Below are 54,971 nucleotides of genomic sequence, written 5' to 3'. Positions count from 1 at the left end.
TTGTAGTTCGACACCCAGGCAACCGATTTCTCGACGAAAGCGTCGTAGAGCGATTCATGCACGTAGACGCGCTCGATGCCGCAGCAGCACTGGCCGGAATTATAGGTGGCGCCATCCATCAGCGTGTCGACGGCCGCATCGAGATCGGCGTCTTCCATGACGTAACCCGGATCCTTGCCGCCGAGCTCGAGGCCGAGGCCGGTGAAGGTGCCGGCGGCGGCCCGCTCCATCGAGCGACCGCCTTCGACCGATCCGGTGAAATTGACGAAGTTGAAGCTGCCGGCAGCAATTAGTGCCGACGTCGTTTCATGATCGAGAAAGACGTTCTGGAATACGTCGTCCGGAACACCCGCCTCGACGAAAGCCTGTACCAGCCGTTCGCCGACGAGCAACGTCTGCGAGGCGTGTTTCAGAACGACCGTATTGCCGGCCATCAGCGCCGGCGCGATCGTATTGATCGCCGTCATATAGGGATAGTTCCACGGCGCGACAACGAAGACGACGCCATGCGCTTCGCGCTCGATGCGGCGTTCGAAACGGTCGCTTTCTTCGACGACGAGCGGGGCGAGCGCGTCAGCCGCGATCGAGGCGACATAGTTGGAGCGCTCGTTGAAGCCCCTGTATTCGCCGCCGTACTTCACCGGCCGCCCCATCTGCCAGGCAAGCTCCGGCACGACGACGTCCGACATCTCGTTCAGCCGCGCAACTCCTTTCAGCACGAGCTGAACGCGCTCTTCAAGCGGCCGCCTCGCCCAGGCCTTCTGCGCCTTGCGGGCGCGCGCCACCACATCCTTGGCGGCATCGAGCGAAAGCGCCGGACGCTCCGCGTAAACCGATCCGTCGACCGGTGAAATGCATTGGATCATTGCCATGATCGATTTCCTGTCCTCGTATCATTTCAAAATTGGTGGGCGACAGCCCCTCATCCGCCTGCCGGCACCTTCTCCCCGCAAACGGGGCGAAGGGGATATGCCGCAACCTTTCGGTCCCCCCGCAACGTCTCGCATGGCAAGTCCCCTCTCCCCGTTTCTACGGGGAGAGGGTTAGGGTGAGGGGCAACCCCGCGAAATGCCTATTAAGCTCTTTCGAAACCGCGCGCCACTTCCCAATCGGTGATGCGGCGGTCGTATTCCTCTTGCTCCCATTCGGCAGCGCGGGTGTAGTGGTCGATCACCTCGTCGCCGAAGGCTTTGCGCAGCATTGCCGATTCCGTCATCGCAATCGCCGCCGAACGCAGCGTGCGCGGGATCTCCCGAATGTCCTTGCCGCCATAGGCGTCGCCGACGAAGGGGGCTTCGAGTTCCAGCTTGTTCTCGATCCCGTCGATGCCGGCGGCGAGCAGCGCTGCGAATGCGAGATAGGGATTGAGATCGGAGCCGCCGACGCGGCATTCGATGCGGATCCCCTTCGTCTCCTCGCCGCAAAGGCGATAGCCGGCGGTACGGTTGTCCTTGCTCCAGATCGCCTTGGTCGGAGCGAAGGTGCCGGCCATGAAGCGCTTGTAGGAATTGATGTAAGGCGCCAGGAAATAGGTGATCTCACTCGCATGGGCGAGAAGTCCGGCAACGTAATTGTGCATCAGCGGCGACATGCCGTATTTGCCGGTATGGTCGAAGAATAGCGGCTTTTCCTCAAGGCTCCACAGCGACTGGTGGATATGGGAGGAGCTACCGGCGGCATTGTAGTTCCACTTGGCAAGGAAAGTGATGGCTTTGCCCTTCGACCAGGCAATCTCCTTGCAGCCGTTCTTGATGATCGCATGGCGGTCGGCCATGGCGAGCGCATCGGCATAACGCACATTGATCTCCTCCTGGCCGGCCGAAGCCTCGCCCTTGGAGTTTTCGACCGGGATGCCGGCGCCCTGCAGCCCGGTGCGGATCGCCCGCATCACCTCTTCCTCCTTGGTGGTCTGGAAGATGTGATAATCCTCGTTATAAGCGCTGGCGAGCTTCAGATTGCGGTAGCCCGAGGCATGCGCCGCCTCGTAGCTCTGGTCGAACAGGAAGAATTCGAGTTCCGAGGCCATATAGGCCTTCATGCCCATGTCTTCGAGGCGCTTCACCTGTTTCTTCAGGATCGCGCGCGGTGAATGCGCGACTTCCTCGTGCGTGTGATGGTCGAGCACATCGCAGAGCACGAGCGCCGTGCCGTCGAGCCATGGAATGCGGCGCAGCGTCGAAAGATCGGGCTTCATCGTGTAGTCGCCGTAACCCTTCTCCCAGCTCGTCGCCTTGTAACCGGAGACCGTCTCCATCTCCATGTCGGTGGCGATCAGGTAATTGCAGCTGTGCGTCTCTTTCCAGGCGCTTTCGACGAAATATTCAGCCTGGAAGCGCTTGCCCATCAGCCGGCCCTGCATGTCCACCTGGCAGGCGAGAACCGTATCGATGCGCCCTTCGGCAACATCCTTCCTGAGATCGTCGATTGTATAGCTGCTGCTCATGATTGATCCGCCTGAAATAGGGATTGAAAAATCGGGGCAACGAAACTGCATACGCTCGGCCTGGTGTCGCGGCCTGATGCCTTTTCGTTGAACCGGTGGCGGGGCCGCAGGATGCGGCCCCGCCAATCGAGGGAAGTTCGTTTCTCAGGCCTCGCCGACAGCCGCCTCGGCGGCCGCGATCTCAGCCTGACGCTTGGCAATGGCGTCGCCGATCGGCGGACCTTTGAAGCGGCGGTTCTCGAATGCAAACCACACGATAGCGGTCAACACTAGGAAACCGACGGTAATTTCAAGCGCCCAGTCGTTCGGCGGCTGAATGCCGATGTAGAAGATCAGCGCCATTGAGAGGATAGCGAGGACGGCAACCACCCTGTACAGCCCCACTCCCATATTCCATGGCCCCATTGTCGGCCATTTCGCCGTTCCGATCGAAACGAGGCCGAGAGCGATGGGCACGACGAAGGACAGGAACAGGAAGATGACCGTGCACGACACCACGATCGAATAGGCCGGCGTCCCGGCAATGGTTATCGCCGAGGTAAACCAGACAAAGAGGACGGCGAGGATGGCGCCCGTCCAAATGGCCGCGACCGGCGTGCGGAAGCTCGGGCTGACCTTGGAGAGGGTCGAGGATGCCGGAAGACCCTTGTCACGCGAGAAAGCGAAGATCATCCGCGAAACCGAGGTGACGGTCGCAAGCCCGCACAGGAACTGAGCGACGAATATCAGCACGTAGAGAATGCTTTTGATCGTCGGGTTCACCTGCGACTCCATCGCCCAGAAGAACACGTTCCAGCCCTGCTTTGCAGCGTCGTCCATGTTCGGGATCATGAGCACGAAAGCACACAACATGAGATAGCCGAAGAGCGCCGACCAGAGGACTGAGGAAACCATGCCACGGGGCACGGAGACGGCTGCCTTCAGCGTCTCCTCCGACGTATGCGCCGAAGCGTCATAGCCGGTGATCGTATAGACTGGCAGCAGTAAGCCGAGCAGGAATGCCATGCCGGTGGTGACGGTCACTGGCCAGACCAGCGATGCACCTTCGGTGCCTGTATAGTTGGCGAAGGTGAAGAGCCGTGAAATATCCCAGCTCTGCGCAGCTGCCAGGCAGACGATCGTCAGGAGGATCGCCGTTGCAAAGATCAGATATCCCGAGAAATCTGTAAGCTTGGCGGTCAGGCCGATACCGAAATGATTGATGCCCGCCTGCAGGCCTGTGATGATCGCCACAAAGACGACTCGGTGAAGAAGCGTGTCCTCGATACCGAATTGCGGGCCGAAGGCACCGAAGAAGAAATAGAAGGTGCCGACGTTTATCGCGCCGAGCACGGTGACGAGCCCGAGCAGGTTGAGCCAGGCCGACAGCCAGCCGGTAAAGCGGTTGCCGAGAATTGAACCCCAGTGATAGAGGCCACCTGCTGTCGGATAGGCGGAGCCGATTTGTGCGAGGCCCAATGCGAAGATGAACGAGATTAGGCAGCCGAGCGGCCAGCCAATGCCGATCGCCGCTCCGCCTGCTCCCGCTGTTGCCTGCCCGAGCGAATTGATGCCGCCGGAAAGAATGCAGATGATCGAAAACGAGATTGCAAAATTCGAGAACGAGCTCATTCGCCGTTCGAGTTCCTGGGCATAGCCCATGGAATGCAGGATGTGAACATCCTGCTTCTTGTCCAATTCGGTATAATCCGACATGACTTCCCCCTGTTGACGATCGGCCGCGGGATTGCGACCGGTTCATTGCCAATAGTCCGCAGCATTTCGCCTTCGGACGTCCGCAGTTAGACTGCTCCCTCGGGTCTTCTTTTTATCAGGCGTCCAGGCTCTGCTGGAGCAGCCCTTTTATATAATCGGCCACGACCCCTTGGCCGACATCGTCTGCGATGAGGTCATTGCGGACCTCGATCATCACGTTGCGCAAGCCGTTCGAAAGCCCGTGCAGGATCAGCGTGTGGGTCACGCCGTCCTCAGGCCCGTAGGGCTGATTGCGTTCGGTTCTATAAAGCGGCGCTTTGGCCGCAGCATCAAGCATCCGATCGGCGAGCCAGCTATCCTCGTCATGCAATATGCCGAGTTCGACCAGCCGTTCACGTCCGTGATAGACCGGCGTGAAACTGTGCATCGTCACGACGACGCTGTCCCGTCCCTTTGCCCGGCGATCGCGGATCAGCCCGCGAATGGCGTCATGAAAGGGCACGTAGAGCGCGTCTGTGCGCGCAAGACGTTCTTCTGCAGTCAAATCCTTGTTGCCGGGAATGACATAGATCTCACTCGCTTCAGGCATGGCCCCCGGAGAGCTCGGCGGCCGGTTGCAGTCGTAGATCAGCCGGGAAAACCGCTGGTATACGAGTGTCGCATCGAGGCCTTCTGATATGCCGCGGGCGACCGAGAGAGCGCCGGGATCCCAGGCGATGTGGCTCGACAGCGCTTCTTTGGAAAGGCCGAGATCGCCGAACTTGGCAGGAAGCCTGTTTGATGCATGCTCACAGATGAGCATCACGGGGCTCCGGCCATCAACGCGCTCAATCCCGACGCAATCGCCGTCCGCTTCGCTGAGGATGTTCGGCCGGGCCAGCACCAAAGCCGCCACTCCTATCCCTTAATAAAATCTTTAAGAAAAGAATTCTTCAGGTTTTGCCGGGTGTCAAGCAGTCTCTGAAAATTTCTTTTCATGACAGTAGTTGACATTGATTGTGACAGCGTTGTTAACTTTGCGTGGGAAAGTGGCGCTAGACCATCCCGGGGAGCATAGCTAGGTGACAACTGCGTCGAAGACGGTTTCGGACGTCATACACTCGCATCTGAGCGTGTTGACACGTGCCGAAAAGCAGTTGGCGGAAAGCCTGCTCGACAATTATCCGGTTTCCGGCCTTGGCAGCATCACCACCATCGCGGAGAATGCTGGCGTCTCCACGCCGACTGTCGTGCGGATGGTGCAGAAGCTGGGCTTCAAGGGTTATCCGGATTTTCAGGCGCGCCTGCATCAGGAGGTCGAGGCAACGATCTCCAACCCGATCGCCAAGCATGACCGCTGGGCGCAAAATGCGCCGGGCACCCATATCCTCAACCGCTTTGCCGATGCCATCATGGGCAATCTACGCCAGACGCTGACCGATCTCGACACCGCCACTTTCGACAGCGTCGCCTCGCTGTTGTCCGACCGCAAGCGCGGCCTTTATTTCGTCGGCGGCCGCATAACCGGAGCGCTGGCCGAGTACTTCTTCACTCACATGCAGGTCATCCGGCCGGCAACGACGCTGCTGTCGTCCAATTCCAGCAGTTGGCCGCAATATGCCCTCAACATGAATGCCGGCGACATCCTTATCATCTTCGACATCCGACGTTACGAACAGGAAATGGTGAGCCTTGCCACCGCCGCCCGCAAGCGCGGAGCCGAAATCGTCCTATTCACCGACCAATGGGGCTCGCCTGCCGCCAAACTCGCGCGGCACGCTTTCCGGGTCCGCATCGAAGCGCCTTCGGCCTGGGATTCGTCGGTCGTCACCCTTTTCATCGTCGAGGCTCTGATCGAAGCCGTTCAGAACTCCACCTGGGACGAGACGAAGGAACGCATGAAGACGCTGGAAGGGCTATTCGAGCAGACCAAGCTTTTCCGCAAACTCGGTTAAGGGGCCAAGATTAAGGAGAGGAAAAACAAGCACGGATTGGCGGAAATGAGCAATGCAGTCGCAAATGAAACATCTGCCTCAAGCGCCTGCTATTCCGGCAAAATTAACGTCATCCAGCCGTCACACAAGCTTCATGTAAGCTCATTAACAGCATCGCCAGACACTGAAACCGAAGGAGAACAACAGTGATCTCTAACATTTCTCGACTTCTGTCGCTTTCTACTGCGATGATCGTGGCTTCGACCGCGATTGCCGCCGCAGAACCGAGCGCAGAACTTATCGCCGCCGCCAAGAAGGAAGGCACGTTGACCACCATCGCTCTTCCGCACAGCTGGTGCGGCTATGGCGATGTCATCGCCGGCTTCAAGGCGAAGTACGGTATCGAAGTCAACGAGTTGAATCCGGATGCCAGCTCGGGTGACGAAATCGAAGCCATCAAGGCCAACAAGGGCAACACCGGCCCGCAGGCCCCCGATGTCATCGACGTCGGCCTCTCCTTCGGCCCGTCCGCCAAGAAAGATGGCCTGATCCAGCCTTACAAGGTTTCTACCTGGGATTCGATCCCCGATAGCGCCAAGGATGCCGAAGGCTACTGGTACGGCGACTATTACGGCGTTCTCTCGTTCCTCGTGAACAAGGATCTGGTCAAGGAATCGCCGGCAGATTGGGCCGATCTCAAGAAGAGCGACTATGCGAACAGCGTAGCACTCGCAGGCGATCCGCGCAGCGCCAACCAGGCTGTTCAGGGCGTTTATGCGGCTGGTCTTTCCGCATCCGGCGGTGACGCTGCCAAGGCAGGCGAAGAGGGCCTGAAGTTCTTTGCCGAGCTGAACAAGACCGGCAACTTCGTGCCTGTCGTCGGCAAGGCTGCCCCCTTCGCACAAGGCTCCACGCCGATCATCATCGCCTGGGACTACAATGCGCTTTCCTGGGGTGAAAGCCTGAAGGGCAATCCTCCTTTCGAAGTCGTCGTTCCGAAGACGGGCGTCGTCGCCGGCGTCTACGTGCAGGCCATTTCGGCTTTCGCTCCGCACCCGAACGCCGCCAAGCTCTGGATGGAATATCTCTATTCCGACGAAGGTCAGCTCGGCTGGCTGAAGGGTTATTGCCACCCGATCCGCTTCAACGATCTTGCCAAAAACAACAAGATCCCGAAGGAACTGCTCGACAAGCTGCCGCCGGCAGAGGCCTATGAAAAGGCCGTCTTCCCGACGCTCGAAGAGCAGGCCGCCGGCAAGGAGACCATCACCAAGAACTGGGATAGCGTCGTCGGCGCCAACGTTCAGTAATATTCGATCCAGCCTCCCCGCTCACAAGGCGGGGAGGCTTTCTCTCTCCGACGCCCCAGGATGAGCTTTTCTATGAGTACCGTTTCAACGCCGATGGTGAGCAGCGCTCCCTTGATCAGCAAAGACCGCGTGATCGACTGGCTGGGCATTACACCCTTCATTATTTTTTCGCTGCTGTTCCTGATCATCCCCACGCTCTATCTCGTAGTGGGCGCATTCCTGACGCCGGACGGCAATTTTACGCTGAAGAATATCGGCGATCTCTTTACTCCATCGATCATGAGCGCTTACTGGATCAGTATCCGCGTCTCGGTGGCGTCGGCACTAGGCGGCGCGCTGATCGGTTTCTTCCTTGCCTGGGCTGTCGTGCTCGGCGGCCTGCCCGCCTCGGTGCGTTCTGCGCTTCTCACCTTCTCCGGCGTTGCCTCGAATTTTGCAGGCGTGCCGCTCGCTTTCGCGTTCCTCGCCACGCTTGGCCGCACGGGCCTCGTGACGGTTTTCCTGCGGGAATGGTTCGGCTTCAATCTCTACGGCACAGGCTTCAACCTGCTGTCCTTCTTCGGCCTTACGATCACTTACATGTATTTCCAGATCCCGCTGATGGTGCTGATCCTGACGCCGGCGCTTGATGGCATGAAGAAAGAATGGCGCGAAGCCTCTGAGATCCTCGGCGCTACCAATCGCCAATATTGGACGATGGTTGCCTTGCCCATCCTTTGGCCGAGCCTGCTCGGTACGACGCTGCTGCTCTTCGCCAACGCCTTCGGCGCTATCGCCACCGCCTTTGCGCTGACCGGCAGCTCGCTGAACATCGTACCGATCCTGCTCTACGCGCAGATCCGCGGCGACGTTTTGCACAATCCCAACCTCGGTTACGCCATCGCCCTCGGCATGATCGTCATCACAGGCGTGTCCAACATCCTTTACCTCATGCTGCGCATGCGCGCCGAGAGGTGGCAAAAATGAAAACGCAACGCTTGGGAGCCTGGATCGCCATCATTCTCGGCGCATCCTATTTCATCATCCCGCTGATCGGCACCGTCGAGTTTTCGCTGCGCATGCGCCGCGGTGAATACAGCCTGGATGCCTATACATCAGTCTTCTCGGACATTCAGTTCCGCGAAACCTTCGGCTACTCCATGCTGATGGCGCTTCTGACCATCGTCTTCGGCATGCTGCTCGTGGTGCCGACGGCCTATTGGGTGCGGCTGCGCCTGCCGCAGATGCGCCCGGTCGTCGAATTCATCACGCTGATGCCGCTCGTCATTCCGGCGATCGTCATCGTCTTCGGCTACCTCAGAATGTACAATTCCTCGTCGTATCTGCCGCTGACGGGTTCGACGACCGGCACCAACGCCCTGCTGGTCTTCTCCTATATCACGCTGTCGCTGCCCTATATGTACCGCGCCGTCGATACCGCCATGCGCGCCATCGATGTGCGAACGCTGACGGAGGCCGCCGAAAGTCTCGGTGCTCGCTGGACGACCATCATGTTCCGCTGCATCTTCCCGAACGTGATGAGCGGCGTACTCTCCGGCGCCTTCATCACGCTGGCGATCGTCATGGGCGAATTCACCTTCGCCGCTTTGCTCAACCGCCCGGCCTTCGGCCCCTACCTGCAGCTCGTCGGCGCCAACAAGGCCTATGAGCCTTCGGCGCTGGCCGTCATTGCTTTCTCGATCACCTGGCTCAGCATGGGCCTGCTCAACCTCGTTTCCCGCTTCGGCAAAGCCCGCCCGGCAAAGGCTTAAGGTAACCGGCTCATGTCTTTTCTCACACTGAACAACATCCAGAAGTCCTTCGGCCCGGTTCAGGTCGTCAAGAATTTCAACATGAACATCGAGAAGGGTGAGTTCATTTCCTTCCTCGGACCGTCGGGCTGCGGCAAGACGACTGTCCTGCGCATGATCGCCGGCTTCGAAACTCCGACCGGCGGCACGCTGATCATCAACGGCAAGGACCAGAGCGCGCTGAAACCGAACCAGCGCAATATCGGCATGGTGTTTCAGGCCTACGCCCTCTTTCCCAACATGTCCGTGCACGACAATGTCGCCTTCGGCCTCAAGGTCGCCGGCATGCCGAAACCCGAGATAGACGCCCGCGTCAAGGAAATGCTCGGTCTGATCAAGCTCGATCACCTCGCCGACCGCTACCCCTATCAGCTGTCGGGCGGCCAGCAGCAGCGCGTCGCGCTTGCCCGTGCGCTCGCCGTCAAGCCGCAGGTGCTGCTGCTCGACGAACCGCTCTCCGCTCTCGACGCCAAGATCCGCGTGTCGCTGCGCGAGGAAATCCGCCAGATCCAGCAGCAGCTCGGCATCACCACCGTCTTCGTCACCCACGACCAGGAAGAGGCTCTGTCGATCTCCGATCGCATCGTGGTGATGAATGCCGGCAAGGCCGATCAGATCGGTTCGCCCTTCGAGATCTACAACAAACCAGCCACGCGCTTCGTCGCCTCCTTCGTCGGCACGCTGAACCTGATCGAAGCCAAGGTCATCGATCCCGACACCAACCTCATCCAGATCGGCGATCAGAAGATCACACTGAAGCAGTCGGTCGCAGCCCACAAGGCCGGAGAAACCATCTCGCTGGCGCTGCGCCCGGAAGCAGGCTCTCTCTCCGACAACGCCAGAAGCGACACCGCTTTGACTGGTCAGGTCGTCTCCGCCCACTTCCTCGGCTCGGTCATCCGCACCCGCATGAATGTTGGCGGCAACGTCATCTCCTTCGACATGTTCAACAGCCCCGGCGTCACCCCGCCGCAGGCCGGAGAAACCGTGACGCTCCGTTTCATGGCAGCCGACCTGCTGATCATCCGCGATTGAACCGCTAGCGTGATCTTGCAGGAAGGCGCCGCCGTCGCGGCGCCATTTTCACGTCAGGCCGACCGACCTGTCAGAAAACGTGATGCAGCCATCACCACAAAGCACTTGAGCTTTCCGAGGTTCAGTGCCGGAACTTGTGCACAGCCGAACCAGCCCGGCAGCCCAGGCATCTACGCAATGGGGTATTTCAATGATTACCTGCCACCTACGCTATGTGATCGATCCGTACAAGCTCCCGGAATTCGAGGAATATGCTCGTCTCTGGATTCCGATCGTCAACAGGATGGGTGGTACCCATCATGGTTATTTTCTGCCGTCAGAGGGTGCCAACAACATTGCCGTTGCGTTGTTTTCCTTCCCAAGCTTTGCCGCTTACGAAGACTATCGCACGCGCATGGCCAGCGATCCGGAATGTGAGGCCGCTTTCGAACTCGACAAACGCAACCGCAGTATCATCAGCTATGAACGGAGCTTCATGCGGCCCGTGCTCGGTTGATTAAACCGCATACGACAGGAATGATAAGCCGCGCCAGGCCGGCTGGCGGGGCTCATCCCTCTGCCCATGCGTTCATCGGATCGCCTCGTCATCCACATCGAAGCGATGTACGTGCGCTTGGTCCGGCGTTGCATGGACGATCTCGTCCGGCTCGTATTGATGCTCGCCAAACAAACGCGCCGTCAGCAGACCGCACTGCTCGGATTCGAGATAGATGATCGTGTCGGCGCCGAGATGCTCGACATGCACGACCTTCGCGGCCCAGGTTCCCTGCTCGCGCGACAGCGTCATGTGTTCGGGACGCACGCCGATGGTCTTGGCACCGTGATCGCCGACTTTCTCTCCTGCGATGAAATTCATCTGCGGCGAGCCGATGAAGCCGGCGACGAAGACATTGGCCGGGCGGTTGTAGAGTTCCATCGGCGAACCGATCTGCTCGATAGTGCCGGCATTCAGCACCACGATCTTGTCGGCCAGCGTCATCGCCTCGACCTGGTCGTGGGTGACATAGATCATCGTCGCCTTCAGGCTGCGGTGCAGCCGGGCGATTTCGAGCCGGGTCTGGACACGCAGCGCCGCATCGAGGTTCGACAGCGGCTCGTCGAACAGGAAGAGTTCCGGTTCGCGCACGATCGCGCGGCCGATGGCGACGCGCTGACGCTGACCGCCGGAAAGCTCGGCCGGCCGCCTAGCGAGATAGGGCGCAAGCGACAACATGCCGGACGCCTTGCCGACGCGCTTGTCGATCTCGTTCTTGGGCATTCCCGCCTGCTTGAGGCCTAGCCCCATATTGTCCTTGACCGTCAGGTGCGGATAGAGCGCATAGGACTGGAACACCATCGCGATACCGCGCTTGGCCGGCGGCGTCAGCGTCTCGTCGCGGCCATTAATGACGACGGCGCCCGAGGTGACATCCTCCAGGCCTGCAATGCTGCGCAAGAGTGTCGATTTCCCGCAGCCGGACGGCCCCACGAAGATGACGAACTCGCCGTCCTCGACTTCAAGATCGATGCCTTTCAGCACCTCATGCGTACCATAGGTCTTGCGGATGGATTTAAGTTGAAGCGATCCCACTGTCTTTCCCTTACAATCTGACCGGCTGCCCGGTGCGCACGCTCTCATCGGCGGCAAGGCAGATGCGCAGCGACGCCACCGCATCCCCCATATGGCGGTCGAGGTTGAGATCCTCGCGGATCGCCCTCAGCATGAAGGCTTGTTCCAGGTCGCAAAGCGCCTGATGGCCGGGCTCGCCCGTCATCCTCATATCCTGGTCGGGCCGGATGAATTTGCCGTCGGGACCGGTTTCGGCGGTGTGCAGACGGATCACCGAGGTCTTGGTATGCGTGTCGATATCGTCGGACTTGGCGTTCGGATCCATGACGATCGACACCGCGCCCTTCGGCGACATCACATCCTTCACGAAAAAGGCGGTCTCCGAGATCATTGGCCCCCAGCCGGCCTCATACCAGCCGACCGAACCGTCCTCGAACAGCACCTGCAGGTGGCCGTAATTATACATGTCGGCGGCGATCTCGTCGGAGAGCCGCAGTCCCATGCCGCGCACCTCGACGGCTCTCGCATCGGTGATCTGGCACATGACGTCGACATAATGAACGCCGCAATCGACGATCGGCGAGGTCGTGCGCATCAACGACCTATGCGTCGCCCAGGTCGGGCCACTGGACTGCTGGTTGAGGTTCATGCGGAAGACGTAAGGCGGGCCAAGCTTGCGCGCCTCCTCGATCAGCTTCACCCAGGATGGGTGATGGCGAAGGATGTAACCGATCACCAGCTTTTTTCCGGCAGTCTTTGCTGCGGCCACGACCCGCTCAGCATCGGCGACAGTGGTCGCCAGCGGCTTCTCCACGAAGACATGGCAGCCGGCCTCCAAGGCGGCGACCGCGTAATCGGCATGGCTGTCGGAATAGGTGTTGATCGAACACAGGTCCGGCTTCAGCTCCGCAAGCGCCGTGGCGAAGTCCGGGTAAATAGTATAGCCCTGCAGTTCCGGCTCCAGCACCGGCGTCGAGCGATTGACGAGCCCGACGATCTCGAAGCCTGAATTGTTATGATAGGCGAGCGCATGGCTGCGGCCCATATTGCCGAGGCCGGCGACGAGGACGCGGATCAGTTTCTCCTGGCTCACTTGACCGCTCCCGAGGTGATGCCGCGGATCAGTTGCCGCGAGAAGATGACGTAGAGGATCAGAATCGGCAGGATCGCGAGGGACAGGGCCGCGAGCACCGCATTCCAATTGGTGACGAACTGGCCGATGAATATCTGCGAACCGAGCGTCACCGTTTTGGTAGCTTCGGCCGGCGCCAGGATCAACGGAAACCAGAGATCGTTCCAGATCGGGATCATCGTGAAGACGGCGACAGTCGCCATGGCCGGACGCACCAGCGGCAGCACCAGGCGAAAGAAAATCGCGTATTCGGAAAGCCCGTCGATACGCCCGGCATTCTTCAGATCGTCAGAAACCGTGCGCATGAATTCCGACAAGATGAAGATGGCGAGCGGTATGCCCTGCGCGGTGTAGACGAGGATCAGCGCCGTCAGCGTATTGACGAGGTCGGCCGCCACCATGCCCTGCAGGATCGCCACCGTGCCGAGACGGATCGGGATCATGATGCCGATCGCCATATAGAGCCCGAGCAGCATATTGCCGCGGAAGCGGTATTCCGACAGAGCGAAGGCCGCCATGGCGCCGAACAACAGCACGAGCAGGATCGAGACGATCGTCACGATGAAGCTGTTCTGGAAATAGGTTGCGAAATCGCCCTGCCCGAGCACCGTCTGATATCCGACGAGGCTGAAGGTCGACGGCGTCGGGATCATCAGCGGCTCGCGGAAGATTGAGGCGCGATCTTTGAACGAGTTGACGATGGTCAGGAACACAGGGAACAGCGCGACCAGCGTATAGGCGGAGAGCGCCAGATGCACGAGGCCGGTGCGGATTGGAGATGTGCGTGCCTTGGACATGCGCGCTCCTCAGAACTGGTAGCGACGCATGCGCCGCTGGATGACGAAGAGATAAAGCGAGACGCCGGCGAGGATGATGAGGAACATCACCGTGGCGATCGTGGCACCCATCGAGCGGTCGCCGAGCTGCAGCTGGAAACCGAAGAAGGTGCGGTAGAGCAGCGTGCCGAGAATGTCGGTCGACATATCGGGGCCGGCAAGCGCGCCCTGCACGGTGTAGATCAGATCGAAGGCGTTGAAATTGCCGACGAAGGTCAGGATCGAGATGATGCCGATCGCCGGCAGAATGAGCGGCAGCTTGATCTTCCAGAACTGCGCCCAGCCGGTGATGCCGTCGCATTCGGCCGCCTCGATCACCTCTTCGGGGATGCTGAGGAGCGCTGCATAGATCAGCATCATCGGAATGCCGATGTATTGCCAGTTGGAGATCAGCGACACTGCGATCAGCGCCGAACCGGGCTTGCCGAGCCAAGGCGCGAACAGGAACTTCAAGCCGATGAGATCGAGCATCCAGGGCGCGACACCCCATATCGGCGAAAGGATCAGCTTCCAGATGAAGCCGACGATGACGAAGGAAAGCAGCGTCGGCAGGAATATCGCCGTGCGGTAGAAGGCTACACCCCGCAATTTCGGCACGGAAAGCAGCGCGGCGAGCGCAATGCCGATCGGGTTCTGCACGCACATGTGGATGGCGAAGAAGATCACGTTGTTGACGAGGGCGTTCCAGAAATCATGCGCCCAGCGCGGATTGCCGAAAAGCACCTTGAAATTCGCAAGCCCGACGAAGGCCGGCTGCCCGTCTACCGTATTGTAGAGCGAAAGCCTGAGCGTTTCGATCAGCGGCAGCACCATGACGGCGGAATAGACGATCACCGCAGGCAGCATGAAGACGAAGATGTGCCAGCGCACCGGGCGCTTGATCGGGACGATATCGGCCGCGTTGTCGGTTCCGCTCATGGCTTTGCCTGTTCTTGTCGCCTGGCCGCAATCTTGCGGGCGCAGATGGAAAATGTTGCGCCTCACCCTAGCTCTCTGCCGCCTGGCAGGAGAGGGAACGCCCTGCTGGAATGCTATTACGGGCTGGGAGGTCGCTGCGAGTCTCCTTCTCCCCGCTCAAGCAGGGAGAAGGTGGCCGGCAGGCCGGATGAGGGGCTGCAAACGCCGCCCCTGATCACATCACTTGGCGGGCTTGTACCAGCTGTCGAGGCCCTTCTGCAGCTTTTCGGCAGCGACCTGCGGCGTATCCGTGCCGTTGATCACGTTAGCCGATTCCACCCAGGTCTCGTTTTCGAGGTTCGGCGTGCCGCGCGACAGGATCTGGTAGGTCGAACGCACGGTCGACTTATAAGGGCCGCGCCAGGAGACGAACTCCTGAGCGAGCGGATCGGACATCTTCACCGGGTTAGAGTTCAGGCTGAAGAAGCCCGGCAGCGCGTTGGCATAAATATCGGCGAATTCGGGCGAAGCCACCCAGCTCAGAAATTTCTTGGCTTCCTCGGGATGCGTGCTCTTCGCGTTCAAAGCGACGCCGATGTCAGGATGGTCGGAGATGTACCCCTGATCGCCGGCTTTCGGAATCGGCGGCGGGAAGGCGCCCATCTTGAACTGCGCCTGCGTGTTGAAGAGCGCGATCTCCCAGGAGCCGGCCGGATAGATCGCGGCGCGGCCGAGCGTGAAGAGGTTCTGGCTGTCCGAATAGGTCTGGGCTTCGAAACCGTCGCCGAGATAGGGTTTCCACTTGGCAAGCTCTTCAAAGGGCTTGACCCATTCGGGATCGGTCAGCTTCTGCTTGCCTGATATCAGGGCTTCGCGGCCTTCTTCACCCTTCCAGTAATTCGGCCCGATATTCTGGTAGCCCATGGTTGCGGCTTCCCAGAGATCCTTGGTGCCCATGGCGAGCGGGATATAGGTGCCATCAGCCTTGATCTTGTCGAGCGCCGCATAGAATTCGTCCTGCGTCTTCGGCACGGAGATGCCGAGCTTGTCGAAGGCATCCTTGTTGTAGATGAAACCATGAATGACCGAGGCCATCGGCACGCAGAAGGTCGACTTTCCGTCGTCGGTCGTCCAGGCGGCCTTCGCGACCGGCGAGAAATTTTCCATGCCCGGCAGGCTGGTGATGTCGACGAGCTGCTTCTTGTTGAAGAGTTCGAGCGAGGCGTCGAACGGACGGCAAGTGATGATGTCGCCTGCGGAGCCCGCGTCGAGCTTGGCGTTCAGCGAAGCGTTGTATTCGGTGGGCGCGGTCGGCGAGAAGACGATCTTGATGCCCGGGTTCTTGGCTTCGAACGCCGGGATGATCTTCTCCTGCCAGATCTGCAGGTCGTCGTTACGCCAGCTTTCGATCGTCAGCGTGACGTCGGCGGCATGGACGAGACCTGCCGAGCTCAGCAGGCTTGAGGCAAGCAGCAGACTTTTCAGAGCAGTGTTTTTCATTTCCCTCTCCTGTTTTTAGCACCGGAAGGCGCCGTTTTGATCTGAAACAAGCAATTGGCGCGTCTGAGGAAACACCCAATGCCCCTTGGAGGGCCGCCAGCGACTGCCGGCCCCGAAAGCTCGACGGACCGAAAGCGGGATCGCCTGCGGTCTGACTGCGCCCCTGGCGTGCTGGCCGGGCGCGGCGAATGAAGTGGGAAAGCCGATAGACCCCTGAATTCGCCATCGGCTTGGCAAGCCGACACGCCATTCCTTGATCATCCTCGAAGCGGCCCGGCTTAGCTTTACTGCCGGTTTTCGCGGGCTTCGAACTGCTGTTCCCTTTTACCGAATTAAGTCCAAAAAAATACCAATTGTCTAGCCGAATTTTAACCTTTTGGCTTTCAAAAACTCATTTAAAAATTTTATTCAACAAAATCAGCAGATTAAAAAGATCGATTTATGTCGTCATTCCTACTTGGTAAATGGTATTTTTTTGGTATTGTAAGAAAAACCAAGGGGAACGGCGTATCGGAGGCCCGATGACGGAGCTTGCAATCGGCATAGACGGCGGCGGAACGAGCTGCCGGGCAGCAGTCGCGGATAAAGACGGCAACATTCTCGGCCGCGGCAAGGCAGGTCCTGCCAACATCCTGTCCGACCTGGAGAACGCTCTTGTCAACATCGTCGAATCCGCCCGGCAAGCGCTCAGCGACGCCGGTCTTGACGCCGAAGTGGTGACCTCCGTCGTATCGGTCGTCGGCGTCGCGGGCGCCAATGTCATGGACTACGGCCAACGAATCGAAAGAGCCCTGCCCTTTGCCGAAGGCCGTGTCGTCACCGATGCCCTGATCTCCCTGCAGGGCGCGCTCGGCGATGCCGACGGCATCGTTGGCGCCTTCGGCACCGGCTCGGTTTATAATGCGCGTAGGGGCGGCAGTATGAACGGCATCGGCGGCTGGGGCTTCATCGTCGGCGACCAGGCAAGCGGCGCCCGCCTGGGCCGCGACCTCATGGAACGGTCGCTGCTCGCCCATGACAGAGTGCGCCCGGCATCGCCGGTCACAGAAGCGGTCATGGCCGAATACGGGGACGATCCGGAGCGGATCGTCAACTTCGCCCATACGGCACGGCCGACGGATTTCGCCCGTTACGCGCCTATGGTCTTCAGACATGCTGCCGAGGGCGATGCCGTTGCGGTCGACATCGTCAGGAATGCCGCAACGGCGATCGGCGAAAGCCTCGATGCTCTCCTCTGGCCGGAATGCCCGTCCATCTGCCTGCTCGGCGGCCTTGCGGAAGCTTATGAGCCCTGGCTTTCGGAACGCTACAAGCCGCTGCTCGCCAAGCCGAAGAACGATGCGTTGCAGGGCGCGGTGGAACTTGCTGTCAAGCTCCTGAATGATCAGCAGAGCGGTGCGGCATGACCGACGACCTCGCCACCCTCCTGTCCCTGCAGCGCCTGCAGGCGGCCGGCACGGGCCCCCTCTATGTGAAGCTGCGCCGCACACTCGAAGAAGCCGTGCGCACCGGCACGCTCGGCCACGGCGATGCGCTGCCGCCAGAGCGCGACATCGCCGAATTTGCCGCCGTCAGCCGCGTCACCGTCCGCAAGGCGATCGACGAGCTCGTCGCCGACGGTCTGCTGGTGCGTCGCCACGGCTCCGGCACCTTTGTCGCCAAGCCGGTCTCCAAAGTCGAGCAGCGGCTGTCGCAGCTCACCTCCTTCACCGAGGATATGGCGCGCCGAGGCATGTCCTCCCGCTCCGAATGGCTGCACAAGGGCATTCACACCCCCTCACCCGACGAAATGATGATCCTCGGCCTCGCCGCCGACGTAAAGGTTTCGCGCCTCTCGCGCCTGCGTATCGCCGACGACCAGCCACTAGCGATCGAGAACGCCAGCGTCTCCGGCGAATTCCTGCCGGATCCCTCCATCGTCACCACTTCGCTCTACGCCGAACTCGAACGCCGCCAGGTTCGTCCGGTGCGCGCCGTTCAGCGTATCTCCGCAACCAATATGAAAGAAGCCGACGCCCAGCTTCTCGGCGTCCCCTTGGGCGCGGCCGGCCTGTCGATCGAGCGTATCTCCTATCTCGGCTCCGGCCGCGCCGTGGAATTCACCCGCTCGCTCTATCGCGGTGACGCTTATGATTTTGTCGCGGAACTGACGATCGGGGCGGCGTAGGCCCAGCGCATAAAATATAGCAATATCAAAAGCATGAAGCCGGAGAGTGAATCTCTTTGCGGCTTCAATGTCTCTTGATTCGTTGCATTAAGGACGACAGCGACCCTAGGCGGCGTCCTCAATCTCCTCGTCCGCCTTTCGCGGCACGTAATTCAGCACCGGCCCGAGCCAGCGCTCGACCTCGGAAACCTCCATGCCCTTGCGCTTGGCATAGTCATCCACCTGATCGCGCTCCACCTTGGCCACGCCGAAATAATAGGAGTCGGGGTGGCCGATATAGAGGCCGGAAACGGATGAGCCGGGCCACATCGCATAGCTTTCCGTCAGCTTCACGCCCGCTGTGTGTTCCGCATCGAGCAGCTTGAACAGCGTCTTCTTCTCGGTGTGGTCAGGCTGAGCCGGGTAGCCGGGCGCCGGGCGGATGCCGGCATAGGCTTCGCCGATCAGATCTTCGTTGCTGAGCTGCTCATCCCTCGCATAGCCCCAATATTCACGTCGCACCTGCTCATGCATGCGTTCGGCGAACGCTTCGGCGAAGCGGTCGGCCAGCGCCTTGACGAGGATCGAGGAATAGTCGTCGTTCGACCGTTCGAAACGTTCGGCGATGGCGATTTCCTCGATGCCGGCCGTCACCACGAAGCCGCCGACATAGTCCTGCACGCCGCTTGTGACAGGTGCGACAAAGTCGGACAGCGCCACGTTCGCCCGCCCGTCCCGCTTCGACAGCTGCTGGCGAAGCGTGTAGAAAGTGGCAAGTTCCTTGCTGCGGCTTTCGTCCGTAAACAGGCGGATATCGTCGCCGACGGCGCCCGCCGGCCAGAAGCCGATAACGGCGCGCGGGCGGAACCACTTCTCGTCGATGATCTTCTTGAGCATCGCCTGGGCATCGGCCCAGAGCGCACGCGCCGCCTCGCCCTGCTTCTCGTCTTCGAGAATGGCGGGGAAACGGCCCCGCAGTTCCCAGGTCTGGAAGAACGGCGTCCAGTCGATGTATCTGGCAAGCTCCGCCAGATCGTAATCCTCGAACACCCGCGTGCCGAAGAACTCAGGCTTCGTCGGCTTGTAGGCCGGCCAGTCGATCTTGTGCGCATTCTCGCGTGCGCGCGACAACGGCAGGCGCACCTTCTCCGCCTCGCTGCGGGCATGCGCGGCCGCCACCTTGGCATATTCGGCTCTTATATCGTCGACATAGGACTGCCGCGTCTCCGGCGAGAGCAGCGCCGACACGACGCCGACGGCGCGGCTCGCATCGGTGACGTAGATGGCCTGCCCCTTGTTGTAGCCGGGATGGATCTTCACGGCCGTATGCACGCGGCTGGTGGTGGCGCCGCCGATCAGGAGCGGGATTTCGAAGCCCTGCCGCTCCATCTCGGCCGCGACATGCACCATCTCGTCGAGCGACGGCGTGATCAGGCCGGAGAGACCGATGATGTCGACCTTCTCGGCGATCGCCGTTTCAAGGATCTTCGTCGCCGGCACCATGACGCCGAGGTCGACGATCTCGTAATTGTTGCAGGCAAGCACGACGCCGACGATGTTCTTGCCGATATCGTGCACGTCGCCCTTGACGGTCGCCATCAGGATCTTGCCTGCGGACTGCCGGTCATCGCCGCCATTGAGGCGCTTTTCCTCTTCCATATAGGGCAGCAGGACGGCAACGGCCTGCTTCATGACGCGAGCGGATTTCACCACCTGCGGCAGGAACATCTTGCCCGAGCCGAACAGGTCGCCGACGACGTTCATGCCGGCCATCAGCGGCCCTTCGATCACGTGCAGCGGCCGGGCGGCCTGCTGGCGCGCCTCCTCGGTATCGGCTTCGATATATTCGGTGATGCCGTTAACCAGCGCGTGCTCGAGGCGCTTCTCGACGCTCCATTCGCGCCAGGAGAGATCCTGAACGCGGCCCTCCCTGGCGCCGGCGCTGCGGAAACGCTCGGCCACTTCGAGCAGCCGCTCGGTCGCGTCTGGACGGCGATTCAGCACCACGTCCTCGCAGGCCTCGCGAAGCTCGGGATCGATATTGTCGTAGACGGCGAGCTGGCCGGCATTGACGATGCCCATGTCCATGCCCGCCTGGATAGCGTGGTAGAGGAACACGGCATGCATCGCCTCGCGCACCGGCTCATTGCCGCGGAACGAGAAGGACAGGTTGGAGACGCCGCCGGAGATATGCACGAGCGGCATGCGCTCACGGATCGTCCGCGTCGCCTCGATGAAGTCGACGCCGTAATTATTGTGCTCTTCGATGCCGGTCGCGACCGCGAAGATGTTCGGGTCGAAGATGATGTCCTCGGGCGGGAAACCGATCTTTTCGGTCAACAGCTTGTAGGCGCGCGTGCAGATCTCGACCTTGCGGTCGTAATTATCCGCCTGCCCCGTCTCGTCGAAGGCCATGACGACGACGGCGGCGCCATAATTGCGCAGGAGCCGCGCCTGGGCGAGGAAATTCTCCTCGCCTTCCTTGAGCGAGATCGAGTTGACGATCGGCTTGCCCTGCACGCGCTTCAGGCCGGACTCGATGATCGAGAACTTCGACGAATCGATCATCACGGGCACGCGGGCGATGTCGGGCTCGGCGGCGATCAGGTTGAGAAATTCGACCATCGCCTTTTCGGAATCGATCAGACCCTCGTCCATGTTGATGTCGATCACCTGCGCGCCATTCTCGACCTGATCGCGGGCGACATCGAGTGCCGCCGTGTAGTCGGCGTTGGTGATCAGCTTGCGGAACTTCGCCGACCCGGTGACATTGGTGCGCTCGCCGACATTGACGAAGGGAATGTCCTTGGTGAGTTCGAAGGGTTCGAGGCCGGACAGCGACATGAAGGGGCGATGCTCGGGGATCGGCCGCGGCTTGTATTTCGCCACGGTCTCGGCGATCGCCCGGATATGCTCCGGCGTCGAGCCGCAGCAGCCGCCGACGATGTTGACCAAGCCTTCGCGGGCGAAGCTGTCGATCTGCGCGGCCATCAGTTCCGGTGTTTCGTCGTATTGGCCGAACTCGTTCGGCAGGCCGGCATTCGGATAGGCGCAGATGAAGGTATCGGCGACGCCCGAAAGCTCCTGCAGGTGCGGGCGCATCGCATTGGCGCCGAGCGCGCAGTTGAGGCCGATCGTGAAGGGGTTGGCGTGGCGCACCGAATTCCAGAAGGCCGAGGGCGTCTGGCCGGAGAGCGTGCGGCCGGAAAGGTCGGTGATCGTGCCGGAGATCATCACCGGCAGGCGCACACCCTTGGCAGCGAAGCGCTCCTCGCAGGCAAAGATCGCCGCCTTGGCGTTCAGCGTGTCAAAGATCGTCTCGATGAGGATGATGTCGGCGCCGCCGTCGATCAGCCCGTCGATCTGCTCGCCGTAGGCTTCCCTGAGATCGTCGAAGGTGACGGCGCGGAAACCGGGATTGTTGACGTCGGGCGAGATCGAGGCGGTGCGGTTGGTCGGCCCGATGGCGCCGGCGACGAAGCGGCGGCGGCCGTCCTCGCGTTCGGCGCGGATCGCCGCCCGCCGCACGATCTCCGCACCTTCCTTGTTCAGCGCATAGACCTCGCCTTCCATCTGGTAATCGGCCTGAGCGATGCGGGTCGAGGAGAAGGTGTTGGTCTCGAGGATATCGGCGCCGGCCTTGGCGTATTTGTAATGGATCTCCTCGAGCGCGTCCGGCTGGGTCAGGATCAGAAGGTCGTTATTGCCTTTCTGGTGGCAGGCGCACCCGATGAAGCGGGTTCCCCGGAACTGGTCTTCGTCATAGCCGAGGCCCTGGATCTGCGTGCCCATGGCGCCGTCGAGAATGAGGATGCGCTCGCTCGCGGCTTTTTTCAAAGCGGCGAAAACTTCACTGCCGTCACGCTTGCCCGTTTCCGGACCAAAGAGATTGTCAAACACGGGAGGGCTCCTTGACGTCGTAAGACCAGACTTCCAGATCACATAAAGATATCTTTATGTCAATATATGGCTATCGATTTCGTGCTTTGCAAAGCTTCGCCGATGACAGGCTCGCTGGAGCTCTATATAGGCCTTTGCGACGCTTGTGCACAAAATCGGAGGAGTATCATGGCACCCGCAACCGGCAATGCCGCGCTCGGAAACTGGGCAAGCCGCGCCTATCATCGCGGCTGGCTGCTGAACCAGGCAAACGGCCTCTTCGATTTCTTCCAGCACAATTCGATCAATCCCAGAGGCGGTTTCTACGATCTCGACGACACCGGCCGGCCGCTCGACGCCGATGGCCAAGTGCGCGGCATCCATATCGCGGCTCGCGCGGTCCATTGCTTCTCGATCGGTGCCCTGCTCGGCCGTCCCGGCGCCTTCGACGTCGTCGACCACGGCATGAACTATCTCTGGAACCACCATCGCGACCGCAAGAACGGCGGCTATTTCTGGTCGCTCGACAATAACGGCCCGGTCGATTCCAACAAGCAGGGCTATGGCCACGCTTTCGTCCTGCTCGCCGCCTCTTCGGCAAAGACGATCGGCCATCCGCTTGCCGACGGCATGCTGGCCGATATCACCGAAATCCTGAACACCAGGTTCTGGGAACCGCGTCACGGCGCGATCGCCGAGGAATTCACCGCTGACTGGCAGCCGCTCGACGGCGGCGCCTATCGCGGCCAGAATTCCAACATGCACCTGACAGAGGCGCTAATGGCGGCCTTCGAAGCCACCGGCGACAGGGATTACCTCACCAAGGCCGAAAGCATCGCCGATCTCGTCATCCGCCGTGCGGCCGGTTCGGTCGACTGGCGCGTCGCCGAGCACTTCGATGCAGAATGGAACCTCGATAAGGATTACTACCATCCGAATGAAATGTTCCGTCCGGCCGGCACGACACCCGGCCACTGGCTGGAATGGGCCCGCCTCATCCTGCAGCTCTGGGCGCTCGGCGGCAAGCGAATCGAATGGATGCCGGATGCGGCCAAGGCGCTTTTCGCCCAGTCGATGGCGCTCGGTTGGGACAATGACAAGGGCGGCTTCTTCTATACGCTCGATTGGGACGACAAGCCGGCCAAGCGCAACAAGCTGTGGTGGCCGGCCTGCGAGGGTGCGGCTGCCGCGCATTTCCTCAACGAGCATCTGCCGAGCGATTTCCACGAGGAAAGCTACCGCAAGATCTGGAACGTGATCGAACGCGCCTTCATCGACCATCGGAATGGCGGCTGGCATGAGGAACTGACGGAAGACCTCGTTCCCTCGCACTCGCTCTTCCCTGGCAAGGGCGACATTTATCATGCATTGCAGGCGTGTCTAATTCCACTCTTCCCGGCAACGGGCAGCCTGACGAAAGGCATCGCCGAGGCCGGCGGCAGGCTCTGACGGCTGTTTCAGGGGCCGGCAGATGCGGCCGCGTCACAGCGCAGAGAGACGCAGCGTATCGAGATCCTTCGCCAGCATCAGCGCGAGCGCCTCGACGACGAGATTGTGATCGTCGCGCTGCGGCAGGCCGGAGACGGTGACCGCGCCGATGCAGCCCGTGCCTTTGACGTTGATCGGAAAACTGCCGCCATGCGGCGCGTAATCGGCGCCGTCGAGGCCATTGTCCTCGACCGTCTTGCCGTCCCTCCTGAGTTTCAGCCCGGAAGCATAGCTGCTGCGGAAATAACGGAGCACCATGTTGCGCTTGCGCCTGACCCAATTGACGTTGTCGGGCGTGACGCCGGGAAGCGCGGCATAAAAGACCGGCATCGAATGCAGGGTTACGTCGATCGCAATGCCAAGGCCGCGCTCCGTGCCGAGTTCCTGCAGGAGCTTGCCGAGCTGCCATGCCGTGGTGAGATCGAAGGCGTCGAAGCTCAGCGCCTGTTCCTGCTCTGCGATCCGGCTGAGATCGTCTTCGATTGTCATGGATAGGCCTCCTCTGCCGCGTGATCCGCTGCAGACCATTCTCGCCGGATGCGGAAAAGTAAAGCAAAAACTTAGCGCTACCGCCGATCTCAGAGCTTCGGCGTCAGCATCTCGAAGCGGTCGCGGATGGTAGCGCAGATATCGCCGCCGAGCCTCGCAATGGCATCGACCGCCGCCGGATCGACATGCAGCCTCTCGGTATCGACGACGCCCTCGCGGTAATGCGCGTAGACGATCTCGCCCATGACGATCTGCCGTGAGCGGCCGAGCTCCAGCGTCACATGCCGCCTGCATTCGAAGGCGGCCGGCGCCTCGGCGATGAAGGGCGACGCCACCTTCGCGCCCGGGACCGCTGTCAGGCCCGCCTCCTTCAGTTCGTCGACGCCGCGCGGATATTTAGCGCCGCAGACATGCATTGCCTCGGCGATCGCCAGGGAGACGATGTTGACCGTGAAGACCTCGGTCATGCGGATATTGTGGCCGGTATCCTTAAACGACATGTCGGCATTGTTCTCGACGCCGATCGCCAGGATCGGCGGATCGGCCGACAGGCAATTGAAGAAGCTGAAGGGCGCCGCATTGATCCGGCCGTGTTCGTCGACCGTCGTCACCAGCGCGATCGGCCGCGGGATGATCGTGCCGATCATCAGCTTGTAGCGTTCGCGCTCCGAAAGCTGCTTGAAATCGAAGGAAACGGCCATGGTTCAGCCGATCCTCGACACCGGCGAAAAACCGCTCATCGCGCCGGTGAAGGGTTTTGGCAGCGGCGAGGCATAGGAGCCGCGCTTGCTGGTGGAAAGCCCAAGCGACACCAGCGCCTCGGCCTGCTTGACGGCCGCCGCCACACCGTCAATGACGGGCACGCCGTAGATATCGTGCAGTTGGCGCGCAAGATCGGTCATGCCGGCGCAGCCGAGCACAATCGCCTCGGCGCCGTCTTCGGCAAGCGCCCGCTCGACCTCGGCCCTGAGCTTGCCGATTGCGCCCGAGGCCGCATCCTCCAGCTCCAGCACCGGAATGTCGGAGGCGCGCACCTTCGCGCGCTCGCCCATACCGTAGCGGCGCACGAGATTGTCGATCAGCACCCGCGACCGCTCCAGCGTCGTCACCACGGTGAAACGCTGCGCGAGGAAGCCCGCTGTCGCGATTGCCGATTCACAAAGCCCGAGGATCGGCACATCGGCGAAGCTTCGCGCCGCCTCGAGGCCGGTATCGTCGAAACAGGCGATGACAGCCGCGTCATAACCCGCCGCCTGCCGCTGATTGAGTTCGAAAAGCAGGCCGGGGATCGCCAAGGCCCCGTCGTAATGTCCCTCGATGGAGACGGGCCCCATGCTTGAGGTAGCGGCGACAATCTCCGTGCCGGATGCAGCCACCGCGCGCGCGGCGGCGGCAGCCTTCTCGGTCATGGAGGCCGTCGTATTCGGATTAACGATGAGGATGCGCATGTCAGTCTATCTTTGCCTGCCGTCGCCCCAGCATCATCATGATGCCGAGCGCGATAAGAATGATGGTGAAGGAAAATAGCGTCGTCACCGTGCCGAGCGCGTAGAGCACCGGCGTCGTGACATTGGTCGTCATGCCGTAGATTTCCAGCGGCAACGTATTGTAGGTGCCCGAAGTCATTAGCGTGCGGGCGAATTCGTCATAGGAAAGCGTGAAGCCGAACAGACCGACGCCGATCAGGCTCGGCGCAATCATCGGCAGCACCACATGGCGGAACGTCTGCCAGGACGTGGCCCCAAGGTCGCGCGCCGCCTCTTCATACGCCGGGGAGAAGCGGTTGAAGACGGCAAACATAATCAGCACGCCGAAGGGCAGCGTCCAGGTCAGATGGGCGCCGAAGGCCGAGGAATACCAGGCGGGCTTCAGCCCGCCCTCCTGGAAGACGACGCCGATGCCGAGCGAGATGATGATCGAGGGCACGACGAGGCTGGCGACCGTGGCGTAAAACAAGGCGGTTGAGCCGCGGAACCGGCGGCGGAAGGAAAGGCCGGCAAGCAGCGATACGACGACGGTCACCACCATCACCATCAGCCCGAGGGTGAAGGAGCGCCTGAATGAGGCGCCGAAATCACCGACCGCCTGCTTCTCGAACAGGTTGAAGAACCAGTGGGTGGAAACGCCGTTCATCGGGAAGGTCAGGCCGCCGTCCGGCCCCTGGAAAGAGAGGATCAGGATCGCCGAGAGGGGGCCGTAGAGGAAGAGCACGAAGACGGCGAAGAAGATCGCCAGCAGGTAGAATTGGAGGCCGCGCTTTTCGTGGTTCATCTCAAAGCTCCTTGCGGATATCGACGACACGCAGTATGGCGGCGACCATCAGCAGCACGACGGCAAGCAGCACCACGGCATTGGCGGCGGCGGCCGGATATTGCAACAACGACATCTGGTTCTTCATCATCAGCGCCACCGAGGCGCTCTGGCCGCCGGACATCACCTGCACGGTTGAAAAGTCGGCCATCACGAGCGTGACGACGAAGATCGTGCCGATTGCCATGCCGGGCTTGGCAAGCGGAATGACCACGTTCCAGAGCACCTGCCAGCCGGATGCGCCGGCATCGCGGGCCGCCTCGAACAGCGACCGGTCGATGCGCATCAGCGTATTGAAGATCGGCGTCACCATGAACAGCGTGTACAGGTGCACCATGGCGAGCACGACGGCGAAATCGGAATAGAGCAGCCACTCGATCGGCTGCGGAATAACGCCCATCTCGATCAGCGCCGAATTGACCAGGCCGTTGCGTCCGAGCACCGGGATCCAGGAGATCATTCGAATGATGTTCGACGTCATGAAGGGCACGGTGCAAATGAGGAAGAGGATCATCTGCGTCGAGGTCCTGCGGATGTGGAAGGCCAGGAAATAGGCGACCCAGAATCCGATGACGAGCGTCAGCGCCCAGACGATGGCGGTGAATTTCAGCGTGTTGAGATAGGTCTTCCATGTCACCCATGAACCGAGCGTATCGGTGTAGTTCATGGTGAGGAAATCGGGATAGAGACCGGCGAAATCGTAATCCCAGAAACTGACGACAGCGATCATGGCGATCGGCAGCAGGAAGAAGAAGCCGAGGATGGCGATCAGCGGCGTCGCCTGGAGATAGGAGATGGCTGAGGGGGAGAGGCGCAAGACGCGGCCACGCCTAGGCTGCGAAGCCTGATCCGTCTGCTCTGAAACGATCGTCGCCATCATCTATTCTCCGTTATCTCGTTGACCGGGATAGTGACGGAGGGCGCGTACCGCCCCCCCTCTTCCGCCTGCCGGCACCCTTGCCTGGGCCGAGCCGCCGGTCTCGACCAGTCCCTTCGGACCCCGCTGGGAAGAAGAGATTCGCGGCAGCGCCTCGACCACCGCGAACCTTGCTCTTTGTTATCTGCCCAGCGGCAAGCTCTCCCTTCTCCCCAGCGGGGGTCGGAAGGACGGACGAGACCCGCGACTCGCCCCGGTAGATGCCCAAAGGGCAGATGAGGGGGCGGAGCGAGGCGACGTCTTGAGCATCAGCGAAAGACAGCTCGCACCGCCTCCGAACTCCGTCCCCCTTGTGGGAGGGTTGGGGAGGGAAAAGCGGCAGACGCCGGCCTGCGTTACGCCGCGATGAACTCGTTCCAGCGGCGGACCATGTAGCGGTCCTCGTCCATGACCGAGTTCCAGCAGGCGACGGCGCCCATGCGGGCTTCGAAGGAGCCGCCGTCGCGCACCGCACCGGCTTTCTCCATGACCTTGCCTTCCGGAGAGAGGATATCGCCCTGTGCCGGCTTGCCTTCGATCCAGTAACCCCATTCGTCTGCCGTCATGAAGTTCTTGGCGGTTTCCATGCAGGCGGAATAGTAGCCCTGGCGGTTGAGGTAGCCGCCGACCCAGCCAGACGTGTACCAGTTGATATATTCGTAGGCCGCGTCGAGCTGCGCGCCCTTGAGATGCGCGGCAAGGCCGAGGCCGCCACCCCATGCGCGATAGCCTTCCTTGAGCGGCTGATATTTGCAGGCGATGCCCTTGGAGCGGACGGCCGCGACAGCTGGCGACCACATCGACTGGATGACGACCTCGCCCGAAGCCATCAGATTGACCGACTCGTCGAAGCTCTTCCAGAAGGCGCGGAACTGGCCGTCGCCCTTGGCCTTGATGAGGAATTCGATCGTCTTGTCGATCTCTTCCTTGGTCATGTTGCCCTTGTCGGCATATTTGATGTTGCCCATGGCTTCCATGATCATGGCCGCGTCCATGATGCCGATCGACGGGATATTGAGGATCGAAGTCTTGCCCTTGAACTTCGGATCCATGATGTCGGCCCAGCTGGTAATGTCGCGGCCGACGAGATCGGGTCGAATGCCGAGCGTGTCGGCATTGTAGATGGTGGGAACCATTGTCATCCACTGCGTCGGCTCCTTGGCGAACTTCTTGGCGTCCTGCGCCTCGACGAAGCCGACAGTATGCGGCGCCGTGCCCTGAGCGATGACGCTGTCCGGCTTCATCTTGCCGTTGATGAAGAGCGGCACGATCTTGTCGTAATATTTGAGCTTCTTAACGTCCATCGGCTGCAGCACGCCAGTTGGATACACCTTCTTGGCGATCCAGTATTCGATATCGGCGATGTCGTAGCTGTCGGGCTGGGTGACGGCGCGCTGGGCGGCGGCGTCGGAATCGGTCGCCGTCATTTCCAGAGTGATGCCGAGGTCGGCCTTGCACTTCTCGGCAATGGCGTTGATGTTCGAAACACCGGTGCCGAACTGACGAAGCGTGATGTTCGTCTGCGCCCAGATCGTGGGAAAGCCGGTGATGGCGCCGGAGCCGGCGATGGCGCCGACGGCGGCAGCACCCGTCTTCAAGAGCGTGCGGCGGGAAAGACCCTTCGCAGCCTTGGTCGATGTCGTTTCAGTCGTCATGTGAGTTCCCCTTTTCTTGATGTGGAAGTTCATGGTTCTTGATTGATCATGCGGAGGCGCGGCCAAGAAGCACGGCATCCTCGAGCGCCCAGCTGAGCGAGACGGCGTCGCCGATCGACACCGGCCGGGCGAAATAGTCTTCGTCGTCTGAAATGACGGTGAAGTCGTCGCTGCCGGCGCCGAGAACGGTGATCTTCACCGAGGAGCCGCGATATTCAATGTTGGAGACGATGCCGTTGAAGCCGAGCGTCCACTCGGTTGCCACCTGCAGACGCACGCGGTCGGTGCGGACGCCGATGTCGACCGGCTCGCCGACTTCCCTGCCCGTCCCGCGCACCGAAAAGCTCTGCCCCTCCGGCACGGTCATGATGAGCACGCCGTCCGCGCTCGACGTCACCCTGCCTGTGAGCACATTGTGATCGCCCATGAACCGCGCGACGAAGGCGGTTGCCGGCTTCTCGAAAACCTCGCGCGGCGCCGCCGCCTGCTCGATCCGGCCATCGTTCATGATAACCATCACGTCGGCGAGCGCCATCGCCTCTTCCTGGCTGTGGGTGACGTGGACGAAGGTGATGCCGAGCGATTTCTGCAGCTTCTTGAGTTCGGCGCGCATGCGAATCTTCAGGAAGGGGTCGAGCGCGGACAGCGGCTCGTCGAGCAGCAGCGCCTCCGGATCGGTGATCAGCGCGCGGGCGAGCGCCACGCGCTGCTGCTGCCCGCCGGAAAGCTGGGCCGGACGCCTGTTGGCATACGGCTCCATCTGCATCAGCTTCAGCATCTCGAGCGCCTTGGCGCGGCGCTCCACCTTATCGACGCCCTTCATTTTCAGGCTGAAGGCGACATTGTCGACCAGGTCGAGATGCGGGAAGAGCGCATAGGACTGGAACATCATCGCCGTGCCGCGCCTGGCTGGCGGAAGATCGGTGACGACCGTTTTGCCGAGCCTGATGTCTCCTGAAGAAATGCTCTCGTGGCCAGCGATCATGCGCAGCGTCGATGTCTTGCCGCAGCCCGACGGGCCGAGGAAACAGCAATAGGAACCGGCCGGAATCTTCAGGCTGATCCCGTGCACGGCGGTGGTCGTTCCGTAGACCTTCGAAACGGATACTATATCGATCTCTGCCGCTTTCGACATCATGCCTTCCCCTGTTCGGGAAAGATGATGCATCTGCCGTGCCAATCGCCGCAGGAATAGGCTATACCATTGGCAAAGCACGGTTTTCTCGCCAGAACCCGTGCAGGCCATTTTTGTAGGCAAAACATCGTCTGCACATCATTTAGGCTATCGTCTGCAATTTGCGCAAAAAATCGTATACAATTCGACCGTGATTTCGATCACAAATTCCGTTTAACTTTTGCCGCGAAGCCGGGTATGGTTTGCTCGCCATCAGGGAATAGTTTTCATGAAATCCGCCGCAAAGGCCATGCAGGCCGAAGAAGTCGCCGAAACCGGCGCGCATCAGATCCGCGATGCCATTCGCGAGGCAATTGTCGAGCGCAGGCTTTCCCCAGGCACCAAGCTCTCCGAAAATGATGTCGGCAATCTTTTCAACGTCAGCCGGACGCTTGCCCGCGCGGCACTGCAGGCGCTCTCTTATGAAGGCCTGGTCAGGGTGGAGAAGAACCGCGGCGCCTTTGTCGCCTACCCCTCCCCTGATGAGGCCCGCCAGATCTTTTCCGCCCGGCGTCTCGTCGAGCCCGGCATATTGCGTGAGGCGGCGGCGCGGATCACGCCGGATGACATCAGGAATCTGCGAGAGCTTTTGCAGGAAGAAGGCCGCCTGATGAGCGAGCGTGGCCAGACAGCGCGGCGCGCCGAGATCAAGGCATCCGGCGATTTCCACCTGATGTTGGCAGAAATCTCGGGCAATGCCATCATGCAGCGTTTCATGGAGGAGCTCGTCGCCCGCTCATCCCTCGTCATCGCGCTCTACGGCCAATCGACGGCTTCGAGCTGCGGCCATTCCGAACATGGCGACATCATCTCGGCGATCGAAGACAGCGAACTCGACCGCGCCTGCCAGCTGATGCTGCATCACATCACGCACATCGAGTCCGATCTCGACCTACGCGAACGCAAGAGCCTCGGCCTCAAGGAAGCCTTCGAACTTTGAACGAGCGGGCGCACGTCGCCCGCAGCTATTCACGATGCCTTCTTCGGCAGCTTGTCCAGCGCGGCGAAAATTTCTTCCACCGTGCGCGGCTCGCTCGAGCGCAGCTTCACTGTGCCGTCACGTCCGATCAGGATCAGCTCGAACTCGCTGTGTGGCGGCCCCTGCAGCCGTTCGCGAATATCGTCCGCATCAAGTTCCCAGCCGTCGTCGAACAGCGAGAAAGCGCCGCCGCCGGCAATGATGAAGACTTCGACCTCTTCCTCGATGAGGCGCATATGTGCATTCCGCAACCATTCATCCTGGATTGCCGCGCGATCGTCCAGCGCATCGGCGAAAATGATCAGCACCCGTTTGCTGTCGCGAAACTGCTCGAGCGATTGTGGAAGTTCCGGCTCACGTCGCGGTGTGCCGATGATTTCATGAACGATGGATCTTAGCATGGCGTTATTCCTCGCCCGTCATCTCGCGGGCTGTGACTGCGGCATTCGAGCGTCAGCGCCTTTCATGCGCGCAAGCACGCTTTAACGCGCTGAATAACTGATAATTCCCAGTTCGGTGCGAACTCGGATCATTCAGTAAACGGCCGGAAATGAGGGAGGTTCCGAAGAAGCCGAAAAGGATCGCAGCCCCCAAAGTGCATCGCGATTCAGATCGCTTGCGCTTCAGGTCTTTGTCCCAAGCATGCCGTTATGAAAACCGCAGCACAGTTTGGTGCAACATGCTCTGGCCGCGATCCCTTTCCGGTTAGTCGCGGCTCTGGTCCTCGGCCGCATGCGCCGAGACGGCGACGAGGTCCGCGGTGCCATTGGCCAGGAGGCGTTTGCGTACGAGCACGCGCATGACGCGTGCCGCCGTCGAGAAGGTCATCTGATCGAGCGGACCTTCACCTTCCCACGGTTTGGTCAGCCGCTCGGTGACAGCGCCGACTATATTCATCGGCACGATATCGGTGCATTCGCGCATGGCTTCGAAAACGAAGCTGATCGGGATGACCCGTCCTTCATGGGTCACGATCGGTTCGGTCAATTCGCTGTCCCATTCCTCGAAGGCGTAAAGTGCTTCGCGAAACAGCTGCTGGAGGGTAAACGGCGCGTGGCCGTTGTGAAGTGGCGGCAGGGCATTCATCATGTCTGTCTCCTCTTGATGGATTAAGCCAAATTCCTCCTGGATCGGTCGGCATAAACGCGGGGAACTCAGCGCTTTTTGCCCCCTGCGGACCGAATAACACGATTGATTCTATAGAGTAACGTCCCGGGGATAAACCCCATTTCTCGACCGCGGCGGCATCCCGTTCCCTAAAGGCATGAAATTCCTGCATGTTTTAGGCGAAATTTTCTTTGCACCCGTTATTCTTGAAATTCCATGCCAGCGCGCGGGAGCGGCCGGAAAGGCTGAAAAAACCCTGAAAAATCACGGAACTTTTGCGGCTGTAATCTGTTTTGTTCGCATACTTCGAAAGTACAGATGGGGTTACCACCAATGACGCAGATCCGTGAACCGGAGCGGCGAAGCAAAGTGCTACGCGGCCGTCCTTACAGCCTTGATGAATTCGCTTCTAAATACGGCCTGCGCAGCGACCAGGCCGAAAGCTTGTTTACCCGTTTCGGGCCTTCCTCGATCGAACTCGACTTGCTGATGGCGGCCAAGCGCCGCGCGCCTGTTCTGCCGGACAGAATTGCGAATGACACCTTTCACGAACGGAACCGATAGATGAGCGACAGACGCCATGAATGGATCAGCAAGAGGGCCTATGCGATCTGGGAAGAACAGGGCCGCCCCGACGGCCGGGACGGTGAACATTGGCGTCAGGCGGTCGCCGAACGGGACGCGCTGGAACGCACGCAGGCCTCGGTCGACGGACGCGAGGTGCTGGTGAAGTTTCGCCCGAAGCCGCAGCGGCCGGAACTGCCGCGCGCTGGATGGGTCACTCCCCCCGCCAAGGCTGGCTGATCCGACTTCAGCGGCGACCGGGCTGCTCAACGCAACACATCCCTGGTACCTGGCCAGCCTCGTCCGTCGGGGCCCTTGCGGGGGTGTGGCTTGTGACCACACGACACACGATGGCCATTGCGACACCGCACCACGATCAGCCCTCATCCTGAGGCGCGCAGGGCCATTGGCCGGAGCCTCGAAGGACGGGGGCGGTGGCCGACCCTCGTCCTTCGAGCCCCTGCGGCTTGCCTCACGATGGCGGAGAGAAGGTGCGGCTTGCCCACGATGCCGGGGAGAAGGTGAGGCTTGCCCCACCGGCGGCAGGAGCACTCCGGCGCCACGCGATTGCTGTCCGCTCGCTCCCTATGCTAGCCTGCGCCATGGAAGTCACCGTCTATATCCTCCGCTGCAGCGACGGCTCCTATTATACCGGGCTGACCAAGCAGGAGATCGAGGCTCGTGTGTGGGAGCACAATGCCCGGACCTATGACGGCTACACTGCCAAGCGCCTCCCGGTCGAACTCGTCTTTACCGAAACTTATGACCGCATCGTCGACGCCATCGCCCGCGAGCGGCAGATCAAGGGCTGGTGCGCCGCAAGAAGGAGGCACTGATCGCCATGGACTACGAGGCCTTGCCGGATTTGTCCAAACGGGGGCCGGTCGGGGCCAAGTAAGAGCGGTGGCGATGGTGGCCGACCTCGTCCCGCTAGGCCCGCGGGGGGCGCCTCAGGATGAGTGCGGAGAGAGGGTGCGACTTGCGGCACCGGAGGGGTCTTGGGAGTGTCAACGCCCGATTGCGAGGTATCACTCTGCAACACCGAACATAGAGATCAGCCGCTAGCCAGGTGCTACACCGTCCAACCGACCGGCCACACGGCATACCCATCGCCCCATCAGCCACACAGCACACCGATCAGCCCCAATCCTGAGGCGCGTAGGCAAAAGGCCGAAGCCTCGAAGGACGGGGGCGGGTGATGGGCAGGACGGTGAAGCGTCAAGAATGGCACAGTCCAACCGCTTCCCCGAACGCTGCTGTTTCCGCTTGAAACACTTCGTCAAGCATATTGGCACAAATCCATGGAGGACCTGTTTTTGTTTCACCCTAGCGCGACATTGCCGCTCGACACTCTCCTCGCAAAATCCGAAACGGAATAGGAATGAAACCGTGCTCACGCGCGAAGCATGGTTTCATCCGGTCGCGCCGCTGATCGCTGCCCGGCCGGGCCTTTAGTGTCGGGGAAAGCCTCAAACCGCCCGCCGGGGCGGGCCATGTCAGAAAGCGTTGTTTTCCTGGCAAAGCGCCCGGTGGACCTCGGTCCAGAACAGTGCCAGCCGGGTGTCGCCGTTGCGTTCGGCAACAAGGGCGCGGATCAACGCTTCGGAACCTGCCATGTCCTGCCAGCTGGATTTCAGGCCTTTGGCGGCCTGTCGGCATTCGGCAATCTCGAACGGTCTCTTGCTGTCCATATGAGGTCTCCTCATGAAGGCGCTAGCAGGCGGCGGCCGGATTGTCATTCCCCGCATATGTGGGGATGCCTTGTATTTATGACGGTCCTCACGGTAGGATTGAGGGAATTGGGACGATGGAAATGATCGAGAATACCTACAGCGACAGGTTCGAACCCGCTTTCGAACAGATCAAAGCTGCGGCAAATGTGGATGGCGCCATCCGCATTCTGCAGGCGGAATATGGCCTCGATTTCGTTACCTACCATCTCGCCCAGACGATCGCGAGCAAGATCGATTCCCCCTTCGTGCGCACCACCTATCCGGATGCCTGGGTCTCCCGCTACCTCTTGAACAGCTATGTGAAGGTCGATCCGATCGTCAAGCAGGGCTTCGAGCGCCAGCTGCCCTTCGACTGGAGCGAGGTCGAGCCGACGCCGGAAGCCTATGCCATGCTGGTCGACGCCCAGAAGCACGGCATCGGCGGCAACGGCTATTCCATTCCCGTCGCCGACAAGGCGCAGCGCCGCGCGCTCTTGTCGCTGAACGCCCGCATCCCGGCCGACGCCTGGTCGGAGCTCGTGCGCCGCTGCCGCAACGAATGGATCGAGATCGCCCATCTAATCCACCGCAAGGCCGTCTATGAGCTGCATGGCGAGAATGATCCAGTGCCGACCTTGTCGCCGCGCGAGATCGAGTGCCTGCACTGGACGGCACTCGGCAAGGATTACAAGGATATCTCGGTCATATTGGGCATATCAGAGCACACGACACGGGATTATCTGAAAACCGCGCGCTTCAAGCTCGGCTGCGCCACGATTTCGGCGGCCGCCTCGCGCGCGGTGCAATTGCGCATCATCAATCCCTGAGGATCGGAACCACTTTTCTGAAAATACGCCGTGTCGGGTCAAAAGCCGAAGGATCGCGGTGCTTCCGGGCTGCGCCTTGTTTCCGCGTGTCGTGACCTAATCCTCATACTTTTGGGCTAATCCCCCCATCTGAGGGGGCCCATCTGAGGGAATTTCCGATCTGGCCCGGCTGAACCATTCTGCTCTCCACGAACTGCAAACGCTGGAGGGCAAAATGTTCGTTATCATTCAAGCACATGAGTATCAGAAATACGCCGCCGTACTCGACCAGATGTTCCGCCTGCGCAAAAAGGTCTTCGCCGACCAGCTCGGCTGGGACGTTCCGGTCATCGGTCCCTACGAACGTGACAGCTACGATTCGCTTTCTCCGGCCTACCTCGTCTGGTGCAACGACAGCCGCACGCGCCTCTATGGCGGCATGCGCCTGATGCCGACGACTGGTCCGACGCTTCTCTACGACGTCTTCCGTGAAACCTTTCCGGCTGCAGCCGATCTCGTCGCCCCTGGCATCTGGGAAGGCACGCGCATGTGCATCGACGAGGAGGCGATCGCCAGGGACTTCCCCAATGTCGACGCCGGCCGCGCCTTCTCGATGATGCTGCTTGCCCTATGCGAATGCGCGCTTGATCACGGCATCCATACGATGATTTCCAACTACGAACCCTATCTCAAGCGCGTCTACAAACGCGCAGGCGCCGAAGTGGAAGAACTCGGCCGCGCAGACGGCTACGGCAAGTATCCCGTCTGCTGCGGCGCCTTTGAAGTGTCGGACCGCGTGCTGCGCAAGATGCGCGCCGCCCTCGGCCTGACCCTACCCCTTTATGTCAGACATGTTCCGGCCCGCTCGGTCGTAACGCAATTCCTGGAGATGGCAGCATGAAACGCGTCGTTGAAACCGCAACACCGAAAGACATTGGCGCGCTGGAGCGCCATGTCCTCGCATCCCGCGACATCGCCACGCAGATAGGGGATCCCTTCCTCTCCTATCTCCTCTCGATGGCGCTGTTCACGATCTACGAAAAGAAGGCACACCACGAGAATGAGGCGCTGAAGAGCAGCTTCGGCTGAGGGCGCGGGCCCCTCCGCCGCGCCTGAAGAGGGGCACACCTCCCGGCGCCTCGCGCGTGGCCGCAAAACCTGTCCCCGTTTTGCGGCTGCGCGCCCCCGCTCACCTTGTCGGGGGCGTCACACCATGGGGGAAGTCACGCCATCAGGGAATCGATCGTCGTAATCAGCGTGTCGTGCAGATAGGGCTTGGGCAGGAAGGCGGTATTGGCGGGCAACGCCATCGGATCAAGCCGCACCATGCCCGAGGTGATGATGATGCCGATATTCGGCCGCATCGCCCTCACCCGCTTGGCAAGCTGGATCCCATCCATCGAACCGGCCATGTTGACGTCGGTGAACAGGATATCGACATCCGGCCGGCCCTTCAGCACCACCATTGCCTCATCGGCATTAGCCGCCTCCAGCGCCACATGGCCCACATCCTCCAGCACATCGAGGACATTGAACCGGATCAGCGGCTCATCCTCCACGATGAGCACCACGGCACTGTTCGAAGCCACCATCTGCGATCGCCCTTTTGATGCGGTATATGATTCGAATAAGTGTATTCCGCGCTGGAAGGTTCCAGTGCTTTTGCCCACGAATTATGCATCATCCACAGATGTTGCGCTGACGGCTTGTGGCTCCCTGCAATTTGGGCTAGAGCGAACCAATGCTGCGGGAACCATTGCCCCGGCATCAAGGTGCCGGCCTCCGGCACCCAGGCGTCGAACATCCGACGCCGAGGGCCTGTAGCTCAATGGTTAGAGCCGGCGGCTCATAACCGCTTGGTTGGGGGTTCGAGTCCCTCCGGGCCCACCATCGTTTTCTGTAAGCCGCTGTTTCCGTTGCAGATCTATGGCACCAATGTCCCAATTTTCAAAACTTGAACCGTCAGTTGGAACACTTTTGTCCTCGTTCCGATCAGGGAGAAGCAGCTTTGCATTCGCGCCGGCCAACTTCCTGCGACGAGCCGCGCGGTGTACAGGTCTGCCTGCTGACTCCGACAATGGCCTCGAGCTGGCCGCTCATCGCACCGTTTTCAGCGGGGATTGGAAGCGCCTGCCTTTCGAAGGCCATGCGCCGAGTAGTGAAACAGTCCTGCCTCATGGCACTACTGACGCATCTTGTTTCCGAGCCCCTGTCGGAGAATGGCTTGCCGTATTCAGTGACCAGGAATGTCATCTGTCCCGCAGGTACCCGATCGAGCTCCAAGGCGAGATCAGGAGGAAGCGGCGCAGGACTATCTGTCGCGAGAGGAGGCGCGCCAGGTGATGGGAGTTGGAACCTGAGCTGCCGCCACACATTATCTGCTTGCAGCCTGACTCGTTCCATTTTGAAGGAGATTTCACATGAATAACATAATCTGGCTCGTCGGCGCCGTAGTCATCGTGCTCGCTATCCTGAGCTTCTTCGGCTTCCGTTGAGTGAGAAGTGCGGCGGCTCAACTGCACCATCCATGAACGCAGGAGCACGCCGCTACGCCGGACGAAGAACGCAACCGGCGCAACGTGATATATGGGGAGAATTAGCAGTGACTTAAATGTCTGCTGTCGTACCCATTGTGGGATCGAGACTGTCCCGTCGAGCTCGCGAGTCTCAAACGTCCGCGGTTGACGGGCGCTTCACCTATGGGCTCTCGAAAGTTCTCTTCGAAGCTCTCCCAGTAGATAAAGTGCTCGTCTTCTCAAAGCCGATACGCTTCGGACAGTTCTGCAGGTCGGCAATGCCTTGATTAACGACTGGCCGGAACAGACGTCAGGTGGCAAAACGGCATAGGTCAAAACCTTGGCGCCTGACATGGAGCCCCTCGAGGCGCGAAGCAGCGCTGCCTGGCCCCGTTCAAATGTACTGCATCGCAGCCAGCCACGAAGGTCTTCTTGCCCGAGGTCAGCCAGCGGTGATTTCGGCTTCGTCGTCGCCGGTCCGCCAGGAATTGCGAGCCCTGTCGCGTGAAAGCGGAAATCTCCAGAGCCGGGTCGCCATCAGCGCTCTGGCGGCACCCTTTGAGCAAGGTGTGGCCTCATCCAGCCGGCAAAGCGCATTATGGCATCGTCGGCCTCAGGAGCAAAGCCGGCCATCATCTGGAACGAGTGCAGCATCTCAGGAAAGATGTCGATGCGAGTTTCCACGCCAGCCGCCTTTAACGCCTCGGCGAACCTGACGCTGTCGTCCAGCAATGCCTCGTGTTCCCCCACCTGCAGGTACGTGGGAGGCATGCCGGTGAGATCTGCGAAAGTGGGCTGGCTTCGCGGGCGTCCAGGCCGCCTAGCACCAATGAGGCAAGGAAATCGACCGTCGGCTTCTGGAAGAACGCATCCCGCTCCCGGTTTGTCTGATACGATCTGCCCGATTGTGTGAAATCGACCCAGCCGGAAATCGACAGCGCCGCAGCCGGCATGGGAAGGGCACTCTGCTTGGCGAGAAGCAGGCCACCAAAAAGAGCGCCCACGCCGGCGGAGTCTCCTCCCACAACGATGCCCTCGGCCCGACACCCCGTCTTCAGCAGCCACTTGTAGGCGTCTCTCACGTGCTGCTGTTGGGCTGGAAACTTCGCTGTTTGCGACATTGGGTACGAGACCAGCAGGCCCTTCGTGCCGGCTGCGCTCGCCAGATGGCCGACGAGCTTGCGGTGAGAGTAGATCGAGCCGCCGACGAATCCGCCACCGTGGACATAGAACAGCACCTGGTCGGCCCTCGATCCCTCGGGCACGATCCAAAGGGCTCGGCGGCCGGCAACCGTGACTTCGCTATAGTCCACGCTGCCCGGCTCCGCGGTGAGGCTCGACCAGTGGAGGTCGGCGCGGTGCTGGATCTGCTCGTTCGTCAGCTCGTCGCTACCCGCCTGGGGTGATGCAGCGAGGGCTTCGTAGTGCCGCCGATTGGCCGCGCTGGCTCTGCTTGCCACTTTCGTCTCCCGTTTGAACCTGTGACGAAAACAAAGACGAGCTTTCCGACGACAAGGATACGTCGATAGTGAAGTATCTTTCTGTCGCTGCCGAACGTCCTTGCATGTGCCCTGCTCACGCGGAGTTCAATTGAAGTACGCACATGCGCAAGTTAATTGTCGGAAGTTTTGTTTCGCTCGATGGCGTCATCGAGAGCCCAATGGCCTGGGCCAGTCGCTTCTTCACCGACGAGGCGGTCGAGGATGCCTATCAGAAGGCCGGCGAGGCCGACTACTTCCTCCTCGGGCGTAAGACATACGAGATGTTCGCCGCCAGGTGGCCGGCGCTGACGGGAAAGTACATGGATCGAATGAACGGCCTCAAAAAGCTTGTGGTGTCCAATACGTTGGCCGACGTTCGATGGAACGCATCGATTCTGAACGGCGACATCGTCGGCAAGCTTCGCGAGCTCAAAACGCAGGATGGCGGCAACCTGTTGAAGTATGGCATCAGTGAGCTTGACCGCACGCTGCTCGAGAATGGACTGATCGATGCCTATGAGCTCTCGATCATTCCAACGCGCGTCGGCGCGGGCAAACGGGCGTTCGAGGATGTGCCGCCGGAGCTGGTCGACTTCGACCTTGCCGGACTGCGCTCGTTTAGCAACGGGGTCGTGGTGATGACGTACACTCCTAAACCCAGGCAATGCAATGCCTGAGAACCAGCTTCCCAGGGGCCTCTTCGATCTTCGCTACGCGGCGTTTCTGGAAACGGTGAGAGGCCATCGCGCCATCTTGCATCGCTATTGTGCGCGCATGTGCGGCTCGGTGCTCGACGGCGAAGACGTGATGCAGGATGTCCTGCTGGAGGCCTATCGCAAGCTGGATTTGCTCAAGGAGCCAAGGGCGATGAAGGCGTGGTTGTTTCGCATCGCCCACAATCGATGCCTCGACCATATCCGCACGAAGCGTTCCTGGAATTTCGTTGAACTGGACGAAGCGAATGCGCCAGCCTTTTTGCCCCCCGAAATACCGGCATTCGGCACCACCAACGCGATCGATCGGCTCGTGAGAACGCTGCCGCCGATGGAACGCGCCTGCGTGCTTTTAAAGGACGTGCTCGACCTCTCTCTCGAAGAGGCGGCAGGTGTCGTCGGCAACAGCGTGGGCGGCGTGAAGTCTGCCCTGCATCGCGGCCGGGCGCGACTAGCGGCGCAGTCGGAAGTGTCCGCCAGACCCGCTTCCGACGATCCGGCACTCGTCGCACTTCTGGAGCGGTATGTCGCCTTGTTCAACCAACGGAACTGGGCTGGCGTTGTCGAGCTGACGAGTGCCGACGCACACCTGCACGTCGCCGATTGCTATGACGGCGAAATCGGCAACGCGCCGTATTTTTCAGAGTTCCAGAAGTCCAAGACCCCCTGGCATCTTGATCTCGCCCGATTCGACGGTGAGCTGCTCATGATGGTGTCCAACTGGGTCGAAGACTCTTGGCGTCCGACCTATCCGGTGCGCATTCAGATCGGCGTAGATGGAGGCCTGAGCATCTCGGATTACTATGCGTGTCCCTGGCTGATGGAGGGTTTGGTCGAGTGATCAGGGATCAAGCGCATTCCTCCATCTGCATCGGCTACGCCCATGGGTGTTCGATCGCGGCAAGCGACGCGATCGCCGCTTGTCGAAGCCCTCATGGTTCGTGCGACCACACCCATCCGCGCGAACGAACGTGAGCAGTCGCGCCTATCTCCTCCTCAGAAAAGAGGAGACGAGAACAAGCCCTCACCCTGGGCGTCGTCACGGAAATGGCTGGGCGGTTCGCCAATGACGCGCTTGAATGCGCGGCTGAAGGAAGCCTGCGAGTCATAGCCAAGCCGTGTGGCAACAACCGAGACCCGCAGTCGGTCGCGCGTCAGCCAATGCATGGCTTGGTGCATCCGAACCCGCGTGACATAGCGCGCCGGCGTCTCACCGACGATCGCGGTGAAGCGTTCCGCGAAACTCGAGCGAGACGCACCCATCAATTTTGCCAGCGATTCGACGGTCCAATCGTGATCCGGACTGCGATGAATTGCGGCAAGAACCTTCCCGATGTCGGAGTTCCTGATCGCCGCAACCCATCCGGTCGAGTCTCCGCAGCCGCGCTCGACCCACGCGCGTATGATCGTGGCGGCGAGGACGTCGGCCAGACGTGCGAGAATGCCTGCGGAGCCGACGCGCTTCATGTCGACTTCACGGGTCATCGCTTCGAGCAGATGTGGGATTGCGGGATCACGCCCAGCCAATTCGGTTGCCCGCATAGTTTCGGGCATCATCCTGAGCAACGGATGTACAACGCCAACATTGAAGTGCATGCTGCCACAGAACAGCGTTGTCGTTGCTTCCGCATTTCCGCCGCGCATCTCATAAATACCTTGGCTGACTTCTTCGAAGCTAAAGCTCCTGATCGCCAGAGATGGAACATCAGGCGCGCTCGCCAGCACATGTTCGCGACCACGCGGCAGAAGCACGGCGTCCCCAGCGCGCAGCTCCAGCCAATCACCTGCTGAAACCTTCAGCCAGCAACTGCTTCCATCGATGAAATGGAAGCGGGCTGCAGTCTGTGCGGGGAAAGAGATGCCCCAGGGCGCCCCCATTTCACAGCGGCCATAGTCGACGCCGTCGAGCCGCAGGCCGCGCAGCAGGTCGCTGACGGCATCGCTGCCTCCAAATAGTGAAGCGTTGGACGAACGATCAAGCATTCCATGAAAATAGCACCAAAACGACAGCGCCGCACCCCCGACTTGTCGAGGCCAGGCTGAGGTCGCGTCGCAGAGCGCACACTCTCGTATGTTGTCCAGCCCAACGGTACCGCCTTCGCGCTATCCACATCCAACGTTCTCGCGCGGCTTCCGCGTACTGATCGCGGGGGGCACCAGCCATTCCGCCAAGATCGCACATTTGGACGAAAGGCAACACCATTCGGCTTTTGCGGCATTCATCGTCCGCGCCGCTGCCACTATTTCAAGGAGGTCGGCATTCACGCTCGAAACATGGAGACAGACTATGAAAATAAGAATGATTGCATCAGCTTCGCTCATCTTGACGCTCTTTGCCGCCCCGGCTCTCGCGGACGTCCACCACTTCGTCGCGTTGCGCTACGAGCGGAACGTGGACGCCTCGGTCAAGGCCGAGATCGCCGAGCGATTCAAAGCCTTGAAAAATACTTCGATGCGCAATGGGAAGCCCTACATCATGTCCATTACCGGCGGCGATGGCATCAGCAAGGAAGGCTTCGACCAAGGCTTCGAACAAGGCTTTCTCGTAATATTCGCCAGCCGGGAGGATCGGGATTACTTCGTCGGCAAACCTTATTCGGAGGTTATGGATCCGAGCCATCAGGCTGTCGCCCAGTTTGCTGAGCCGCATTTTGAACGCGACGCAAACGGCAAGGTTACCGGCATATTTGTTTACGACTATATCGTGGACGGTGAGGCCACCTCGAAGTAACCGCCGCGCGGAGCCGACGTACATCGCCGGCACCACCATTTTCTGGAGAAATCCTTCCGGAAAGTGTCTTGGCTAACTGGCTGCGACGGCATCGCTCCGAGGATCGGCAGCTCCACGGTCGCAGCTCGGCACATGCGCCCACACCAACCTGGGCCGGGCAGATCGCCGGCATCGAGCATATACGGCGGCAGCGGCAGACGGGTCCTTGAGTTCTCGCGTGCCTGGCGCGGCATTCGCCGGTAGCTCTGATCCTGCGCCGACTGGGTCTGAACCGGCTGGATCGACTTGGCCTCCGGTCGCCGCCCATGGTCTACGCGAACCGAAGGAACGCGTCCGTGACCACCAGCTCACCTGCCCGCATGCGGATACTCTCAGTCAGCCAAGACTGAGTGCCCATCTCCATGCTTGCGTTCGCCTTTATCCTTCTCAGTACGGGCCTGGTGCTTCTTGCCCCATTCCGCCAGCGGAGCGAGCGCGTAGTCGAGGTCGGCGCCGGTCTCTGTGACCGAATATTCGACGCGGGGTGGTACTTGATGAAAAACCTCCCGGTGAATCACTCCGTCGGCTTCCATCTCTCGCAGGTGTTGGATCAGCATCTTTTCACTAATTTCCGGGACAAGCCGTTTCAGCTCACCGAAACGGCAGGGCTGGGCCTGATGGATCTGCCAGAGCAGCAGCGCCTTCCACTTGCCGCCGATAACTGCAAACGCCGAACCCAATCCACAACTGTCGGGCAAATTTCCTTGTTTTCTTGCCAATGAAATCTCCAATTCCGGCATTTTGGTAAGTACCTTACATTTTTGTCCGTACTTGCGCAAGAAGAAGCGCACGCCTAGTTCTGTCGTGGTGGCGGAGCGCGCGGCAAAAAGACCAGAGGCAAAGCTTCCACCGGGATAGTTTTCGCACCGCAAAGCGGCTGTTCCAGAGATTTTCAAACCACGGATCACAGCGCATTCGGCGCTGGGAAAGGAAGAGGCATGAGCAGATTTCACGGCAAAAAGGCCGCTATCATAGGTGGCACGCATGGGATGGGACTGGCGGTGGCGCAGGCGCTGATCGCCGGAAGCGCCGAAGTCCTGATCACAGGGCGCAATGAAAGGAACCTTGCGGATGCCCGCCAGGTGCTTGGCGGTAGCGTGCATGCGGTCCGGTCCGACATCGCCAGCATGGAGGATATCGCCGTGCTCGGCGCTGAGGTAGGGCAGAAGTTCGGCGACATCGATTTCTTGCATGTGAACGCCGGCGTGTCGGAACTGGAACCGTTCGGCCAGGTCACCGAAGCATCTTACGATCGCCAGTTCAACATCAATACCAGAGGTGCCTTCTTCACCACTCAGCGCCTGATTCCGTTCATTAAAAGAGGCGGAGCGATTGTTTTCACCACTTCGATCGCTGAGGATTCCGGGATCCCGGGCATGGCGGTGTACTCCGCCACCAAGGCCGCGCTGCAGGCCTTCGGCAAGGTGCTGGCGGCGGAACTCTTGCCGCGCGGCATCAGGGTCAACATGGTCAGCCCGGGTTTCATCGACACGCCGACTATGGGCGTCGCCGGCGCATCGGCGGAAGAACGCGCGGCATTCATGAAGATCGGTGACGCGGTGACGCCGATGAAGCGCCACGGTAGCCCGGATGAGGTGGCGCGCGCAGTTTTGTTTCTTGCCTTCGACGCTACCTTCACCACAGGAGAGCGCATCAAGGTAGACGGCGGCTTGGGACAAGGGCTGACGGAATCGATGGGGTGAGCCGCAGTGCTAGACTATTTGTCATCGCCATAAAGAGCTATCTCGTGCCCGCCTAGGCTGGCACGAGATAAGATGGAATATACCTTTGCCGGCCGGCTCTCGGGATAAAACGATCATGAGCTCTGATCGTGACAAGCGACGCAAGCCAGCCAGCATCGGCGATCTGCAAATAACGCATCCTTCATTTGAAAGCCCGACTTCGCGGCCGCTTGCAGCGTGGTCTGTTACGCGCGAGGCCAAGGTGTCTGGCGAACTCGCCGTCAGTCACGAAAAGGCAACTTGACTTTGCCATGTCGATCCTGGCGCCGGGAAAACGGTGGACCGCCCCGGCGATTTAAAGGCAGACGGACACAGCACTTCCGCCCCTCCGGCTAGATATCGCTCTCATGTCGACAGCGGCCCGTGAAGCGACCGGCGTGGGAGGTCGACCCCCACGCCACCATCGAGCCCGCCAAGCCAGAAAGGGAGATCGTCGGGCTTATCGCTGATCCACCGGACAATTCTTAGAACTTCACGCCGATTCCGAACTTGAGTTCGTGCTGGTCGGCGTCGACATCAATACCGAGAATGTCTTTCTCGCCGAAGTCGTTATATCGATACTCGCCACGGGCGAAGATGTTGTTGGTGATAGCAAAGTCGACGCCGGCGCCGACGGTGTAACCGTTGAAGGTCTCGGTTTCCTTGTCTAATCCCGGCAGGTCGACGTATCCACGCGTGGCGGTCCAACCAGCTGCGCCATAAAGCAGCGCTCTGTCGAAGGCGTAGCCGACACGACCACGAACTGCGCCGGCCCAATCGGTCCCGACGTCCGCCCCCAGCGCTTCCTCTTCGTTCCAATTGTATTCGAGGTTGCCCTCTATACCGACGACGATGTTGTTGTCGAACTGGAAATTGTAACCCGCAAATCCACCAAAGACGCCGCCGTTAAAATCCTGGGAATCGCTGGCGCCACCGAGGCTGAAGTCGCCGTTTAGCCAACTGGCGCCGCCATCGATGCCGAGATAAGGGCCTGACCAGGTGAAAGTTGGCGCAGCCGCAACAGGTGCGGCCGGGACATCCTGCACGGCATCGGCTGCAACCGCGGTCGTTGCGACAAGTGCTAGGAAGGTGGTGGCGATCGTGAGCTTCATGTTCGTGACCCCATGTCTTGCAACACAACTGGAGGGTACAGCCTAACTCAACAAATAGCTGTAACGCCAAAGACACACTCGCAGAACTGTACGGTAGAGAACATATCCGCCGAATCTGTCATGGCAAGTGTCGCGCCTTCTAATAACTGCAAGAGCGTCCATCGCTGGGCCTGAACCCATTCCCGCAAGCCGGATTAAGCGGCCGCCCTTCCTGATAATAGCCGCCGATCGACGACGCCTGATCGACATTTCCTGATGAGGTGCAGGCCGAAGTGACCGTGGCAAGGCTGATCAGCGTTCCGGTCGCGACAAATGCGAAAAAACGGTTCATCTGAACTTCTCCTTCGGAGGGGCGTAGCTTAGCCCGAGCCTGCAATCTACCACGCCGCGATGGACAAGGGAGGATTGATAACGGCCGGTTAACCCTCCACAGGCCGCTCTTAACGTCAATGTGATCGCTTTGCACACCTGTGCATAGCAGTCATGCCAAATTGCCCATTGTTATGGCAGCCTGGGCAAAATATATGCGGCCGGCTAACAAAAAAAAGAATGAGTGAACTGCCATGAGCATACAGAAACTTTTCAACCGCAACCTCCTGACCCGCTTCGTCGCCGGTCTCGGTGCGGTTCCCCAGCGCATCCGCGTAGCCCGCGAAGAGCGCAAGCCCGCGATCCATCCCTCCTTCATGGATGATTTCGGCGCCTGACGCGCCGCGAAGCCGCCGCCGACAGCTCCTATCAAGCGGCGGCGGACAATTCTTTTCGGAACCATCTCCGATCGACCGGCCGGCCTTCGGCCCGCCCGCCGATCCTGCCGAATTCGACATAGCCTAGTTTCGGATAAAAGGCCGGCGCCTGGGTCGAGAGCGTATCAACACAGGCCGTGCCGGCAGCACGGCGTCGCCCCTCCTCTTCCGCCGCCGCCATCAGCTTCGTGCCGATGCCGGTAAGCCTCCGCGATTTCTCAACCCACAGGTTGCCGATGAAGAGGATCGAGACGGAAACGGACGCGGTGATTCCGCCGAAAAGCCTCCCATCCTCGCGCCAGATGATGGCGAAGGCTTCGCGCCGGATGTTCGAGCTCTCGTTGAAGGCGCTGAGGCCATCGGAAATCGCAGCCACGATATCGGCCGGCACGGGATCCAGCATTTCGAACATTGTTTCCTCGCCATGATAGTTGCCGCATGATAACGGCCTGCAGGCTGCGGTCCAGACGGCCTTGGCTTTGCGGCAAGCCGGACGCTCTGACATTTTTCTGCCAATGCGGCCGCGCCCGTTCCTTCCGCCGCAATAGCTTCACAATCAACCGACAGAAAGCTGATCGGGAAACGACAACTAGGGAATGAAACATGGCGCCGATTCTCTCGAAGACACTTATGATGACTGCCCTTCTTGCCCTGCCGCTCGGCAGTGCAGCGCCTGCATTGGCGCAGGAGACAAAGCCGCGTGAGGCGGTGATTTCGGTGACGGGCGATGGCGAATCGTCGCTGGCGCCCGACATGGCCGTCGTCAACCTCGCCGTCGTCAAGCAGGCGAAGACCGCCCGTGAGGCGCTCGACGAGAACAACAAGGCGATGAACGACGTGCTAAAGTCGCTGAAGGACGGCGGTATCGCCGAGCGCGACCTGCAGACCTCGGGCTTTTCCATCCAGCCGCAGTATAATTATCCGCAGCCGGTCGACGGCCAGCAACAGCAGCCGCAGCTGATCGGCTATCAGACGATCAACTCGGTTACCGTCCGCCTGCGTGATCTTTCCAAGCTCGGCCAGGTGATTGACCAGTCGGTGACGCTCGGCATCAACCAGGGCGGCGACATCCAGTTCACCAATGACAAGCCGGACGCGGCGCTCGAAGAGGCGCGCAAGAACGCCGTCGCTGAAGCAGTCAAGAAGGCGAAGACGTTGAGCGAAGCCGCCGGCGTCAAGCTCGGCCGCATCCTCGAGATCAACGAGAATGTGCCTCGCCCGCTGCCGCAGCCGGTCTATCGCGCCACGATGATGAAGGAAGCTGACGTAGCGGCCGTCCCCGTCCAGGGCGGCGAGAACAATTACACTGTCAGCGTCACTGTGACCTTTGCCATCGAGCAGTAAATCGCACCTGGAAAGAGGTGCAATGGGCAGCAGATCCTCGACGAGAGGTTGATGGAGCCCGGTTTTGCGCTGCGGCCGTCCAACGGCCCCTCCCCATAAAAGGGAGGGGCTAAGATGCCGCACTGCTTCACATAAAACCCTATCGCACCAGTCGGCAAAAAGAGGAACAGCCAGCAAGGCTTCTCCTTTTGGTCGGCGGAGACCGCAGCTTAGCCCTTCCCCTTTTGGAGAGGGGTTGGCCTCGGGCACTGGTCGAACCGAGCGCAAAACAATCCCACAAAATAGAAAACCGCCTTGCCGATCGTGGAGACCGGCAAAGGCGGTTCTGGCGGCCGCATCGGGGAGACGCGGCCCGTATCTACAAAAATCAGCGGCGCAGAGGGGGGCAGCCGCGGACGTTGCCGAAGCTCATTTCATCGGGGCCGCGACGGGTCCAGCCCTGGACGATGACTCGGCGCGGGGTGATGTCGACGACGCGCGCGCGGCGGAAGCCGTAATCGCGGGCGAGATCTTCGGCCAGACGCGGATCGCAGCCGCGCGGACGCCGATTGAAGCCCGGCGGCGGAGGCGGACGGCGGTAATCGCGCGGCGGCTCGCGATCCGGATCACCGATAATGATACTAAACTGCGCGGCAGCCGGAACCACCGTGCCGGCAAGAGTGCCGGCGGTCAGCATGGCGGCAAGACCCGCCTTTGCCAGAAACTGCATCATCAAAAAAGCCTTTCGTTCTATAGTCGGTGCGGTCGAACCGCCCTCCCCACGCTCCGCATCAAAGCGTCAGTGGAATCACTTATACAAATCTGAGAAGAGACGGCTGGAAGTGCCGCCGTCAAGGCAAAAGGAGCGGCGAGCGCGTGTCGGCGCCTGCCGCTCGGAGGCTCAGCGCCGGATCAGCGGGCAGCCGCGGACATTGGCGAAGACCATCCTGTCCCAGCCGCGACGGTCGCGACCGGCCACGACGACGACACGCGGCGACATGCGGGTGACATGGGCTCTGCGCAGGCCGAAATCGCGCGCCTTGCGCACGGCGTGCATCGGTGAGCAGCCGCGGATCGGGCGGTGATATTGCGCCTCGACGATGAAGCTCGTCTGCGGCCCTGCGGCTGCCGCCGTGGAAACAGTGGCCGGTATTGATGAGAGGGCGAGCACTGCGGCAAGGCAAGCCTTGGTGAGGAAATGCGTCATGGAGTGTCTCCGTCGATTGGTCTTTTAAGCTCTCCCTTCAGGGATTGCCTCGACAGTAAACGCTGCAAGCTGAATGGTGTTCGAACCGGGCATTCAGTTTGCATTCACAAGAAGATGAGTGGTTTTCGATCGTCATCAACCCACCCACGCCCTTCGCAACCCGTTTATACACCAAAGGCAACGTACAAGGACGAGGGCTGATCGGGGTGTCAAGGCCCCGGAGAGGGAAGGACGCACGCTCAGGTCCCGAGATGCAGCACGATTTCGCGCCTGTGGGGCCGGTCGCGATGCTCGAAGAGATAGAGGCCCTGCCAGGTGCCGAGCGTCAGGCGCCCCCTGGCGACGGGAATGCCGATCGACACCTGTGTCAGCGCCGCTTTGATATGCGCCGGCATGTCGTCCGCCCCCTCGGCCCTGTGCACGACCCAGCCCATCGACGGATCGGAGGCAGGCGGCACGAGGCGGCGGAAAAAGGCGAGAAGGTCGGTGCGCACGTCGGGATCGGCATTTTCCTGGATCAGCAACGAACAGGATGTGTGGCGCACGAAGACGGTGAGAAGTCCCTCCTCCCGCCCCGAGGCGCTGACGAAGGCCGCCGCCTGATCGGTGAATTCGTAAAGTCCCTGGCCGCGCGTGGACAGGGTGAGGATTGTCTGGGGCACGGGCGCTCTCCATCTCGCAATGACACTCCCCGCGAGTTGGCGCGCCGTGACGGCCAAGTCAATGCCTGGCTGAAGCCGCGGCTGAGCGGGGTCAGAGCTTCAGCAGCATCTCGAAACCGCCATAGATCATCCGCTTGCCGTCGAACGGCATCTGCCATTGATCGCCCTGAAGCCTTGGATCGCCCATCACCTTGGCGTTGACGTCGTCGCGTTCCTGTCGCGACCGGTATGTAATCCAGGAGAACACCACGACCTCGTCCTCCTTGGCCTGCACCGCGCGGGGAAAGGAGGTCAGCTCGCCATAAGGCACGTCGTCGCCGACGCATTCGACATATTCGAGCGCGCCATATTCCTTCCAGATCGAGCCGGCGAAGGTCGAGAATTTTTTGTAGGCCTCGATGTTCTCCCTCGGCACCGCTACGACGAAACCATCGACATAGGACATAACACACCTCCTCGCTCATCCCGGTTAGCGGCAGAGATAGGAGGCCAGCGGGGCAGGTCCAGGTACGAAGCGGAAGGCAGGCTCTTCATGCACTCACGGCCCGTTCACCAGCTTGAGGATGAGCTGGTGGATATTGCCGCCGTCACCCATCTCGACCTTGTCGAAATCGCGCCCGCGCTGGCGCTGCCTTGCGGAAATCTCGCCGAGGCGGCGTGTCAGTTCGACCCGGATTTTCTTGCAGTCTGGGTCGTCGGCAACGGTGAGGCCGACGCTCATCGTCTCGATCTCCTTGACCATTTCCTTGATGGTTTCGCCATGCACCCGCTCATGCGCGGCAACGCCCGAGATGAAGCCCTCCCAGCTGCTCTTGACGGCTGGCGGCAGCGCGGCCGAGGGCTTCGGCAGCGTGTAGGTGATAATGAGCTTCGGCCGGTTTGTGACGATGACGCAGGCATTGCCCTGCGGCTCGTATTTGCGGGTCCAGGTGAGCTTGAACGTCGTATGGGCGATGACCCGCCCGGTGACGCCGGCCTTGGGCCCCTGTGCCCCGATCGATTCATAAAGCTCGGCACCCGTCCTGCCTGAAATCGAATAGGGCCGCACCTCCTCGATTGCCTGCCATTCGGTCTTCGCCGCCGCCGGCAATGCCGCGGCAACCGCCGCCAGCACACAAGGTAGAAAAATCGTCTTCACGCATCGCCCCGCCGAATGATTCCCGCCGCCGAACCTAACGATGCCGTTCCGTGCTTTCAACGCGCATGCGAGGCCGCTGATATCAGCGCGGCTCCCTGGAGATGCTGAGATAGACGGGGTCGAATTCGGCGATCTCCTGCAGGCGTTCCCAGTCGACGATGGTGATGGTGCGGTTTTCCCAGGTGAAGACGCCCTCGCGCCGGAGGGCCTGCAGCGTCTTGTTGAGGTGGACGACCGAAATGCCGAGCACGTCTGCCATCTCGATCTGCGTCAGCGGAAACTGAAAGCTTTCGCCCCGCGTCCGCCTGACGACCTGCAGCCGCATGAAGAGCTCGCAGACGAGATGGGCGATCTGGGCTCGTTTCGAGCGCCGGCCCATGGCGACGATCCATTCCCGATGAATTGCGCCATCGACCAGCGTGTCGAGCCAGAGCAGCCGCGTCAGATGCGGCATGCGCTCGGTGATCGCCCGCAAGTCGGCATGATCGGCCAAGGCGACGTGACAGGGCGAGAGCGCGACGATGCCATGATCCATCTTCTTGACCGGGAAGGCATGGAGGTCGACAAAATCGCCGGCGACATGCAGGGCGGTGATCTGCCGGCTGCCGTCCGCCATCACCTTGTAGCGCGCCGCAAAGCCATCGAGCAGCAGCGTGCTGTAGGGCGGCCGGCTTCCCTCCGGGACGAGATCCTCCCCGGCGGCAAAATGCCGGTCCTTGACGAGGATGGATCGGAGAAGGTTTTCCTCCTCGCTCGACAGCACGTCACGGCTTCCAAGGTTCAGCAACAAGGCTTCAATCACGGTCATGTCCCCCAATCTTGCGAGGGTTAGGGACCGCCTCGGTGCGATCCATATTTTCTATGAGAATCAATGCCTAGCCTCGGGAACAATTGTCTTCATCAGTTATTTCTCCTGTGACGCGCAGGAAAGAACATGGCTCGCTACTATTTCGATCTGCACAACGGGGAAGGTCCGACGCGCGACGAGCACGGCACCGAGCTCAAATCTCGTGAAGACATCCCCAAAGAGGTGACCCGCATCCTGTTGGACGTGGCCCGTGACGAATTGCCGGGAGGTGACCGCATGACGATTGCCGTCACCGTCCGCGACGAGCGCGGCGATCCGGTCACGGTCGCCAGCCTCGTCTTCAGCAATGAATGGCTCGACGTCATGCGATGACGGCCTCCATTGAGGCTGCCGCCGGGTCCCGTATTTGCATCAATCCGACTCGGTCGATGGACGCGACGCTAAGGCCCACTGTCAAAGGCGGCAATTAAATTTGACATAGTTTCGCCGCCCCAAGGCGACGCCTGCAGGCATTGTCCATGCGGATACCAATTACGGCTATTTCGCGATTTCTTCGAGAATGAGCCGGATCTCCGCAAGCGGTTTGCGGCTTTCGTCGAAGAGTTCGACCGAAAGCATGTTCAAAGGCGCAGTCGGCAGGCCTTCGGCTGCCATCTCCGCGAGCACCCTTCGCGCTTCGGCCTTGGCGGCCTCGACGGATTCGAATTCGTATCCGGTCTCGGTGCCGACACCATCACGATCGAAGAGCTGGAAGTGGAATTTCGGCACGGCATGCTCCTTCGATAATGCCCCTAACGATCCCGCAGGCGGCAGGTTCCGCCGGGAGAATTTTCAGCGGCCGCCACCGTGGCGTCAGAAGGCGCCGGGCTCGGGCGAAGCCATTTCCTCAATCGCGTCGACACGGTCGGGATAGAAGGCGAGATGGTCCTTGATGTTGCTGACAGCCGCATGCGGGGCTTCGTAAGTCCAGACGGCGTTCTCAGCGCGTTCGCCACCCAAAGCGATGCTGTAATAGGAGGCGTCGCCCTTATAGGGGCAATGCGTGCGGTGATCGGTGCGCTGAAGCAGGGTCATGTCGACATCCCGACGCGGAATATAATGGACCGGCGGATAGGAGGCCTCGCGCAGCGTCAGCGCGTTGCGGCTATCGGCTATCGTCCTGCCGCCGAAGGTGACGATGACGCGGCAGGGATTGTGCTCGACGGTGATCGGATGGTCCGGCCCCGGAATCTTGATCGACTTGTCCAACATGTTCGTCTCCGGAAGATAAGGATGCCCATGAGATAGGGCACCCATGCCGCCGGCCCAAGACCTCACATTCCCTCGCCTCACGCCTGGAACGCGAAACGCGGTGATGCCTGGCTGAGGGTAGCGCTCGATATTCTCACCGACCAGTGATGACGGAGCGCATCCGCCAGCGTCGCGACCAGTCTGCCGGTATCCTCGCCGGCGCCGGCATGAAGCGCCTCGGCGACGATCAGCACCGAGGCCGTCGTTTCCCGCACCGCCGAAAGCCCGCTCTGCCGGTTCGTCCAGCGGCGCGCATGCGCTCTGCCTTCTCCATCTGCAAAGATCACCTCGGCCGGTTCCGGATGCTCGCTTAGGCCGCCGAAGGTGAGATAGGTCTCATGCCCCGTTGCGTGCCGCACCTGGAGATCGCCGGCGATTTTTTCTGTGTCAAGGACGGCGACAGGAATGGCAAAGGCGAGTGAAATCGCATTGCAGAGATCGACGAGCGGATGAAGGCGCGGCAGTGTGCGCTCCTGGCGGAAGCGGCGCAGCAGCGCCTCGGAGGCGGAGCGATACTGCGTCGGCTTCAAGGCCATGCGGGAAAAGCCGCGCCGCCAGGCCTGGATCTCGGGGAATTCGCTTTCCTGGGCTTTGGCCAAGCGGGCCTCGGCAATCGCGCTGAAACTTGCGATCGCCTCCTCGACGTCTGCCGCCGAGTGAATGCCCTCGGCGTGAAGCACGCCGGCGCCAAGTTCCGGAAAAGCCTGCCATATCGCATCGGAATGGCTGAACTGCATGGTTATTTCCCCTCGATGAATTTCCTGTGGCTTCCTGCAAAGGCAAGCCCGGACATGGCCGCCAGCACGCAGACGATGCCGGCAATCTGATTGAAGTCGACCGGCTCGCCGAGAATGACGAAGGCGAGCATGACGGCCGAAACCGGAGCAAGCGCGGTGAAGAGCGCAGCTTCGGTGCCGCTTACCCTCTCTGCCCCGGCATACCAGAGCAGGAAGCCGCCGACGGTCGGCACCAGGGCATAATAGACGATGGCAGCGGCAGCGCTTGTGGAAAATCCATGCGCAAAGGGCGCCTCGAAAATGGCCGGAATGATAGAGACGGCGAAGCCGATGCCGGTCATCAGCGTCGACTGGGCAAGCGGCGCAATGTCAGCCGTCAGCCGCTTGTTCAGGAGAATGAACAAGCCTTCGCAGATCACCGCGAGGAAAATCAACGCATTGCCGGCAAGGGATCCACCGGTCGCCTCCGACGTGAAGGCGATCGAAAACACACCGGCGCTCGCCAGCGCCACCGCCAGAAGCAGGGCGCGCCCCGGCCGTTCGCGCAGCACGAGGATCGAAACCGCCGCCGAGACCACCGGCAGTGTGCCGATGATGACGCCGGCATCGGCCGCCGAGGTCAGGCTGAGGCCCGATATCAGCAGCGTCGTATACCCGACGCTGCCGGCGCCGGCCTGGATGAGGAGGATGAGACGGTCATGCCCTGAGAGCTTCGGCAACCGGGCGCCGCTTGCCCGCATCAGCAGGAAAAAGACGGGGAGAGCGAGGGCGAAACGCAAGGCGGTGGCGGTGAACGGCGGCAGTCCCGAAGCAATGATCTTGCTCGCAATGACAGTGCTACCGACCGTCAGCATGGCCAGCGTCAGATAGAAATAGCCTTGAACCTGTCTCGACATGCAGCGCTCCTGTTGGATGCGCCGAGGAAACAGCAGGGACCGGTCCGGGTCTTGAACGAAATTGCAGGGCGTCTTCCACGATCAGCCCTCCTCCCGAGGCGCGCAGGCCGGGGCCTCGAAGGTCGATGGCGGGTGGCTGGACCTCGGACCTCAGATAAACGCGCCGGCATAAAGCCGCGGCGACAGGCCGTATTTGCGCACGAAGACGCGCGTCATATGGCTCTGGTCGGCAAAGCCGCTGGCAAAGGCGGCGTCCGCAAGCGGCGTGCCCTGAGCGATCAGCCGCCGGGCGATATGGATGCGGGCCTGGACGAGATAGGCATGCGGCGTCAGGCCCGTCGCCCTGGCGAAGCCGCGCAGCACCTGGAAGCGGCTGAGGCCGCTTTCCCTGGAAAGATCGGCAAGCGAGACGGCGGCAAGAGGATCGTCATCGATCAGATCCAGCGCCGCGCGAATGGACGCCGGCACCGGCGGCCTCTCCTCACCGCCGCCGCTTTCCCGCATGACATCGGCTACGAGTTGCAGA

The 54,971-nt window shown here is 60.8% G+C and carries 60 protein-coding genes, 1 tRNA gene and 2 pseudogenes (2 of these 63 only partly in view); 25 read left to right on the top strand and 38 right to left on the bottom strand.

The genetic code is table 11. The annotated features are described in order from the left end of the window. From FFR93_RS10140 to FFR93_RS10125, 4 genes are all read right to left on the bottom strand, one after another. A protein-coding gene (locus FFR93_RS10140) for an aldehyde dehydrogenase family protein (protein ID WP_138393124.1) crosses the window boundary here: on the bottom strand, positions 1 to 872 show its 5' portion. The gene continues 514 nt to the left of window position 1, outside the view; the window shows 872 of its 1,386 coding nt (coding positions 1-872); the start codon lies at positions 870 to 872; its stop codon lies off the left edge, out of view. Between the two features lie 203 nt (positions 873 to 1,075). Continuing rightward, positions 1,076 to 2,443, bottom strand: a complete 1,368-nt coding sequence (locus FFR93_RS10135; RefSeq protein WP_138393123.1) for a glutamine synthetase family protein — start codon at positions 2,441 to 2,443, stop codon at positions 1,076 to 1,078. 144 nt (positions 2,444 to 2,587) lie between these two features. Then, complete coding sequence (locus tag FFR93_RS10130; RefSeq protein ID WP_064705631.1) at positions 2,588 to 4,138, bottom strand: amino acid permease; 1,551 nt, start codon at positions 4,136 to 4,138, stop codon at positions 2,588 to 2,590. A 115-nt stretch (positions 4,139 to 4,253) separates the two neighbouring features. Next, complete coding sequence (locus tag FFR93_RS10125) at positions 4,254 to 5,024, bottom strand: N-formylglutamate amidohydrolase (protein ID WP_138393483.1); 771 nt, start codon at positions 5,022 to 5,024, stop codon at positions 4,254 to 4,256. Between the two features lie 175 nt (positions 5,025 to 5,199). Between FFR93_RS10125 and FFR93_RS10120 the strand changes: the two genes are divergently transcribed. From FFR93_RS10120 to FFR93_RS10095, 7 genes are all read left to right on the top strand, one after another. Beyond that, positions 5,200 to 6,072 carry a MurR/RpiR family transcriptional regulator gene (locus FFR93_RS10120; protein ID WP_064705632.1) on the top strand — a complete coding sequence of 291 codons (873 nt, stop codon included), beginning with the start codon at positions 5,200 to 5,202 and terminating at the stop codon, positions 6,070 to 6,072. Positions 6,073 to 6,117: 45 nt separating this feature from the next. After that, positions 6,118 to 6,261: a hypothetical protein gene (locus tag FFR93_RS40785; protein WP_171049149.1), complete on the top strand. Its 144-nt coding sequence runs from the start codon at positions 6,118 to 6,120 to the stop codon at positions 6,259 to 6,261. After that, a complete protein-coding gene (locus tag FFR93_RS10115) occupies positions 6,258 to 7,361 on the top strand; it encodes an ABC transporter substrate-binding protein (protein WP_064705633.1) in 1,104 nt (367 codons plus the stop codon). Before FFR93_RS40785 ends, FFR93_RS10115 begins: the two co-directional genes overlap by 4 nt. Positions 7,362 to 7,433: 72 nt before the next feature. Next, the gene (locus tag FFR93_RS10110) at positions 7,434 to 8,327 is read left to right on the top strand and encodes an ABC transporter permease subunit (RefSeq protein ID WP_138393122.1); all 894 of its coding nucleotides are present in this window, start codon (positions 7,434 to 7,436) and stop codon (positions 8,325 to 8,327) included. Beyond that, positions 8,324 to 9,112 carry an ABC transporter permease gene (locus FFR93_RS10105; RefSeq protein ID WP_138393121.1) on the top strand — a complete coding sequence of 263 codons (789 nt, stop codon included), beginning with the start codon at positions 8,324 to 8,326 and terminating at the stop codon, positions 9,110 to 9,112. Before FFR93_RS10110 ends, FFR93_RS10105 begins: the two co-directional genes overlap by 4 nt. 12 nt (positions 9,113 to 9,124) lie before the next feature. Then, the gene (locus FFR93_RS10100) at positions 9,125 to 10,186 is read left to right on the top strand and encodes an ABC transporter ATP-binding protein (RefSeq protein WP_138393120.1); all 1,062 of its coding nucleotides are present in this window, start codon (positions 9,125 to 9,127) and stop codon (positions 10,184 to 10,186) included. A 190-nt stretch (positions 10,187 to 10,376) separates the two neighbouring features. Further along, positions 10,377 to 10,682 carry an NIPSNAP family protein gene (locus FFR93_RS10095; protein ID WP_138393119.1) on the top strand — a complete coding sequence of 102 codons (306 nt, stop codon included), beginning with the start codon at positions 10,377 to 10,379 and terminating at the stop codon, positions 10,680 to 10,682. A gap of 72 nt (positions 10,683 to 10,754) precedes the next feature. On the opposite strand, the gene FFR93_RS10090 is transcribed toward FFR93_RS10095, so the two are convergent. The 5 genes from FFR93_RS10090 to FFR93_RS10070 form a co-directional block, all read right to left on the bottom strand. Further along, the gene (locus FFR93_RS10090; RefSeq protein ID WP_171049148.1) at positions 10,755 to 11,756 is read right to left on the bottom strand and encodes an ABC transporter ATP-binding protein; all 1,002 of its coding nucleotides are present in this window, start codon (positions 11,754 to 11,756) and stop codon (positions 10,755 to 10,757) included. A gap of 10 nt (positions 11,757 to 11,766) precedes the next feature. Then, complete coding sequence (locus FFR93_RS10085) at positions 11,767 to 12,828, bottom strand: Gfo/Idh/MocA family oxidoreductase (RefSeq protein ID WP_138393117.1); 1,062 nt, start codon at positions 12,826 to 12,828, stop codon at positions 11,767 to 11,769. Next, a complete protein-coding gene (locus tag FFR93_RS10080) occupies positions 12,825 to 13,664 on the bottom strand; it encodes a carbohydrate ABC transporter permease (RefSeq protein ID WP_138393116.1) in 840 nt (279 codons plus the stop codon). The genes FFR93_RS10085 and FFR93_RS10080 overlap by 4 nt, the downstream gene beginning before the upstream one ends. A gap of 9 nt (positions 13,665 to 13,673) precedes the next feature. Further along, a complete protein-coding gene (locus tag FFR93_RS10075; RefSeq protein ID WP_138393115.1) occupies positions 13,674 to 14,621 on the bottom strand; it encodes a sugar ABC transporter permease in 948 nt (315 codons plus the stop codon). Positions 14,622 to 14,840: 219 nt separating this feature from the next. Next, positions 14,841 to 16,100: an ABC transporter substrate-binding protein gene (locus tag FFR93_RS10070; protein ID WP_138393114.1), complete on the bottom strand. Its 1,260-nt coding sequence runs from the start codon at positions 16,098 to 16,100 to the stop codon at positions 14,841 to 14,843. Positions 16,101 to 16,621: 521 nt separating this feature from the next. On the opposite strand from FFR93_RS10070, the gene FFR93_RS10065 reads away from it, so the two are divergent. Further along, positions 16,622 to 17,506, top strand: a complete 885-nt coding sequence (locus FFR93_RS10065; RefSeq protein ID WP_064705642.1) for an N-acetylglucosamine kinase — start codon at positions 16,622 to 16,624, stop codon at positions 17,504 to 17,506. Continuing rightward, the gene (locus FFR93_RS10060; RefSeq protein ID WP_064705643.1) at positions 17,503 to 18,267 is read left to right on the top strand and encodes a GntR family transcriptional regulator; all 765 of its coding nucleotides are present in this window, start codon (positions 17,503 to 17,505) and stop codon (positions 18,265 to 18,267) included. The genes FFR93_RS10065 and FFR93_RS10060 overlap by 4 nt, the downstream gene beginning before the upstream one ends. 105 nt (positions 18,268 to 18,372) lie before the next feature. Here FFR93_RS10060 and metH read toward each other — a convergent pair whose 3' ends face one another. Further along, positions 18,373 to 22,146, bottom strand: a complete 3,774-nt coding sequence (gene metH / locus FFR93_RS10055) for a methionine synthase (RefSeq protein WP_064711518.1) — start codon at positions 22,144 to 22,146, stop codon at positions 18,373 to 18,375. Between the two features lie 168 nt (positions 22,147 to 22,314). Between metH and FFR93_RS10050 the strand changes: the two genes are divergently transcribed. Beyond that, on the top strand, positions 22,315 to 23,574 hold the full coding sequence (locus FFR93_RS10050; RefSeq protein WP_138393113.1) for an AGE family epimerase/isomerase: 1,260 nt from the start codon (positions 22,315 to 22,317) through the stop codon (positions 23,572 to 23,574). A gap of 33 nt (positions 23,575 to 23,607) precedes the next feature. On the opposite strand, the gene FFR93_RS10045 is transcribed toward FFR93_RS10050, so the two are convergent. The 7 genes from FFR93_RS10045 to FFR93_RS10015 all read right to left on the bottom strand — a co-directional run bounded on the left by FFR93_RS10045 (position 23,608) and on the right by FFR93_RS10015 (position 30,118). Beyond that, entirely contained in the window at positions 23,608 to 24,102 is a 495-nt protein-coding gene (locus FFR93_RS10045; protein WP_138393112.1) for a heme-degrading domain-containing protein, read from the bottom strand. Positions 24,103 to 24,191: 89 nt separating this feature from the next. After that, on the bottom strand, positions 24,192 to 24,803 hold the full coding sequence (locus FFR93_RS10040; protein ID WP_064711515.1) for a flavin reductase family protein: 612 nt from the start codon (positions 24,801 to 24,803) through the stop codon (positions 24,192 to 24,194). A gap of 3 nt (positions 24,804 to 24,806) precedes the next feature. Beyond that, a complete protein-coding gene (locus tag FFR93_RS10035; RefSeq protein WP_138393111.1) occupies positions 24,807 to 25,550 on the bottom strand; it encodes an aspartate/glutamate racemase family protein in 744 nt (247 codons plus the stop codon). Position 25,551: 1 nt separating this feature from the next. Further along, the gene (locus FFR93_RS10030; protein ID WP_064711514.1) at positions 25,552 to 26,373 is read right to left on the bottom strand and encodes an ABC transporter permease; all 822 of its coding nucleotides are present in this window, start codon (positions 26,371 to 26,373) and stop codon (positions 25,552 to 25,554) included. A gap of 1 nt (position 26,374) precedes the next feature. Continuing rightward, a complete protein-coding gene (locus tag FFR93_RS10025) occupies positions 26,375 to 27,289 on the bottom strand; it encodes an ABC transporter permease (RefSeq protein WP_064711682.1) in 915 nt (304 codons plus the stop codon). Positions 27,290 to 27,684: 395 nt separating this feature from the next. Further along, positions 27,685 to 28,983, bottom strand: coding sequence for a PotD/PotF family extracellular solute-binding protein (locus FFR93_RS10020; protein ID WP_064705650.1), 1,299 nt, complete (start codon positions 28,981 to 28,983; stop codon positions 27,685 to 27,687). A gap of 46 nt (positions 28,984 to 29,029) precedes the next feature. Then, positions 29,030 to 30,118 carry an ABC transporter ATP-binding protein gene (locus tag FFR93_RS10015; protein ID WP_138393110.1) on the bottom strand — a complete coding sequence of 363 codons (1,089 nt, stop codon included), beginning with the start codon at positions 30,116 to 30,118 and terminating at the stop codon, positions 29,030 to 29,032. A 268-nt stretch (positions 30,119 to 30,386) separates the two neighbouring features. Here FFR93_RS10015 and FFR93_RS10010 point away from each other — a divergent pair, with 268 nt between their 5' ends. Then, on the top strand, positions 30,387 to 31,097 hold the full coding sequence (locus tag FFR93_RS10010; protein WP_138393109.1) for a GntR family transcriptional regulator: 711 nt from the start codon (positions 30,387 to 30,389) through the stop codon (positions 31,095 to 31,097). 29 nt (positions 31,098 to 31,126) lie between these two features. Here the strand turns inward: FFR93_RS10010 and FFR93_RS10005 are convergent, their stop codons facing one another. Together FFR93_RS10005 and FFR93_RS10000 are read right to left on the bottom strand one after the other, a co-directional pair. Next, the gene (locus FFR93_RS10005) at positions 31,127 to 31,537 is read right to left on the bottom strand and encodes a DUF4174 domain-containing protein (RefSeq protein WP_064705653.1); all 411 of its coding nucleotides are present in this window, start codon (positions 31,535 to 31,537) and stop codon (positions 31,127 to 31,129) included. 304 nt (positions 31,538 to 31,841) lie between these two features. Further along, positions 31,842 to 32,225, bottom strand: coding sequence for a hypothetical protein (locus FFR93_RS10000; protein WP_038690240.1), 384 nt, complete (start codon positions 32,223 to 32,225; stop codon positions 31,842 to 31,844). Between the two features lie 351 nt (positions 32,226 to 32,576). Between FFR93_RS10000 and FFR93_RS09995 the strand changes: the two genes are divergently transcribed. From FFR93_RS09995 to FFR93_RS09985, 3 genes and pseudogenes are all read left to right on the top strand, one after another. Further along, the gene (locus FFR93_RS09995) at positions 32,577 to 32,807 is read left to right on the top strand and encodes a hypothetical protein (protein ID WP_064711511.1); all 231 of its coding nucleotides are present in this window, start codon (positions 32,577 to 32,579) and stop codon (positions 32,805 to 32,807) included. Next, positions 32,808 to 33,047, top strand: coding sequence for a DUF2934 domain-containing protein (locus FFR93_RS09990; RefSeq protein ID WP_064705655.1), 240 nt, complete (start codon positions 32,808 to 32,810; stop codon positions 33,045 to 33,047). A gap of 362 nt (positions 33,048 to 33,409) precedes the next feature. Further along, positions 33,410 to 33,705, top strand: a pseudogene (locus FFR93_RS09985) (GIY-YIG nuclease family protein). 598 nt (positions 33,706 to 34,303) lie between these two features. On the opposite strand, the gene FFR93_RS09980 reads toward FFR93_RS09985, so the two are convergent. Further along, complete coding sequence (locus FFR93_RS09980) at positions 34,304 to 34,498, bottom strand: hypothetical protein (RefSeq protein ID WP_064705657.1); 195 nt, start codon at positions 34,496 to 34,498, stop codon at positions 34,304 to 34,306. Positions 34,499 to 34,620: 122 nt separating this feature from the next. On the opposite strand from FFR93_RS09980, the gene FFR93_RS09975 reads away from it, so the two are divergent. From FFR93_RS09975 to FFR93_RS09965, 3 genes are all read left to right on the top strand, one after another. Beyond that, positions 34,621 to 35,346: a LuxR family transcriptional regulator gene (locus FFR93_RS09975; RefSeq protein WP_064706131.1), complete on the top strand. Its 726-nt coding sequence runs from the start codon at positions 34,621 to 34,623 to the stop codon at positions 35,344 to 35,346. 214 nt (positions 35,347 to 35,560) lie between these two features. Continuing rightward, complete coding sequence (locus tag FFR93_RS09970) at positions 35,561 to 36,226, top strand: acyl-homoserine-lactone synthase (RefSeq protein WP_064705658.1); 666 nt, start codon at positions 35,561 to 35,563, stop codon at positions 36,224 to 36,226. Then, positions 36,223 to 36,414 carry a hypothetical protein gene (locus tag FFR93_RS09965; RefSeq protein ID WP_064705659.1) on the top strand — a complete coding sequence of 64 codons (192 nt, stop codon included), beginning with the start codon at positions 36,223 to 36,225 and terminating at the stop codon, positions 36,412 to 36,414. The genes FFR93_RS09970 and FFR93_RS09965 overlap by 4 nt, the downstream gene beginning before the upstream one ends. 134 nt (positions 36,415 to 36,548) lie before the next feature. Here the strand turns inward: FFR93_RS09965 and FFR93_RS09960 are convergent, their stop codons facing one another. Next, positions 36,549 to 36,917 (bottom strand): response regulator, encoded by a 369-nt coding sequence (locus FFR93_RS09960; RefSeq protein ID WP_064705660.1) that lies wholly within the window; start codon positions 36,915 to 36,917, stop codon positions 36,549 to 36,551. A gap of 222 nt (positions 36,918 to 37,139) precedes the next feature. Between FFR93_RS09960 and FFR93_RS09955 the strand changes: the two genes are divergently transcribed. Continuing rightward, positions 37,140 to 37,215: transfer RNA gene (locus FFR93_RS09955), tRNA-Ile, on the top strand. A 1,163-nt stretch (positions 37,216 to 38,378) separates the two neighbouring features. Here FFR93_RS09955 and FFR93_RS09950 read toward each other — a convergent pair. Next, a pseudogene (locus FFR93_RS09950) lies at positions 38,379 to 39,079 on the bottom strand (alpha/beta hydrolase). 365 nt (positions 39,080 to 39,444) lie between these two features. Here FFR93_RS09950 and FFR93_RS09945 point away from each other — a divergent pair. Both FFR93_RS09945 and FFR93_RS09940 read left to right on the top strand, forming a co-directional pair. Next, on the top strand, positions 39,445 to 39,999 hold the full coding sequence (locus FFR93_RS09945) for a dihydrofolate reductase family protein (RefSeq protein ID WP_138393108.1): 555 nt from the start codon (positions 39,445 to 39,447) through the stop codon (positions 39,997 to 39,999). After that, positions 39,992 to 40,876 carry an RNA polymerase sigma factor gene (locus FFR93_RS09940; RefSeq protein WP_138393107.1) on the top strand — a complete coding sequence of 295 codons (885 nt, stop codon included), beginning with the start codon at positions 39,992 to 39,994 and terminating at the stop codon, positions 40,874 to 40,876. The genes FFR93_RS09945 and FFR93_RS09940 overlap by 8 nt, the downstream gene beginning before the upstream one ends. Before the next feature lie 155 nt (positions 40,877 to 41,031). Here FFR93_RS09940 and FFR93_RS09935 read toward each other — a convergent pair whose 3' ends face one another. Beyond that, positions 41,032 to 42,018 (bottom strand): AraC family transcriptional regulator, encoded by a 987-nt coding sequence (locus FFR93_RS09935; RefSeq protein WP_138393106.1) that lies wholly within the window; start codon positions 42,016 to 42,018, stop codon positions 41,032 to 41,034. Positions 42,019 to 42,109: 91 nt separating this feature from the next. Between FFR93_RS09935 and FFR93_RS09930 the strand changes: the two genes are divergently transcribed. Further along, positions 42,110 to 42,766, top strand: coding sequence for a Dabb family protein (locus tag FFR93_RS09930; protein WP_171049147.1), 657 nt, complete (start codon positions 42,110 to 42,112; stop codon positions 42,764 to 42,766). Positions 42,767 to 43,137: 371 nt separating this feature from the next. Here the strand turns inward: FFR93_RS09930 and FFR93_RS09925 are convergent, their stop codons facing one another. Then, positions 43,138 to 43,545, bottom strand: coding sequence for a helix-turn-helix domain-containing protein (locus FFR93_RS09925; protein ID WP_138393482.1), 408 nt, complete (start codon positions 43,543 to 43,545; stop codon positions 43,138 to 43,140). Between the two features lie 198 nt (positions 43,546 to 43,743). Between FFR93_RS09925 and FFR93_RS09920 the strand changes: the two genes are divergently transcribed. Next, entirely contained in the window at positions 43,744 to 44,508 is a 765-nt protein-coding gene (locus FFR93_RS09920) for an SDR family oxidoreductase (protein WP_138393104.1), read from the top strand. Positions 44,509 to 45,011: 503 nt separating this feature from the next. Here the strand turns inward: FFR93_RS09920 and FFR93_RS09915 are convergent. Both FFR93_RS09915 and FFR93_RS09910 read right to left on the bottom strand, forming a co-directional pair. Next, positions 45,012 to 45,638: an outer membrane protein gene (locus tag FFR93_RS09915; protein WP_138393103.1), complete on the bottom strand. Its 627-nt coding sequence runs from the start codon at positions 45,636 to 45,638 to the stop codon at positions 45,012 to 45,014. A 139-nt stretch (positions 45,639 to 45,777) separates the two neighbouring features. Continuing rightward, positions 45,778 to 45,969 carry a hypothetical protein gene (locus tag FFR93_RS09910; RefSeq protein WP_138393102.1) on the bottom strand — a complete coding sequence of 64 codons (192 nt, stop codon included), beginning with the start codon at positions 45,967 to 45,969 and terminating at the stop codon, positions 45,778 to 45,780. 232 nt (positions 45,970 to 46,201) lie between these two features. Between FFR93_RS09910 and FFR93_RS40780 the strand changes: the two genes are divergently transcribed. Beyond that, on the top strand, positions 46,202 to 46,345 hold the full coding sequence (locus FFR93_RS40780) for a hypothetical protein (RefSeq protein ID WP_171049146.1): 144 nt from the start codon (positions 46,202 to 46,204) through the stop codon (positions 46,343 to 46,345). A 31-nt stretch (positions 46,346 to 46,376) separates the two neighbouring features. Here the strand turns inward: FFR93_RS40780 and FFR93_RS09905 are convergent, their stop codons facing one another. Then, a complete protein-coding gene (locus FFR93_RS09905; protein WP_138393101.1) occupies positions 46,377 to 46,796 on the bottom strand; it encodes a GNAT family N-acetyltransferase in 420 nt (139 codons plus the stop codon). Positions 46,797 to 46,987: 191 nt separating this feature from the next. Between FFR93_RS09905 and FFR93_RS09900 the strand changes: the two genes are divergently transcribed. Further along, positions 46,988 to 47,728, top strand: a complete 741-nt coding sequence (locus FFR93_RS09900; RefSeq protein ID WP_138393100.1) for an SIMPL domain-containing protein — start codon at positions 46,988 to 46,990, stop codon at positions 47,726 to 47,728. 367 nt (positions 47,729 to 48,095) lie between these two features. Here the strand turns inward: FFR93_RS09900 and FFR93_RS09895 are convergent, their stop codons facing one another. The 6 genes from FFR93_RS09895 to FFR93_RS09870 all read right to left on the bottom strand — a co-directional run bounded on the left by FFR93_RS09895 (position 48,096) and on the right by FFR93_RS09870 (position 51,516). After that, the gene (locus FFR93_RS09895; protein WP_064705672.1) at positions 48,096 to 48,440 is read right to left on the bottom strand and encodes a hypothetical protein; all 345 of its coding nucleotides are present in this window, start codon (positions 48,438 to 48,440) and stop codon (positions 48,096 to 48,098) included. Between the two features lie 168 nt (positions 48,441 to 48,608). Continuing rightward, positions 48,609 to 48,914, bottom strand: coding sequence for a hypothetical protein (locus FFR93_RS09890; RefSeq protein WP_064711502.1), 306 nt, complete (start codon positions 48,912 to 48,914; stop codon positions 48,609 to 48,611). A gap of 239 nt (positions 48,915 to 49,153) precedes the next feature. Then, positions 49,154 to 49,576, bottom strand: coding sequence for a secondary thiamine-phosphate synthase enzyme YjbQ (locus tag FFR93_RS09885; protein ID WP_064705674.1), 423 nt, complete (start codon positions 49,574 to 49,576; stop codon positions 49,154 to 49,156). A 91-nt stretch (positions 49,577 to 49,667) separates the two neighbouring features. Further along, the gene (locus FFR93_RS09880; RefSeq protein WP_138393099.1) at positions 49,668 to 50,021 is read right to left on the bottom strand and encodes a DUF1428 family protein; all 354 of its coding nucleotides are present in this window, start codon (positions 50,019 to 50,021) and stop codon (positions 49,668 to 49,670) included. A 93-nt stretch (positions 50,022 to 50,114) separates the two neighbouring features. After that, positions 50,115 to 50,756: a DUF922 domain-containing protein gene (locus FFR93_RS09875; protein WP_171049171.1), complete on the bottom strand. Its 642-nt coding sequence runs from the start codon at positions 50,754 to 50,756 to the stop codon at positions 50,115 to 50,117. A 40-nt stretch (positions 50,757 to 50,796) separates the two neighbouring features. Beyond that, positions 50,797 to 51,516, bottom strand: a complete 720-nt coding sequence (locus tag FFR93_RS09870; protein ID WP_064711681.1) for a Crp/Fnr family transcriptional regulator — start codon at positions 51,514 to 51,516, stop codon at positions 50,797 to 50,799. A gap of 132 nt (positions 51,517 to 51,648) precedes the next feature. Here FFR93_RS09870 and FFR93_RS09865 point away from each other — a divergent pair, with 132 nt between their 5' ends. Then, positions 51,649 to 51,894 (top strand): hypothetical protein, encoded by a 246-nt coding sequence (locus FFR93_RS09865; protein WP_064705676.1) that lies wholly within the window; start codon positions 51,649 to 51,651, stop codon positions 51,892 to 51,894. Between the two features lie 165 nt (positions 51,895 to 52,059). On the opposite strand, the gene FFR93_RS09860 is transcribed toward FFR93_RS09865, so the two are convergent. From FFR93_RS09860 to FFR93_RS09840, 5 genes are all read right to left on the bottom strand, one after another. Further along, on the bottom strand, positions 52,060 to 52,290 hold the full coding sequence (locus FFR93_RS09860) for a hypothetical protein (RefSeq protein WP_020921849.1): 231 nt from the start codon (positions 52,288 to 52,290) through the stop codon (positions 52,060 to 52,062). A gap of 84 nt (positions 52,291 to 52,374) precedes the next feature. Continuing rightward, a complete protein-coding gene (locus FFR93_RS09855; protein WP_138393098.1) occupies positions 52,375 to 52,773 on the bottom strand; it encodes a DUF427 domain-containing protein in 399 nt (132 codons plus the stop codon). 77 nt (positions 52,774 to 52,850) lie between these two features. Then, entirely contained in the window at positions 52,851 to 53,549 is a 699-nt protein-coding gene (locus FFR93_RS09850; protein ID WP_138393097.1) for a phenylalanine--tRNA ligase beta subunit-related protein, read from the bottom strand. Between the two features lie 2 nt (positions 53,550 to 53,551). After that, entirely contained in the window at positions 53,552 to 54,445 is an 894-nt protein-coding gene (locus tag FFR93_RS09845) for a DMT family transporter (RefSeq protein WP_138393096.1), read from the bottom strand. 150 nt (positions 54,446 to 54,595) lie between these two features. After that, positions 54,596 to 54,971 carry the final stretch of an AraC family transcriptional regulator gene (locus FFR93_RS09840; protein WP_138393095.1) on the bottom strand. 419 nt of this gene lie beyond the right edge of the window, so the window shows 376 of its 795 coding nt (coding positions 420-795); its start codon lies beyond the right edge, outside the window; the stop codon is at positions 54,596 to 54,598.

This window comes from Rhizobium sp. MHM7A, assembly GCF_005862215.1.
Taxonomy (GTDB): domain Bacteria; phylum Pseudomonadota; class Alphaproteobacteria; order Rhizobiales; family Rhizobiaceae; genus Rhizobium; species Rhizobium bangladeshense.
This window is presented reverse-complemented; position numbering and strand designations above follow the sequence as displayed.

Coding starts and splice junctions, on each gene's coding strand:
- FFR93_RS09990 (WP_064705655.1), top strand. CDS start 32,808: ATGAGCGACAGACGCCATGAATGGATCAGCAAGAGGGCCTATGCGATC.
- FFR93_RS10070 (WP_138393114.1), bottom strand. CDS start 16,100: ATGAAAAACACTGCTCTGAAAAGTCTGCTGCTTGCCTCAAGCCTGCTG.
- FFR93_RS09865 (WP_064705676.1), top strand. CDS start 51,649: ATGGCTCGCTACTATTTCGATCTGCACAACGGGGAAGGTCCGACGCGC.
- FFR93_RS09925 (WP_138393482.1), bottom strand. CDS start 43,545: ATGCCGGAATTGGAGATTTCATTGGCAAGAAAACAAGGAAATTTGCCC.
- FFR93_RS10075 (WP_138393115.1), bottom strand. CDS start 14,621: ATGAGCGGAACCGACAACGCGGCCGATATCGTCCCGATCAAGCGCCCG.
- FFR93_RS09940 (WP_138393107.1), top strand. CDS start 39,992: ATGCCTGAGAACCAGCTTCCCAGGGGCCTCTTCGATCTTCGCTACGCG.
- FFR93_RS09845 (WP_138393096.1), bottom strand. CDS start 54,445: ATGTCGAGACAGGTTCAAGGCTATTTCTATCTGACGCTGGCCATGCTG.
- FFR93_RS10005 (WP_064705653.1), bottom strand. CDS start 31,537: ATGCTAAGATCCATCGTTCATGAAATCATCGGCACACCGCGACGTGAG.
- FFR93_RS10100 (WP_138393120.1), top strand. CDS start 9,125: ATGTCTTTTCTCACACTGAACAACATCCAGAAGTCCTTCGGCCCGGTT.
- FFR93_RS09980 (WP_064705657.1), bottom strand. CDS start 34,498: ATGGACAGCAAGAGACCGTTCGAGATTGCCGAATGCCGACAGGCCGCC.
- FFR93_RS10080 (WP_138393116.1), bottom strand. CDS start 13,664: ATGTCCAAGGCACGCACATCTCCAATCCGCACCGGCCTCGTGCATCTG.
- FFR93_RS10000 (WP_038690240.1), bottom strand. CDS start 32,225: ATGATGAATGCCCTGCCGCCACTTCACAACGGCCACGCGCCGTTTACC.
- FFR93_RS40780 (WP_171049146.1), top strand. CDS start 46,202: ATGAGCATACAGAAACTTTTCAACCGCAACCTCCTGACCCGCTTCGTC.
- FFR93_RS09850 (WP_138393097.1), bottom strand. CDS start 53,549: ATGCAGTTCAGCCATTCCGATGCGATATGGCAGGCTTTTCCGGAACTT.
- FFR93_RS10010 (WP_138393109.1), top strand. CDS start 30,387: ATGAAATCCGCCGCAAAGGCCATGCAGGCCGAAGAAGTCGCCGAAACC.
- FFR93_RS10040 (WP_064711515.1), bottom strand. CDS start 24,803: ATGGCCGTTTCCTTCGATTTCAAGCAGCTTTCGGAGCGCGAACGCTAC.
- FFR93_RS09995 (WP_064711511.1), top strand. CDS start 32,577: ATGACGCAGATCCGTGAACCGGAGCGGCGAAGCAAAGTGCTACGCGGC.
- FFR93_RS10050 (WP_138393113.1), top strand. CDS start 22,315: ATGGCACCCGCAACCGGCAATGCCGCGCTCGGAAACTGGGCAAGCCGC.
- FFR93_RS10105 (WP_138393121.1), top strand. CDS start 8,324: ATGAAAACGCAACGCTTGGGAGCCTGGATCGCCATCATTCTCGGCGCA.
- FFR93_RS10030 (WP_064711514.1), bottom strand. CDS start 26,373: ATGAACCACGAAAAGCGCGGCCTCCAATTCTACCTGCTGGCGATCTTC.
- FFR93_RS10130 (WP_064705631.1), bottom strand. CDS start 4,138: ATGTCGGATTATACCGAATTGGACAAGAAGCAGGATGTTCACATCCTG.
- FFR93_RS10035 (WP_138393111.1), bottom strand. CDS start 25,550: ATGCGCATCCTCATCGTTAATCCGAATACGACGGCCTCCATGACCGAG.
- FFR93_RS09880 (WP_138393099.1), bottom strand. CDS start 50,021: ATGTCCTATGTCGATGGTTTCGTCGTAGCGGTGCCGAGGGAGAACATC.
- FFR93_RS09895 (WP_064705672.1), bottom strand. CDS start 48,440: ATGATGCAGTTTCTGGCAAAGGCGGGTCTTGCCGCCATGCTGACCGCC.
- FFR93_RS09960 (WP_064705660.1), bottom strand. CDS start 36,917: ATGGTGGCTTCGAACAGTGCCGTGGTGCTCATCGTGGAGGATGAGCCG.
- FFR93_RS10060 (WP_064705643.1), top strand. CDS start 17,503: ATGACCGACGACCTCGCCACCCTCCTGTCCCTGCAGCGCCTGCAGGCG.
- FFR93_RS09900 (WP_138393100.1), top strand. CDS start 46,988: ATGGCGCCGATTCTCTCGAAGACACTTATGATGACTGCCCTTCTTGCC.
- FFR93_RS09855 (WP_138393098.1), bottom strand. CDS start 52,773: ATGTTGGACAAGTCGATCAAGATTCCGGGGCCGGACCATCCGATCACC.
- FFR93_RS10110 (WP_138393122.1), top strand. CDS start 7,434: ATGAGTACCGTTTCAACGCCGATGGTGAGCAGCGCTCCCTTGATCAGC.
- FFR93_RS10095 (WP_138393119.1), top strand. CDS start 10,377: ATGATTACCTGCCACCTACGCTATGTGATCGATCCGTACAAGCTCCCG.
- FFR93_RS10065 (WP_064705642.1), top strand. CDS start 16,622: ATGACGGAGCTTGCAATCGGCATAGACGGCGGCGGAACGAGCTGCCGG.
- FFR93_RS09945 (WP_138393108.1), top strand. CDS start 39,445: ATGCGCAAGTTAATTGTCGGAAGTTTTGTTTCGCTCGATGGCGTCATC.
- FFR93_RS10025 (WP_064711682.1), bottom strand. CDS start 27,289: ATGGCGACGATCGTTTCAGAGCAGACGGATCAGGCTTCGCAGCCTAGG.
- FFR93_RS09915 (WP_138393103.1), bottom strand. CDS start 45,638: ATGAAGCTCACGATCGCCACCACCTTCCTAGCACTTGTCGCAACGACC.
- FFR93_RS10135 (WP_138393123.1), bottom strand. CDS start 2,443: ATGAGCAGCAGCTATACAATCGACGATCTCAGGAAGGATGTTGCCGAA.
- FFR93_RS10045 (WP_138393112.1), bottom strand. CDS start 24,102: ATGACAATCGAAGACGATCTCAGCCGGATCGCAGAGCAGGAACAGGCG.
- FFR93_RS09970 (WP_064705658.1), top strand. CDS start 35,561: ATGTTCGTTATCATTCAAGCACATGAGTATCAGAAATACGCCGCCGTA.
- FFR93_RS09935 (WP_138393106.1), bottom strand. CDS start 42,018: ATGCTTGATCGTTCGTCCAACGCTTCACTATTTGGAGGCAGCGATGCC.
- FFR93_RS40785 (WP_171049149.1), top strand. CDS start 6,118: ATGAGCAATGCAGTCGCAAATGAAACATCTGCCTCAAGCGCCTGCTAT.
- FFR93_RS09910 (WP_138393102.1), bottom strand. CDS start 45,969: ATGAACCGTTTTTTCGCATTTGTCGCGACCGGAACGCTGATCAGCCTT.
- FFR93_RS09920 (WP_138393104.1), top strand. CDS start 43,744: ATGAGCAGATTTCACGGCAAAAAGGCCGCTATCATAGGTGGCACGCAT.
- FFR93_RS09965 (WP_064705659.1), top strand. CDS start 36,223: ATGAAACGCGTCGTTGAAACCGCAACACCGAAAGACATTGGCGCGCTG.
- FFR93_RS09890 (WP_064711502.1), bottom strand. CDS start 48,914: ATGACGCATTTCCTCACCAAGGCTTGCCTTGCCGCAGTGCTCGCCCTC.
- FFR93_RS10015 (WP_138393110.1), bottom strand. CDS start 30,118: ATGTCGAAAGCGGCAGAGATCGATATAGTATCCGTTTCGAAGGTCTAC.
- FFR93_RS10020 (WP_064705650.1), bottom strand. CDS start 28,983: ATGACGACTGAAACGACATCGACCAAGGCTGCGAAGGGTCTTTCCCGC.
- FFR93_RS09905 (WP_138393101.1), bottom strand. CDS start 46,796: ATGTTCGAAATGCTGGATCCCGTGCCGGCCGATATCGTGGCTGCGATT.
- FFR93_RS09975 (WP_064706131.1), top strand. CDS start 34,621: ATGATCGAGAATACCTACAGCGACAGGTTCGAACCCGCTTTCGAACAG.